We start from the raw sequence: 52823 nt of genomic DNA, 5'->3' as shown, positions 1-52823 counted from the left end.
CGGTCGTGCCCGTTCGCGCCCGCGCGGCGGATGCGCACATCGACGGGGTCCCGCGCCCCCGGGCTGGCTGCCCCGGCCGGAGCTGCAAGGCACACTGGTCGTCGTAAGCCATCCCGGAGGGCCCTGTGCGTCGTCGTCTCATCCAGTCCACCCTCGCCGTCGTGCTGGTGGTGATCGCGGTCTTCGGCGTGTCCCTCGTCATCGTCGAGACCCGGACGATCAGCAACAGTGCCCAGGAGCGTGTGGAGTCCGAGGCGCTGCGGCTGGCCAGCATCGTGGACAGCCGGATCCTCGCCGCGGAGAACGTCAACGCCGAGGTCCTGCGCAACCCGGTCAGCAAGGAGCAGTTCGCGGAGATCCGGATGCCGGGCCGGCCGCCCATCGAGATCGGCACCCGGCCCGAGGGCGACGTCATCCACTCCACCCAGCGGGGCGAGGAGGGCGAGACGGTCACCGTCCAGGAGCCCCGCTCCGCGGTGACCCGAGAGGTCGGCCGCACCCTGCTGATCATCGGACTGGTGGCGCTGCTCGCGGTGGTCGCCGCCGTGCTGCTCGCCGTGCGCCAGGCCAACCGGCTCGCCTCCCCGCTCACCGACCTCGCCGAGACCGCCGAACGCCTCGGCTCCGGCGACCCGCGCCCGCGGCACAAGCGCTACGGCGTCCCCGAGCTGGACCGGGTCGCCGATGTGCTGGACTCCTCCGCCGAGCGCATCGGCCGGATGCTGACGGCGGAACGGCGTCTTGCCGCCGATGCCTCGCACCAGCTGCGCACCCCGCTCACCGCCCTGTCCATGCGCCTGGAGGAGATCACCCTCACCGACGATCCGGACACGGTGAAGGAGGAGGCGAACGTCGCTCTCGCGCAGGTCGAGCGGCTCACGGACGTGGTGGAACGGCTGCTGACCAATTCGCGCGACCCGCGCACCGGCTCCGCCGTCTCCTTCGACCTGGACGAGGTCATCCAGCAGCAGCTCGCCGAGTGGCGGCCCGCCTACCGCAGCGCCGGCCGGGCCGTCGTCAGCTCGGGCAAACGGCACCTGCAGGCCGTCGGCACCCCGGGCGCGGTCGCGCAGGTGCTGGCCGCGCTGATCGAGAACTCGCTGATGCACGGCGGCGGCACGGTCGCCCTGCGCACCCGCGTCACCGGCAACCAGGCCGTGGTCGAGGTCACCGACGAGGGTCCCGGCGTTCCGGCCGACCTGGGCGCGCGGATCTTCGAGCGGACCATCAGCGGGCGGAACTCCACGGGCATCGGTCTGGCCGTGGCCCGGGACCTCGCGGAGGCCGACGGCGGCCGTCTGGAGCTGCTCCAGGCCCAGCCGCCGGTGTTCGGCCTGTTCCTGTCCCGCACACCGCCGGCCCGCAAGCCCGACGAGGACCGGCCTACGGTCCGCTAGCGGGGGCCCGGCCGACAGCCCGCCGGGCACGTCCCGGCCGACGGTCCGCCGGGAGCGTTTCTCCGGTCGGGCGTCCGGGGGCCACGCGCTGCGTCCCTGCGGTCGGGCGGCCTAGGGCACGCGCTGCGGTCGGGCGGCCTAGGGCACGCGCTGCGGTCGGGCGGCCTAGGGCACGCGCTGCGGTCGGGCGGCCTAGGGCACGCGCTGCGTGGGCGAGGGCTTCTGCGACTCCTGCTCCAGGATCGACTCCGCGCTTGCCACCGCCTCGCGGGCCGGCAGTGCCCGGAAGACCCAGGTGCGGTACGACCAGAACCGGAACAGGGTGGCGATGCCGATGCCGACGAACTTGAAGACGTTGCTCTGCAGCGGGCTGTCCCAGTGGAAACCGTAGGTCGCCAGGTACAGCACGCCGTTCTCGATCACCAGACCGATCGCGCTGAACAGCAGGAAGAGCGTGAGTTCCTTGGTGCGGCCGTGCTTGTCACGGTCCCGGTACGTCCAGTAACGGAAGCCGACGTAGTTGAAGACGATGGCGACGACGGTCGCGATGATGCTGGCGCGCACCACCGGCAGGTCCGAGACGTGCCGGACCAGGTTGAACACACCGAGATTGACAAGGACGCCGGCGCCGCCGACGGCGCCGAACTTGGCCACCTCGCGTACGAGCCGTTGCAGCCCCGAGGAACGAGGTTCCATGGCTGTGCAGCTCCCGTCGGTAGGTTTCGTCAACCCAGCCATGCTATCCAGGCCTCCTGCCCGCCGCTCCCGGACCAGGCCACAGCTTGGGAACGGGTCGGAAAGAGGTCGGAAAGTCCCGGGTAAGAGCACATGAGAGGTGTGCGATCCGGGCGCACCGGCATGGCCGATACGCTAGGGGTGTGACGTTCCCGGTAGTCGGCATGGTCGGCGGGGGGCAGCTCGCGCGTATGACGCACGAAGCGGGCATCCCGTTGGGCATCAGGTTCAAGCTTCTCAGTGACACCCCTCAGGATTCCGCTGCGCAGGTCGTGAGCGATGTCGTCATCGGCGACTATCGCGACCTGGACACGCTGCGTGAGTTCGCGCGCGGTTGCGATGTGATCACCTTCGATCACGAACATGTACCCACCGAGCACCTCAGGGCCCTGGAGGCGGACGGCATTCCCGTGCGCCCGGGGCCCGACGCGTTGGTGCACGCCCAGGACAAGGGTGTGATGCGCGCGAAGCTCGACGCGATCGGCGTGCCGTGCCCGCGGCACCGGATCGTGAGCGATCCGCGCGACGTCGTCGCCTTCGCGGCCGAGGGGGACGGCTTCCCCGTCGTCCTGAAGACCGTCCGCGGCGGCTACGACGGCAAGGGCGTGTGGGTCGTGGAGAGCGCCGAGGAGGCCGCGGAACCGTTCCGTGCCGGCGTCCCGGTGCTCGCCGAGGAGAAGGTCGACTTCGTACGCGAGCTGGCCGCCAACGTCGTGCGCTCCCCGCACGGCCAGGCCGTCGCCTACCCGGTGGTCGAGTCCCGGCAGGTCGCCGGCGTGTGCGACACGGTCGTCGCCCCCGCCCCCGACCTGGACGAGGAGCTCGCGCTGCAGGCCGAGGAGATGGCGCTGCGGATCGCCAAGGAGCTCGGCGTCGTCGGGCACCTCGCCGTCGAGCTGTTCCAGACCCGCGACGGCCGCATACTCGTCAACGAACTGGCGATGCGCCCGCACAACTCGGGCCACTGGACCCAGGACGGCGCGATCACCTCACAGTTCGCCAACCACGTCCGCGCGGTCCTCGACCTCCCGCTCGGCGACCCGCGCCCGCGCGCCCGCTGGACGGTCATGGTCAACGTCCTCGGTGGCGACTACCCGGACATGTACTCGGCGTACTTGCACTGCATGGCCCGCGACCCCAAGCTCAAGATCCACATGTACGGCAAGGACGTGAAGCCCGGCCGCAAGGTCGGACACGTCAACACCTACGGCGACGACCTGGACGACGTGCTGGAGCGCGCCCGTCACGCTGCCGGCTACCTGAGAGGCACGATCACCGAATGAGCCCTGTTGTTGGCATCGTCATGGGGTCGGACTCCGACTGGCCCGTCATGGAGGCCGCCGCCAAGGCCCTGGACGAGTTCGAGATCGCCTACGAGGTCGACGTCGTCTCCGCGCACCGCATGCCGCGCGAGATGATCAGCTACGGCGAGCACGCCGCCGAGCGCGGCCTGAAGGTGATCATCGCCGGGGCCGGCGGCGCCGCCCACCTGCCGGGCATGCTCGCCTCGGTCACCCCGCTGCCGGTCATCGGCGTCCCCGTGCCGCTGAAGTACCTCGACGGCATGGACTCCCTGCTCTCGATCGTGCAGATGCCGGCCGGTGTCCCGGTCGCCACCGTCTCCGTCGGCGGCGCCCGCAACGCCGGACTGCTCGCGGCCCGCATGCTCGCCGCCCACGACGAGGACCTGCTGCAGAAGGTGCGCGACTTCCAGCAGGACCTGAACGACCAGGCCACCGAGAAGGGCAAGCGGCTGCGCTCCAAGGTCGAGGGCGCCGGCGGCTTCGGCTTCGGGAAGTGAGGCCCGTGACCTCGCTGGACGAAGCCCGCGAGCTGCTGCGCGCGTTCCCCGTCGTCGACGGCCACAACGACCTGCCGTACGCGCTGCGCAAGCAGGTCCGCTACGACCTTGCCGCCCGCGACCTCGCCGAACGCCAGGACGCCCATCTGCACACCGACCTCCCGCGGCTGCGCGAGGGCGGGGTCGGGGCCCAGTACTGGTCCGTGTACGTCCGCTCGGACCTGCCGGACGCGGTCCCGGCCACGCTGGAGCAGATCGACTGCGTACGGCAGATGATCGCCCGCTACCCCCGGCAGCTGCGCGGCGCCCTGACGGCGGCCGACATGGAGACGGCCCGCGCCGAGGGCCGCATCGCCTCCCTGATGGGCGCGGAGGGCGGCCACTCGATCGCCAACTCGCTCGGCACCCTGCGCGGCCTGTACGGGCTCGGCGTGCGCTACATGACGCTCACCCACAACGACAACGTGGACTGGGCGGACTCGGCGACCGACGAGCCGAAGGCGGGCGGCCTGACCGCGTTCGGCCGCGAGGTCGTGCGGGAGATGAACCGGATCGGCATGCTCGTCGACCTCTCCCACGTGGCGGCGACGACCATGCGCGACGCCCTGGACGCCTCGTCCGCGCCGGTGATCTTCTCGCACTCCTCGGCCCGGTCCGTGTGCGACCACCCGCGCAACATCCCCGACGACGTCCTGGAGCGGCTGCCCGCCAACGGCGGCATGGCGATGGTGACGTTCGTGCCGAAGTTCGTGCTCCAGGCGGCCGTCGACTGGACGGCGGCGGCCGACGACAACATGCGCGCCCACGGCTTCCACCACCTCGACACCACCCCCGAGGCGATGGCGGTCCACCGCGCCTTCGAGGAAGGCACCCCGCGCCCGGTCGCGACCGTGGCGACGGTCGCGGACCACCTCGACCACATGCGCGAGGCGGCGGGCATCGACCACCTCGGCATCGGCGGCGACTACGACGGCACCGCCTTCACCCCGGACGGCCTGGACGACGTCTCCGGCTACCCGAACCTCATCGCCGAGCTGCTCGACCGGGGCTGGTCCCACGCCGACCTGGCCAAGCTGACCTGGAAGAACGCGGTACGGGTGCTGGGCGCGGCGGAGGACGTGGCCCGGGCTCTTCAGGCCACCCGCGGCCCGTCCCACGCCACCATCGAGTCGCTGGACGGCTGACCGGCCAGGGCGGGGTAGTCGTTGTAGCCGTCGGCCCCGCCCACGTACATGAAGTACCGGTCCCGGACCGGGTTGAGGGGTGCGCCGAGGCGCAGCCGCCCGACCAGGTCCGGGTTGGCCAGGAAGGGCCGGCCGAGCGCCACCAGGTCGGCCCCGGCCGCCAGCATGTCCCGGGCGGCCCTGGTGACGGCCCCGGTGGTGAGGCCGGTCAGGTCGGGATTGCCGATCAGCGTGCCGGGCCAGTCGGCGCGTATCCGCCGGTACCAGCCGGTCTCCGGGTCGGAGCGCACCAGGTGCAGATAGGCGAGGTCCAGCTCCTTCAGACGGTCCAGGAGCGCGGCGTAGAGCGCATCGGTGTCGTCCTCCAGGACGCCGTTGACGGTGCTCGCCGGGGAGATGCGTATGCCGACCCGGTCCGCGCCGATCGCGTCGGCCACCGCCTCGGTCACCTCCGCCGCGAACCGCACCCGCCGCTCGACGGAGCCGCCGTAGGCGTCCGTGCGCCGGTTGGTGTTGTCCGCGAGGAACTGGTGCAGCAGCATCCCGTTGGCCGAGTGCACCTCCACGCCCTCGAAGCCCGCCCCGACGGCCCGGCGGGCCGCGGCGGCGAAGTCGTCGACCGTGACGCGGATGTCGTCCGCCGTCATCTCCCGCGGCACGACGGCCGGGCGGTGCCCGCCGGGCGTGAAGATCGTCTCCGGCAGCGGAACCGGTGAGGGCGCGACCGGGGTGAGACCGGTGGTCGCCGGATGGCTGACCCGGCCACCGTGCTGGAGCTGCAGGAACATCCGGCCGCCGGCCGCGCGGACCGCGTCGGTGACCTCCCGCCAGCCGGCCGCGTGCCGGTCGGTGTGGATCGCGGTGATGTCCGGGTACGTCTGCCCGACGGCGTTCGGCGTCGAGCCCTCGGCGATGATCAGTCCGGCCGTCGCGCGCTGGGCGTAGTGGGTGACCATGAGCGGGGTCGGCGTGCCGTCGGCCGCCGCGCGGTTGCGGGTGAGCGGGGCCATCACGAGATGGTTCGCAAGTGCCAGCCGGCCGAGCCGGGCCGGTGCCAGGAAGTCCGTCGTCTGCGTCATGCCCGTACGCTAGAACTTGACATCAGTGTCAGATTCAAGTCCGGAAGGCCCCGGAGGCCCAGATGAGGATCGGCGAACTGGCCCGGCGCACCGGCGTGAGCGAGCGGTCGCTGCGCTACTACGAGACCCAGGGCCTGCTGAGCAGCGCACGCACGGCCGGCGGGCACCGGGACTACCCGGAGCCGGCCGTCGACCGGGTCATCCGGATCCAGGAGCTGTACGCCGCCGGGCTGCACAGCGAGAAGATCCGGCAGCTGCTGCCGTGCATGCGGGACCAGGACGGCGGGCCCTCCGCGATCGCCACCCCGCGGCTGGTCTCCGACCTCACGGCCGAACGCGACCGCATCGACCGCATGATCGCCGATCTGCTCCGCTCCCGGGAGACCCTGGACGAGGTGATCCAGGCGGCCGGGGAGGCCTGACGGACCGTGATCCAGGCGGCCGGGGAGGCCTGACGGACCGTGATCCAGGCGGCCGGGGAGGCCTGACGGACCGTAACCCCGATGCAGGTGTGCGGGGGCGCGGGCGAAGACGCGCGGATGCCGGGCGGAGGAGCCGTGGACCACAAGGAGCGGTAAACCACGGGGGGTTCATCGGCCACGTATGTGTCCCGTGGGGCAGAATACGGACAGACGCCGGTTCGGCCGACTGAGCCTCGGCCGAACCGGCGTCGTACGCGGCGCGCCGAGCAAGTGGCGCTTCCAGCACGCGGCGCCGGCAGCACGCAGCGCCTGGCGTACGCGGCGCTTCGCCTACGCGGCGCTTCGCCAACGCGGCGCCTCCGCGCCCATGCCGTTACGCGGTCGGGCGGCCCATCGCCCGGTACGTCCACCCGGCCCGCCGCCACAGCTCCGGGTCCAGCGCGTTGCGCCCGTCCAGGATCAGCCGGGCCGCCGCCGCCTCGCCCAGCGCCGCCGGGTCCAGCTCGCGGAACTCCCGCCACTCGGTCAGGTGCAGCACCACGTCGGCCGCCCGCACCGCCTCCAGTGCCGAACCGGCGTAGCCGAGGGTCGGGAAGACCTTGCGGGCGTTGTCCATGCCCTTCGGGTCGTACACCGTCACCTGGCCGCCCTGGAGGTGGATCTGGCCGGCCACGTTCAGCGCGGGCGAGTCCCGGACGTCGTCCGAGTCGGGCTTGAAGGTGGCGCCGAGCACCGCGACCCGCCGGCCGAGGAACGAGCCGCCGCCGAGGGCCTCCCGGGCCATCTCCACCATCTGGCCGCGCCGGCGCATGTTGATGGAGTCGATCTCCCGCAGGAAGGTCAGCGCCTGGTCCGCGCCCAGCTCACCGGCGCGCGCCATGAACGCCCGGATGTCCTTCGGCAGACACCCGCCGCCGAAGCCGATCCCGGCCCGCAGGAACTTCTTCCCGATCCGGTCGTCGTGCCCGATCGCCTCCGCCAGCTTCGCCACGTCGCCGCCGCCGGCCTCGCACACCTCCGCCATGGCGTTGATGAAGGAGATCTTGGTGGCGAGGAAGGAGTTCGCGGCGGTCTTGACCAGCTCGGCGGTCGGGAAGTCGGTCACCACGAACGGCGTACCCTCGCCGACCGGGGTGGCGTACACCTCCCGCAGCAGCTTCTCGGCCCGCTCGCTGTGCACGCCGACCACGATCCGGTCCGGGTGCAGGGTGTCCTGCACCGCGAAGCCCTCGCGCAGGAACTCCGGGTTCCAGGCGAGTTCCGCGTCCGCGCCGGCCGGCGCGTGCTCGGCCAGGTAGGCGGCCAGCCGTTCGGCCGAGCCGACCGGCACGGTCGACTTGCCGACGACCAGGGCGGGGCCGCTCAGATGCGGGGCGAGGGAGGCGATGGCGGCGTCGACGTACGACATGTCGGCCGCGTACTCCCCGTGCCGCTGCGGGGTGTTCACACACACGAAGTGGATGTCACCGAAGGCGGCGACCTCGGCCCAGTCGGTGGTGAACCGCAGCCGCCCCGAGGAGCCCTCGAAGCCCGGCACGTGCTTTCTCAGCAGTTCCTCGAGCCCCGGCTCGAACATCGGGGTCTCGCCGCGCTCCAGCATGGCGATCTTCTCGGGGACCACGTCCAGCCCCAGCACCTCGAAACCGAGCTCCGCCATGGCCGCGGCATGCGTGGCGCCGAGATAGCCGGTGCCGATCACGGTGATCTTCAGGCTCATGGATGTGCTCCAGATCGGGTACGTCGGTGATGCGGAGCCGAGCATAGTCGGGCTGTCCACCGGGCAATTTTCCCGCTGTCGCCAAGCTCACGTAGGCGTGCTCCCGGCAGGCCTCTAAAATTTCAGTTACTTAACGGTAATTAGCGTCAGTATCACTGCGTCTTTGGAGCGTGAGAGACCGTGGCCGGATCGGCTGACTTCGACCTGTACCGCCCGTCCGAGGAGCACGACATGCTCCGGGACGCCGTCCGTTCGCTGGTCGAGGCAAAGATCGCGCCGTTCGCCGCAGCGGTGGACGAGGAGGCCCGCTTCCCCCAGGAGGCCCACGACGCCCTGGTTGCCAACGACCTGCACGCCGTGCACGTACCCGAGGAGTACGGCGGCGCCGGCGCCGACGCGCTCGCCACGGTCATCGTGATCGAGGAGGTGGCCCGCGCCTGCGTCTCCTCCTCCCTCATCCCCGCGGTGAACAAGCTCGGCTCGCTCCCGGTGATCCTCTCCGGCTCCGAGGACCTGAAGAAGAAGTACCTCGCCCCGCTCGCCAAGGGCGACGGGATGTTCTCGTACTGCCTCTCCGAGCCGGAGGCGGGCTCGGACGCGGCCGGCATGACGACGAAGGCGGTCCGCGACGGCGACCACTACGTCCTCAACGGCGTGAAGCGCTGGATCACCAACGCGGGTGTCTCCGAGTACTACACGGTGATGGCCGTGACCGACCCGGCGAAGCGCTCCAAGGGCATCTCGGCGTTCGTCGTCGAGAAGTCCGACGAGGGCGTCTCCTTCGGCGCCCCGGAGAAGAAGCTCGGCATCAAGGGCTCGCCGACCCGCGAGGTCTACTTCGACAACGTCCGCATCCCCGCCGACCGCATGATCGGCGAGGAGGGCACCGGCTTCGCGACCGCCATGAAGACCCTGGACCACACCCGCATCACCATCGCGGCCCAGGCCCTCGGTGTCGCCCAGGGCGCCCTCGACTACGCCAAGGGCTACGTCCAGGAGCGCAAGCAGTTCGGCAAGCCGATCGCCGACTTCCAGGGCATCCAGTTCATGCTCGCCGACATGGCCATGAAGGTCGCCGCCGCCCGCGCCCTGACGTACCAGGCCGCGGCCGCCTCCGAGCGCGGCGACAAGGACCTCACCTTCCAGGGCGCGGCCGCCAAGTGCTTCGCCTCGGACGTCGCCATGGAGGTCACCACGGACGCCGTCCAGCTCCTCGGCGGCTACGGCTACACCCGCGACTACCCGGTGGAGCGCATGATGCGCGACGCCAAGATCACCCAGATCTACGAAGGCACGAACCAGGTCCAGCGGATCGTCATGGCCCGCAACCTGCCGTAAGCGGCCACGGTTCCTGGTTCTTCCGGAAGGCGTCCCACGGGGCGCCTTCCGACTGTTCGGGAGGGTGCCTCCCGACTGGTCGGTCACATGCCGAACGGCGCTCACCGGCGTAGGACGGAAGCACACGGGGCCCGTCCCGGGCCCCTCTCCCCCTCAGGAGGAGCCATGACCCAGCCCGGAACCATGACCGCCATGACCAAGCAGATGCAGGACTGCGTCGAGGCCTGCATGAACTGCCACACCATCTGCGAGGAGACCATGAGCTCCTGCATGCAGATGGGCGGTCAGGCCCAGATGCAGATCATGCGCGCGCTCATGGACTGCTCCGAGACGACCCGTATGTGCGCCGACATGATGATGCGGCGCTCGCCGATGTCCGCCGAGATGTGCGCGATGTGCGCCAAGGCCTGCATCATGTGCGCCGAGGCGTGTATGGCGATGCCGGACGATCCCCAGATGATGCGCTGTGCCGAGGCGTGTCGCCGCTGTGCGGAGATGTGCCGCGCGATGGCGAGCGCCTAGAGGTGAGCAACCGCCCGTGAAAGCGCCTGGGGCACCCTTTCGGGTGCCCCAGGTCCTTCTGGTCTCTTCTTGTCTCTTCTGGATCCCTCACGGCGCCGGATCCTGCCGGTCTCCCTAGTTGCCGGAGACCGTGACCGTCTGGTCGTTCTTCAACTCGTCCACCAGGGTCTTCACCTTCGCCTTGTCCCAGACGAGGTTGCCGCCGGTGGAGCCGGAGACCGGCATGTTCATGGACTTGCCGTCACCGCCGCTGACCCCCTTCATCGCCCAGAACATGGAGGCCAGGTCCCACAGGGACATGTCCTTGTCGACGATCAGGGAGTCCAGGCCCGCGCCCATGGTCGGGTAGAACTTGAACGGGTTGAGGATGGTCGACGGGGTCGCCACCTGGTGGGCCAGTGCCGCCAGGAACTTCTGCTGGTTCTTGGTGCGCTGGAGGTCGGAGGCGGCGAAGGCGTGCCGGGTGCGGACGAAGGCCAGGGCCTGTTCGCCGTTGAGCGTCTGCTTGCCGGCCTTGAAGTCCGCGCCCGAGTACTTGTCCTTGAAGGCCTGGTCGATGGTGATGTCGACGCCGCCCACCGCGTCCACGATCTTCGCGAAGCCCTGGAAGCCGATCTCGACGTAGTGGTCGAGGTGCAGACCGGTGTTGGCTTCGATCGTGCGGACCAGCAGGGTCGGGCCGTCCTCGGCGTAGGCGGCGTTCAGCTTCTCGTGCCGGCCCGTGGCCGGGTAGACCTTCCCGGACGTCGACCCCTTGTACGACGGGATCGCCACGTCCGAGTCGCGCGGCAGCGAGATCAGCGTGTCGCCGTTGTCGCCGACGTGCAGGATCATCATCGAGTCGGTGCGCTTGCCCTCGGCGGACCCGGTGTGCAGCTTCTTCTCGTCCGACTTGGACATGCCCTCACGGCTGTCCGAGCCGACGATCAGGTAGTTCGTGCCCTGGCCGGACTCGGGCCGGTCGATGACCTTCGACAGGTCGACCTCGCGGCGCAGCTTGGAGTCGGCCCAGAAGTACGTCGACACCGAGGTGACGATCAGCACACCGGCCAGCGTGATCGCGGTCCACTTGATCCGGCGCCGCCAGTTCGGGGCGGGCCGGGGGCCGCGGGCCGGGTCGCCCTGCGGGCCGCCGGGCCCGCCCGGACCACCGCCCGGGGCGCCGTAGACCTGGCCCGTGTTGTAGCCGCTGTCGTAGTCGCCGTAGCCGTCGTATCCCTGGCCGTCGGTGTACGAAGGCTGCTGCGGGACCCCGGCGCCGTACGGCGGCGCCGACGGGCCGGGGGCGCCGTACGAGCGCTGCCCGGGCGGTACCGCCGGGCCGCGCTGCACCTGACGCATCACGCGGGCGCCTTCCGGCTGCGCGCCGCCACTGCCGCGTCCGTAGCGCGGACGGCGGTTCTCGTCGGAGAATCCCTCGGGCCAGTCATTCATGCGCCCCAGTGTGCAGGGCACCGCCGTGTGTCTTACAAGGGATGTCGGAAAATCAGGGCGCCGCTGTTGCGAAGCTGACACAAATTCCGCGAAAGTCACTTCGGCATAAGGTGGGGGCCATGACAGACCAGGCCCTGGACGGGAATCCGGACATCCCGGGCAAACTGACGTCCGCTTCGCGCACCACTCTCAGCCACATCATGACCCACAGCGACACCAACCTCCTGGGTACGGTGCACGGCGGGGTGATCATGAAGCTGGTCGACGACGCCGCGGGCGCGGTGGCCGGACGGCACTCGGGCGGTCCCGCGGTCACCGCGTCCATGGATGAGATGGCCTTCCTGGAGCCGGTCCGCGTGGGCGATCTGGTCCATGTGAAGGCCCAGGTCAACTGGACCGGCCGGACCTCGATGGAGATCGGCGTCCGGGTCCTTGCCGAACGCTGGAACGAGTCCGCCCCCGCCACCCAGGTCGGCTCGGCCTATCTGGTCTTCGCGGCGGTGGACGCCGACGGCAAGCCGCGCCGGGTGCCCCCGGTGGTCCCGGAGACCGAGCGCGACCGCCGCCGCTGCCAGGAGGCCCAGATCCGCCGCACCCACCGCCTGGCCCGCCGCCGGGCCATCCGCGAGCTGCGCGAGAAGCGGGCCGCGGAGGGCTTCGAGGACTAGCGGAACATTCGAGGACTGGCGGAGCGGTGGGGGAGTGCGGCGGGCAGGAGGCGCGGGAGGGGTAGGGGCGAGGTGGGGGAGAGGTAGCAACTTCCTTCTCCCGTACGGGGGTTGTACGGGAGTGGGATGAATCACGGCGGCACCCTGTCGAAGAACTGTGCGGATAGTGTGAGCGATCCGGTGCGACGGGGGAGGGCGCGACGTGGGCAGGCAGGGCCAGGGGTGGGACGAGGGAGTCGACCCGGCGGATCAGTGGGTGCTGAACCCGGAGACGGGCGAGTACGAGCTGTGTCCGGACCCCGCCGCGGCGCAGCCGACCGTGCCCGCGCCCCGCGAGCCCGTGTCCCCGCCCGGGTCGTCCGGACCACCCGAGCAGCCCGGGCCGTCGGCCGAGCCGTCCGCGCCCTCGGTCGGGCCGTCCGGGTCGCCCGGGCCCACAGGCCGGACGGCGGAGAGGACGCCGCGGGGCGCGAGCCGGCAGGGCAACCGGAAGAACAGCCGGAAGAGCAAGAAGAAGCACACGGGCAAAAGGATTCTGCTGTGGACCAGCGGCGCCCTGGCGTTCGTCGTGGCCGCAGGCGGGACCGGTGTCTACCTCTATCTCCGGCACCTCGACGGCAACATCACCACGACCGACACGGCGGGTGCCACCAGCGACACCTTCAGCAAGGACAAGGCGTTCACCATCCTGGTGATCGGCACCGACAAGCGCCGGGGGAAGGGCGACGCCGGCTACGGCGACGCCGACAGCGTCGGGCACGCGGACACCAACATCCTGCTGCACGTCTCCGAGGACCGTACGAACGCGACCGCGCTGAGCATCCCCCGCGACCTGGTCACCACCGTCCCGGACTGCCCCACCAGACAGCCCGACGGCTCGCTCAAGACCATCCCCGGTGCCGACGGCGTCCGTTTCAACACCAGCCTGGGACAGCTCGGCCGCGACCCCGGCTGCACGGTGCGGACGGTCCAGCGGCTCACCGGGGGAATCAAGGTCGACCACTTCATGATGGCCGACTTCAACGCCGTGAAGACGCTGACCACGGCCGTGGGCGGCGTCAAGGTCTGCCTGAAGCACCCCGTCAAGGACAAGAAGTCCCACCTGGACCTGCCGGCCGGGCCGTCGCACGTCCAGGGCGAGCAGGCCCTGGCCTTCGTCCGCACCCGGTACAGCTGGGGCAACCACGGCGACCTGGACCGGATCAAGGTCCAGCAGCAGTTCCTCGCCTCGCTGTTCCGGCAGATGAAGTCCGGCTCGACGCTCAGTGATCCGGGCGAGCTGCTGGATCTGGCGGAGGCGGCGACCAAGGCCCTCACCGTGGACAAGGGGATCGGCAGCATCAGCAGGCTCAAGGACGTGGCCATGGAGCTGAAGAAGGTGCCGCCCAAGAACATCTCCTTCGTCACCCTGCCGGTCCGGGACAACCCGGCCGACGGCGCGATCCACAAGACGGTCGTCCCGGACCCGGAACCCGCCCGGCAGCTCTACTCGGTGATCAAGGACGATGTGTCCCTCACCGAGGTGCACAGGAAGCAGAAGGCGCAGCAGGCCGCCCGGCTGGAGGGGCGCCGCTCCGCCCCCGCGGACGTCCGGGTCGACCTGTACAACGCGGGCGCACCCGGCGGTTCCGCCCAGCAGACCCTCGCCTGGCTGCAGACCGAGAAGGGCGTGACCAGGTCCAGCCAGCTCGGCAACGCCGGCGGGACCCAGCCGAGGACGACCCTGGAGTACGCGCCCGGCCAGGCCGACCAGGCGCGCGAGCTCGCCGACCTCATGGGGCTGGGGGCGTCGGCTCTGAAGCCGGGCAGGAGCGAGAAGAACGCGCAGGGGCTGCCGGCGATGGTGCTGAGGCTCGGCGCGGACTTCAAGGGCGCGGGCATACCTCTCGACGGCCCGGCGAAGGCTCCGGCCGGCCTCCCGAAGTCGACGGCCGACGAGATCAAGTGCGCGTCATGACCCCAAGTACGGGTCATGACCCCAAGTACGGGTCGTGACCCAAGTGCGGGTCGTGATCCAAGTACCCGTCATGACCCGAGTGCGCGTCGTGACCCCGGTGCGCACCGCACCCGGTGTGTCCCGAGCCCGGTGCGCACCGTCCGGTCCTGCCCGGCGGTGTGTCCCGGGCCCGGTGCGCCCCGCCCGGTCCTGCCCGCCCGGTCCTGCCTACGCTCCGCCCGAGCAGACCACCTCGTTGCCGCGCACCACGCTCTGCTCCGGCCGGCCCGGGTCCTCGACCCTGACCCTGCGGACCTTGCCGGCGTCGTTGAAGTCCGTCCCCGCGGTCACCCTCAGCATCGGACCCTGGCCGGGTACCGCGCGCAGTTCGCTGCCGGGCAGGGCCGCGAGCAGGGAGCGGGCGGAACGGTCCCAGCGGGGGTCGTAGGAGATCACCGTGCGCCTGACGTCGTGGGCGGCCGCGGTGACCGGCTGGTGGGTGGTGGCGAAACCGGCCGCCGCCAGGGCCGCGTCCAGCCGCTTGGCCACCCCGGCCGTACCGGTGCCGTTCTCCACCCGGACCCTGATCTGCCGCGGGTCGACCTCCACCGGCACCGGCCCGGCGGCGCGGTGCGGGTGGTCCACGGTGAGCGGCTTGTCGTCGCGCAGGGCCTGGAAGAGGTTGCCGGCCGCCGCCTGGTCCCATTTCAGAGTGGAGCCGATGCCCTTGACCTGGTAGTTCATCTGCCCGATGGGCACGGTGGTGAACTCGGAGGAGGACGGGGAGAAGTTCCGCATCGCCCGGCCGAGGTCCAGCAGCTCGTCCGTGCCGAAGCCCTCGTCCGCCCGCACCGAGCCGAGCACCGCCCGGGTCACGTCCCTGAACCGCATGGGGTTCAGCAGCACCCCGGAGGAGCTGGCCCGCTCGATCAGCGCGGCCAGGAAGTGCTGCTGCCGTTTCATCCGGCCCAGGTCGCTCGCCCCGTCGAGGTGCCGGGCGCGCACGTACTGCAGTGCCTGGCCGCCGTTGAGGAGGTGGGTGCCGGGCGCGAGGTCGAGACCGGTGTACGAGTCCTTCAGCGGTGTCGGCGTGCAGACCTGGACCCCGCCGAGAACGTCCACGGTCTTCATGAAGCTGGTGAAGTCGACCTCCAGATAGTGGTCGATCTTCACATGGGTCATCGCCTCGACCGTGGCGACGGTCAGCTGGGGGCCGCCCTCGGCGTAGGCCGCGTTCAGCTTGACGGGGTGCGCTGCGTGCCGCTGCCCGGTGGTCGTGTCGAGGTGCGCGGGCACCTCGGCGTAGGAGTCGCGGGGCAGGCTCACCACGGTCGCCCGCTCCCGGTCGTCCGAGATGTGCACGATCATGATCGTGTCGGTGCAGTGGCAGGGCTGTCCGCCCAGCCGGTACGCGCGCCGCTCCGCCTGGCTGATCTTGTCGCGCCCGTCGGTGCCGACCAGCAGGACGTTCATGCCGTGTCCCGCGCGGGGCCGGTTCTTCATGTCCTTGAAGGCGTCCACCCGGGCGATACCGGCGTCCAGGCTGGTGACGACCGCGTGGCCGATGCCGGCGGAGGCGAGCACCACGACGGAGAGCGTGGTCATCGCCCGCACGGCCCAGCGCGGCCGCCGGGGCCGCGGAGTCCGCACGCCCCGTTCGGGCGGCCTGGGCACACGGCGGGGCGGCTGCGGTCGGCGCTGCGGCCGGGCAGGGGACCGTGGCGGGCTGGGCAAGGGGACACCTCCGGACGACGGCCGTACGTGGGATCCGTGAGCACCGTAGGCCCATACGATCCTCAGCCCGCGCCGCAGCCCCGGCGGCGCGCAACGGTGTCCCCCGTTCGCGGTAACGTGAGCGTCCTATGAACGCCAAGCCCGACGTGCGGCTCCCCGCCGTTTCTGTGATCATGCCCGTCCTCAACGAGGAGCGGCATCTGCGCGGGGCCGTCCAAGCGATCCTCGCGCAGGAGTACGCCGGCGAGATGGAGGTCGTGATCGCCCTCGGTCCGTCCACGGACCGCACGGACGAGATCGCCGCCGAGCTGGTCGCCGAAGACCCCCGCGTGCACACCGTCCCGAACCCGACCGGCCGCACCCCCGCCGCGCTGAACGCGGCGATCAAGGCCTCCCGCCACCCGATCGTGGTGCGCGTCGACGGCCACGGCATGCTCTCCCCGAACTACATCACCACCGCCGTACGGCTGCTGGAGGAGACCGGCGCGCAGAACGTCGGCGGCCTCATGCACGCCGAGGGCGAGAACGACTGGGAGCACGCGGTCGCCGCCGCGATGACCTCGAAGATCGGTGTCGGCAACGCGGCCTTCCACACGGGTGGCGACGCCGCGCCCGCCGAGACCGTCTACCTCGGGGTGTTCCGCCGCGAGGCCCTCGAACAGCAGGGCGGGTACAACGAGGAGTTCATCCGCGCCCAGGACTGGGAGCTGAACTTCCGCATCCGCGAGGCGGGCGGCCTGATCTGGTTCTCGCCCGAGCTGAAGGTGTCGTACCGGCCGCGGCCGAGCGTGAAGGCGCTCGCCAAGCAGTACAAGGACTACGGCCGCTGGCGCCATGTCGTCGCCCGCTACCACGAGGGCTCCATCAACCTGCGCTACCTCGCCCCGCCGACCGCGGTGTGCGCGATAGCCGCGGGTGTCGTGGTGGGCGCGGCCCTCACGCCGTGGGGCTTCGTGATCCCCGGCGGCTATCTGGCGGCGATCGTCGCGGGGTCCGTTCCCGCGGGCAGGGGCCTGCCTCTGAAGGCCCGGCTGCAGATCCCGCTGGCCCTGGCGACCATGCACATGTCATGGGGCTGGGGGTTCCTGACGAGCCCGAAGGCCCTGGCGAAGCGGGTCATCGCCTCGCGCCGTCCGGCGGTGCTGAACGCTCGCTGACCAGGCCTTGAGCCGGGCCCGAGCCGGGCCCGAGCCGGGCCTTGGGCGGGCCGTTGAAGGGCCTTGAGCGGGCCGTTGAAGGGCCTTGAGCCGGGCGCCGCCGCGCCCGGGCATTCAGTCCGGTCCTTGAAGAGGCCTTGAGCAGATGCCGAGGGCCCCTCCCCGTCAGAGGGAGGGGCCCTCGGCCTTGCGGGCCTACAGGCCTACCACTGGTAGGGCTTGTACACGTCCATGCACTGCGAGGAGTCGGAGCCGTTGATGGCGTCGGAGCCGCTGGGCAGGTCGCCCGCCTTCGGGGCCTTCTGCTGGGGGAAGGCCGTGCCCGTGCGCCAGTCCGCGCCGACGACGACCGTGACACCCGACACATCGGTCGACTTCTTCACCGCGCTCATCGGGATTCCCAGCGCCTTGGCGGCGGCCTGGGCGTCACCCTCCAGCTCGGCGCTCGGGTACTGCACCACCGTCTCGTCGGCGGACTTCGCCACCCCCGAGGTGTCGGCCGACGCCCTGTCGTAGCCCTCCTGGCCGAGTGCCTGGGCGATCGTCCGCGCCCGGTTGGGAACCGCTGCCTCGGTGGACGTCCCCGTGGCGTTCTGCACCAGCACTCCGAGCCGGCCCGGTTCGACGGACGGCGTCTTGGCCTTGGACTTGCTCGCGACCTGCTTCGTACCCGACTCCTTGCCGTTCTTGTCGAACGGCACGTCGTCGCGGAGCATCTGCCACATCGCGTCGGCGCCGGCCTTGACCGGCACGACGTGCTCGCCGTTCTGCGGGTCCTCGACGTTGGGCATCGTCAGCGACGTGATGCGGTCCGTCGGCACCGACTTGAGCTCCATGGCCAGGTCGTAGAGCTTCTTGACGGTGCCGATCTCCTCGGAGACCTTCAGGGACTTGGTGGCCGCCTCGGCCAGGTCCATCAGCCGGCCGGTGTCCGTGAAGACGTTCTGCGACTTCAGCGTCCGGATCATCGAGTTCAGGTACATGTGCTGCGCGCGGGCGCGCATCACGTCACTGCCCCAGGCGTGCCGCGTGCGCAGCCACTGCAGCGCCTGGACGTGCTCGACCTTGTGCGTCCCGGCGGTCAGCTTCAGCCCCGAGCCGCCGTGCTGGGCGGGTGTCGAGTGGTCCCAGACGTTCTGCTTCACGCAGACGTCGACACCGCCGATGGCGTCCGCCATGTTCACCACGCCCGAGAAGTCGATCGTCATCCAGTGGTCGATGTAGACCCCGGTGAGGTTCTCCCAGGTGGCCAGCGTGCAGCCGGCCCCGCCCCGGGCGAGCGTGGTGTTGATGATGGCGTTGGTCGCCGGGTAGACCTTGCCGGTGTCGGGGTCCTTGCACTCGGGGATGTCGACCCGGGTGTCCCGGGGGATGCTCACCATGGCGGCGCTCTTGCGGTCCGCGGAGAGGTGGATGAGCATCTGCACGTCGGCGAGCGGCGGGCTGCCGCGGTCGTACTTGGCACCGCCGAGCTTCACGTTCTCGTCGGAGTTACGGCTGTCGGAGCCGATCAGCAGGATGTTCAGCGGTGTCTGGCCGGCCGCGTTGGGCCGGGTCCGCTGCGCCTTGGAGTCGTCGCCGCTGCTGCGCTCGCCCTTGCGGATATTGCCGTTCAGATGCTCGTAATACAGATAGCCGGCTCCGGCCGTGCCGAGTATCACCACCGCCAGCACGGTCGCGGACCAGCGCAGAGCACGCCGTCGGCGCCGCTGCCGGTCGGTCTTCGAGCGGCCCTTGCGGCGTCCGCCGCCGTGCCCGTCCGACCGGTCCGACGCGTCCGGTGACTGCGGTGCGAGCGACATCGTGTCGTCTACCGCAGGATCCTTCCCCCGCACATCGCTCTGCGCCAAACTTCCTGCCCTCCCCGCCCTTGCGCCATGCCACGGGTCCGTCCCGCCCCCAGTTAGACGCACGACGGACCCGTTGGGTTACCTACGAAGCGCACTTCACCTTGTCCGCCGTGGACTTGTCCACGTCCGGCGCCTTGGACGGAGCGGTGAGGGACACCCCCGCACCCTTGAAGTCCTTGCCCAGGGTCAGCGTCATCGCCGGGAGCCCCTGGGAGTTGGTGACGCTCTTGCCCGGCTTCAGCGCGCTTCCGGGCAGACCCATCAGGGAGGCCAGCTCGCGCGCCTGGGCGGCCTGGTCGGGCGCGTACTCCAGTGTGGTCCTGCCCAGTCCCGCCGGTGCGTTGCCGGCGTTCTCGGACTTGAGCACCCCTTCCTGGGTCTGCAGCCACTGCAGGGTCTCCTGCGCGCTGCCCGCTTCGGCACCGCCGTTGAGGATGCGCACCCGCACCTCGGAGGGCTGCGACCTGGTGCCCTTCAGCCGGGCCGCCGCCGCGTCCTTGGCCGCCTTCTGCCTCTTCTTCACCTCGGTGAAGGAGACGTCGTTCCTGATGGCGTCGAAGACCGGGGGGCCCGCCGCCTGGTCGACGACGACGGTCGCGTGGACCTTCTCGGCGGGGTTGTCCTGCACCGGCAGGGTGACGAAGGAGATGTTCTTCGGGGGCACCTTCTTCAGTTCCAGTGCCACGTCCTTGAGGGTGCCGACGCTGCCGATGCCGGTGTCCACGGTCAGCGCCTTGGTGGCGGCCTCCGCCAGCTTGATCAGCTTGGTGGGGTCGGTGAGCGTGTCGCTGGAGGACATCTTGCGCATCAGGGAGCCCATGAACTGCTGCTGCACCTTGATCCGGTCCAGGTCGCCCTGGTTGCCCCAGCTGTGCCGGGTGCGCACGAAGGCCAGCGCCTGCTCGCCCTCGACCGTGGACTCGCCGGCGGGCAGCTTCAGGTGCGACTCCTTGTCGTTCACGGCGTGCGCGAGGCAGACGTTGACGCCGCCCACGGCCGTCGTCAGCGTCTTGACCGCATTGAAGTCCACCATCATGAAGTGGTCCGGCTCGATGCCGGTGACCGCCTTCACGGTGCGCATGGTGCACCCCGGGTCCCGGCCGTCCTGGCCGAGGCTGGTGTTGAAGCGGACGCCCTCGGTGCCGGGGATCACCTTCTCGCTGCCGTCGGGCTGCTTGGTCTCGCAGTCCGGCACATCGACGATCAGGTCACGCGGAATGCTCAGCGCGGTCGCGTTGGTCCGGTCCTTCGCGACGTGCAGCAGGATGTTGGTGTCCGCGTGCCCGACGCTGCCCTTGTCGCCGTAGCCCTCGTTGCCCTTGCCGGTCCGCTTGTCGGTGCCGATGATCAGGATGTTGAAGGCCTCGTCCTTGCTGAAGCCCTTCTTGCCCGCGCTGCCGACGTCCGTCGTGGTGACGTTGCCCTCGAGGTGCTTGAGATAGAGGTAGCCGGCCGTGCCGACGGCGACCAGCACGAACGCCATGCCGCCACCGGTCCACGCCAGCACCTTCTTGGCCTTCGACTTCTTCTTCACCGGCCGCCGGCCGCGCCGGCCCGGCGGCGGCTCGGGCTCCGCGCCCCGGCGCCGGCGCTGTGCGGGCACGTCGGCGCCACGCGTCTGCTTCGTCTCGAGCGCCTGCTTCGTCTCGCGCGTCTGACCCGGCGGCGCCTCGCGCCGGCCGCGCGCGCTGCCGCCGCTGTCCCCCTTCGGTCTCCGCGGGCCGGGGACCGACGACTGCGGTGCGGAAGGGGTCAGTCGCAGTTCGTATTCGCCGGTCTTCGGATTGAGTACCCACTGGTCTGCGGGGTCGATGTTGTCCGCCCGCCCACGGCCTTGCGCGTCCACGGTTGTCCGAATCCTCCGTCGGGGCCACGCGGCGCCTTCCCCCTCAAAGGCGCTCGGGTCTCGGTGAATCAGTGCACGACCCCAGGACGGACCTCGCGGCCGGGTGCACCGGATCGCTCACACTATCCGCCCAGTTCAGCGTCAAGCGACGCCGCTGACAAATTCCCTCTGCCTACAACTGGGCAATCCCCCTCATTTTCCTGGACTGAAGTTCGTCGACTTGGTAAGCGCATTACCCACAGGTGTGTTCGGCGGCCGTGTTGCCGCTGAACGTGGGGGCGGGGGAGGCGCCGCTGCCGCGGTCCGCCTGCGGAGCCTGTCGCGGCGCTTCGTGCCCGTCCCCCTCGGCCACCGCCACCGGCCGGTCCGCCCGCAGCCGCGCGAACAGCTTCTCGGCCTCCGGCTCCACCAGTTGATCGCGATTCGCGTCGTAGACGTACGACTCCCGCGGCACCGTCAGGAACTGCACATGTTCGGTGGGGATGTCACGCAGCCCGCGCGCCAACTGGTACAAACCGCGCAGACTGGCCAGTTCCGGATCGGTGGTGAGGGAGGAGGTCGCCGCGTCCAGCAGCGGATACAGCTTCACCGGGTTCAGCAGGACGTCGTTGCTCTGCACCTTGTCGACCAGCGCACCGAGGAACCGCTGCTGCCGCTCCATCCGCTCGGTGTCGCTGCCGTCGCCGAGCGACTTGCGGGCCCGTACGTACCCGAGCGCCTGCTCCCCGTCGAGGGTCACCCGGCCCCGGGGCAGCTTCAGTTTCGCCGCCTTGTCGTTGATCGGTTCCTTCAGGCACACCTGTACGCCATCGACGGAGTCGACCATGTCCTTGAACCCGCTGAAGTCGACCACCATGTGATGGTCGACCCGGATGTTCGTCAGCTTCTCGACGGTACGGATGGTGCAGGCCGAACCGCCCGTCTGGAAGGCGTGGTTGAACATCGCGAACACGGGCTCACTGCGACTGCCGCCCGGCTGCCGGCAGGCCGGGATGTCCACCATCAGGTCCCGGGGCAGCGAGACGGCGGTGGCACTGCGCCGGTCGGCGGGCAGGTGCAGCAGGATCGTGGTGTCGGACCGCTCGGTGCCCAGGTCCCGCCCGTACTTGCGGTTGCCGTCCCCGGCCCGGGTGTCGGACCCGATCAGCAGGATGTTCTGCGCGCCCCGCACCAGTTCGGTGGGCCGCTCCCGCTCGTAGCGGGCGAGTTCCGCGGCGGCCGCCTCGTCCGGGGTGATGTTGGCGCTGAGCTTGGCGTACACGGCCCAGCCGCCCCCGGCCGCCGCCACCACCAGCGCGGCCACCGCCAGCGCCGAACCCCTGACCCACCGCCGTCGACGCCGCCGCACGAGCCCGTCCCCGGTGGCCGAGGAGCCGAGACCGGGCCCGAGGGCCCGCCGAGCGGTGCCGGTCACGGTGCGGGCCCCCTCATGCCGTACGAGCGTGGCGTCCTGCTCTTACGACGATGGCGGGGAGGGGGAGCGGAGGCGCCCTGTACTGCTCCGAGCGGGTGACGACAGCGCCACCGCGGACACGGGGCCGTGGCGGTGTCCGGGTCCGTCCGGCGCGGGCTGCGGCGGTGTCCGGGGCCACCCGGCGGGTGTGGCCGAGCCCCGGTGCAGCCGCACTCGCGATACGACCGTGAGGCCTCGGCGGCGGCGCGCGCGGCAGCCCTCGTGGCCTCCGTGACGGCGCGTGCGGCAGCCCGTGAGGTCTTCGCGGCGGCGCACGCGGCAGCCCGTGCGGCCTCTGCTCAGTGGCGTGAGACGGTCACCTTCTCGCTCTCGATCCGCTTCGCGAGACTCTCCTCGTCCAGTCGGTCCAGATTCCGGCAGAGCACCACCGACCCCCCGGCGGCCAACGGCGCGTACAGCCCCGCGCTCAGCCCCTCCCACGTGTCGTACGGCAGGGCGGACAGCACCCGCGCGCCCGGCCCGGCCAGGCGCAGCGACCCCGCGTCCGCCGAGGCCCGCTCGGTGACTTCGCCGCCACTGAACTCGGCCCCCGCAACGATCAGCGCCGGCTCCTCCGGATCCACCGGCGCGAACGGCATGAACTGATCGCCCTGGCCCGGCACTTCCACGGCGTAGTCGACGAACCCCGAAGGCGTCTCGGGGAAACGCCCGCCCAACGGCCGCAGCGCGAGCGCGACCCGCTCCCCGCGGCAGGCCCGTGCCGCCTCCAGCGAGTCGGGCCCGCTCACCACGACATCGGCGGACGCCGGATCCCCGGCCACATCCGCCACCGCCCCCACCGACGCGCACGCGAGCAGCCACACGGCCGTCTGCCAGTGCGCGGGCAGCAGCAGCGCGACCCGGTCGCCGGGGCTGACGGACAGGTCGCCCTGGAGGAGGTTCGCGGTCTTGGCCACCCAATTGGCGAAGGTGGCCACGGACAGTTCGACGCGTTCGCCCGTGGCGTCGTCGTAGAAGGTCACCAGGGGGCGGCCGGGGTCCGCGGCGAGCGCGGAACGCAGCAGGTCGGCAGGGGTGCGATCGGTGGCGTTCACCCGCGCAAGAGTACGCCGGGGCGGGCTTGTGCACCGTGCGGCGGTGCCACCGGTTCGGCGGAACGTTTCCCGACGGACCGTCAGTTCACCGTTGGACATATTTGTATGACTATGTCCAGGATCATCAGCATGCGTGGATTCCTGACTTCCTCGATCGGTGCCACCTCGCTCGGCGTCACATGCGCGGCCGCCCTCGCGCTCCCGGCGGCCCTGCCCGCGGCCGCCGCTTCCCCGCGAGCGGAACGGACGGCCGCCACGGGCCGGGTGGCCGAGGCCGCGGTCCCGGGCAGCACCCAGTCGCTGCCCCTCGTCCCCCACCCCCGCGAACGCATCCTCGGCCCGGCCCCCGAGCAGGTCCTGTACAGCGTCGACGTACGGCACTTCTCGCTCGTCGGCGTGGTCTGGGACGACCCGGACGCCGAGTTGAAGGGCCGGGTCCAGGTCCGCAGCCGGTCCTCGGCCACCGGGCAGTGGTCCGACTGGCAGGACCTGGAGACGCACAACGAGGACCACGGCGCCGACCCGGGCACCGAAGAGCGGGCCTCGGGCCGGGTGCGCGGGGCCACCGCACCGCTGTGGGTGGGCGACTCGGACGGCGTGGACGTACGGGTGCGCCCCGACTCCCCGCAGAGCACGGCACCCGGCGCCGCGGGCGGCCGTACCGGCGACTCGGCCCCGGCCCTGCCGGCGGGGCTGCGCCTGGAACTCGTGGACCCGGGGGACGGGGAACCGCCCCGGGTACCGTCCGCGGTCACGCCCCACCCCGGCTCGTCAACAGGAGAGACGGCCGCCGCCTACGAGGCCGACGCCGACTTCGCGCCCTTCGGCGCCCTGGAGATCCCCGAGTTGAGCCGGCGCGACACCGAGCGGGAACTGAGCCGTCTGCAGGGGGGCGGCCCGAAGGTGAAGCCCCACATCGGACCGCGCCCGCGGATCGTGACCCGCCGCGGCTGGGGCGCGGACGAGAAACTGCGCGGCCACGGCTTCGTGTACACGAAGAAGGTCAAGGCGGTCTTCCTGCACCACACGGCCTCGGGCAACAAGTACACCTGCGCCCAGGCCCCCTCCGTCATCCGCAGTATCTACCGCTACCACGTCAAGAGCATGGGCTGGCGGGACCTCGGCTACAACTTCCTCGTCGACAAGTGCGGAACCCTCTACGAGGGCCGCGCCGGGGGCGTGGCGAAAGCGGTGCGCGGCGCCCACACCCTCGGCTTCAACAGCAACAGCATGGGTATCGCCGTGATCGGCAGTTTCGGCACGGCCAAGCCGTCCGGTGCCGCGGTGAAGGCCGTCGCCCGGCTCGCCGCGTGGAAGCTCGGGCTCTATGGGGCCAATCCGCGCGGAAAGACATATCTGACGTCAGGCGGTGGCAATCTGTACCCCAAGGGGAAGAACGTACGACTGAACGTGATCTCCGGCCATAAGGACGGGTTCGCCACCACCTGCCCGGGCAAACGGCTCTACGCCAAGCTCGGCACGGCCCGTTCCAGCGCAGCGCGGTATCAGGGGCGCTGAGGGCGGGGAGGCATGCGTTCACCGCCGTCGGGGGACGAGTGGGGGAGGCGCGGGGGCGGCAGGGGGGCGGTCGGGGGAAACCGTACGCCGATCTCGCGGGACACCGCACGGCCATCGAGGGCACCGTCGCACGGTCTGCATACACTGGCCGGCCGAAACGAGTAGTTCGACCGGTCCCGGCAGGAAGCAGAGACGACAGGTGACAGAAGCGATCCTCCTGGTCGGCGGCAAAGGCACCCGGCTGCGTCCGCTCACGGTCCACACACCCAAGCCCATGGTCAGGGCGGCCGGCGTGCCGTTCCTCACGCACCAGCTGGCGAGGGCGAAAGCGGCGGGCGTGGACCACATCGTCCTCGCGACGAGCTACCTGGCCGAGGTCTTCGAGCCCTACTTCGGCGACGGCGCCTCGCTCGGACTGCACATCGAGTACGTCACCGAGGAGGAGCCCCTCGGCACGGGCGGCGCCCTGCGCAACGTGGTCTCGCGGCTGCACTCCGGCCCCGACGACCCGGTCCTCGTCTTCAACGGCGACATCCTGACGGGCCTGGACATCAGACGGCTCGTGCGCACCCACGAGTCGACCGGCGCGGATGTGTCCCTGCACCTCACCAAGGTGACGGACCCGCGGGCGTACGGTCTGGTCCCCACCGACGGGACGGGGCGCGTCCTCGCCTTCCTGGAGAAGCCGCAGACGCCGGAGGAGATCGTCACCGACCAGATCAACGCGGGGGCGTACGTCTTCCGCCGCTCGGTCATCGACACGATCCCGGCGGGCCGGCCGGTCTCGGTGGAGCGCGAGACGTTCCCGGACCTCCTGTCCGCCGGAGCCCATCTGCAGGGGATGGTCGACTCCACCTACTGGCTGGACCTCGGCACCCCGGCGGCCTTCGTGCGCGGCTCCGCCGACCTGGTGCTCGGGCGCGCGCCCTCCCCGGCCGTCCCGGGGCGCTGCGGGGACCGCCTGATCCTGCCGACGGCCAGCGTGGCGCCGGACGCGAAGCTGACGGGCGGCACCGTGGTCGGCGAAGGCGCGTTCGTCGCGGAGGGGGCGCGGGTCTTCGGCTCGACGATCCTGCCCGGCGCGGTCATCGAGCCCGGCGCCGTCATCACCGACTCCCTCATCGGCACGCGTGCCCGGGTCGGCGAACGTTCCGTGCTCACCGGGACGGTGATCGGCGACGGTGCGGTGGTCGGCCCCGACAACGAGCTGCGGGACGGCGCCCGTGTGTGGTGCGACGCCCGCATCCCCGCAGGCGCGGTCCGCTTCTCCTCGGACCAGTAGCCCTGCCCTTCCCGCACCATCAGCCCTGCTCTCCTTGAACCGATGGTCCCGTTCTGCTCGGACCATCAGCCCTGCTCTCCTCGAACCGATGGTCCCGTTCTGCTCGGACCATCAGCCCTGCTCTCCTCGAACCGATGGTCCCGTTCTGCTCGGACCGGTGGTCCTGTTTTCTTCGGACCAGTAGCCCTGAGGGCGGCCAAGGGGGCCGTCCTTGGGGGCTGCGCCCTCCGTCCCCGGCCCGTCGTACCTGCGCAACCGCGGGCAGTCGTGCCGCTGGGGCGGCACGGGTGGGCGCGGCGGCACCCCGCAAGCGCGGGCAAGCGACACCCACCCCCGGCCCGCCCCGACACCGGGCAACCGTCAAGCACCCAGCCCTCAAGCACCCGGCCGCAGCCCGGCCGTCAAGCACCCGGCCGCACATCTCACAGCAGCCCGATGTCCACCCGAGGCATCTTCGGCGCCCTCCGCGCCGGCCCGTTCCCGCTCAACAGGATCAACCGCGCCGCCCGATGCCGCTGCCCCGCATACGGCTCCAGCAAGCGCAGCATCTCCGCGTCGTCCGCATGACGATCCCCGGCCAGCGCCCACCCCACGATCCCCGGCAGATGCAGGTCCCCGACCGTCACCGCATCCGGCGCCCCATGACTGCGCTGCACCACCTCCGCGGACGTCCACGGCCCGATCCCCGGCACGACCTCCAGCCGCGCCTGAGCCTCGGCCGCCGGCATCCCCACCGCCTGCTCCAGCCGGGCGGCGACCCGGACGGCCCGCAGAATCGTCGAGGCGCGTTTGTCGTCGACCCCGGCCCGATGCCACTCCCAGGACGGAATCAGCGCCCAGGTCCGGGGCGCGGGCATCACCCACATCGGCCGCTCGCCCGCCCCCGCGGGCCCCGGCGCCGGCTCCCCGAACCTCCGCACCAGCAACCGCCACGCCCGGTACGCCTCGTCGGTCGTGACCTTCTGCTCCAGCACCGACGGGATCAGCGACTCCAGTACCAGCCCGGTCCGGGTCAGCCTGAGCCCCGGCCTGCGGTGCCGCGCCAGTGCCACCACCCGGTGCCGGGGCACGAACGCGTCCGGCTCGTCGGCCGCACCGAGCAGCTCCGGCAGCTGCTCCAGCAGCCATTCGGCCCCGGGCCCCCAGGCCTCCGCGCGCACCTCACCGTCGTACCCGTGCACCCGTAGCGTCCCGGGCCCGGCGGGCGTCCGGGCGGCCCGCCACACCGAACCGTCCCGCGTCCCGCGGAACGTCGGGTCGGCGGGCCCGCGCCTGAGCGGCCCCAGCACCAGTCCCAGGTCGAGCGGTCCGTCCGGCACCCACCGCCGGGACCGGGCCGGGGCCGTGGCCTGCCGCGGCACTCCGGCGGGCAGGGCGACCTCCCCACCGCGCACGGTCGTACGGGTGGGGCGCGGAGCGAAGCGTCCTGCCACGGGATGAGGTCCTAGGGGTGCCGGTGCCGAGAGGTCTGCCCCCGGTGCCGGGGGTCTGTCCTATGAGACTAGGGGAGGCCCGACGGCCGTACGGGCTGCTCGTCGCAGAAGAGACATGTCGTACGGGACACGCCCCGTATGAGACGTGCGTCGTGCGGGACAAGCCTCGTACGGGACACGCCCCGTATGAGACGTGCGTCGTACGGGACAGGCCTTGTACGGGACACGCCCTGTACGGGACGCGCCCCGAACGGGACAGTCACCGCACCTCGATGAACGCCTCGGCGTCCCGCTGGGGCCGCGGTCCCGGCTCTCCCGAGGGATGCCCGACGGCCACCGCGCCCATCGGGTCCCAGTCGGCCGGCAGCGCGAGCACCTCACGCACCACGTCCCGGCAGAACATCGTCGACGACACCCAGGCCGAGCCCAGCCGCTCCCCGGCCAGCGCGACCAGCAGGTTCTGCACACCCGCGCCCGCCGCGACGACGAACATCTCCCGCTCGGCGCCGTCCCGTCGCGCGTCCCCGTAGGTGTGCGAGCCGTCCATGACGAGACAGGGCACGACCAGGAAGGGCGCGTTGCGCAGGACGTCGCCGCGCCGGATCCGGCGGGCGACGGACTCCTCCGTCCTGCCGTCCCGCCGCAGGTCCGCGATCCAGGCGTCCCGCATCGCGTCGAGCAGCCGGACCCGCGACTCCTCGGACTCCAGCAGCACGAAGCGCCAGGGCGTGGTGTGGTGCGGCGCCGGAGCGGTCAGTGCGGCGGCCACCGCGCGCCGCACCGCACCGGGATCGACGGGCTGGTCGGTGAAGGCCCGCACGGTGCGCCGCTGGGTCACCGCCTCCCGGACCGCCTCGGAGGTGCCGAGCCGGAACATGTCGTCCTGCGCGGAGCGCACCAGCGCCCGCGCCCCCTCGCCGTCCTCCTGCGCCACCACCTGGGGCAGGCCGCGCACGACGGCGACCGGCAGCCCGGCCGCCTTGCCCTTGACCAGGTCAGCGGCGGCGGCCAGCTCGTCCGCGGTGGCGACGACGGTGGCGACGAGCGGATTGCCGTACGCGTCCGTGCCCCCGCGCAGATCGTCCAGCACCCGCACGCCGGCGGCGCCGATCGCCACGTCCGTGAGCCCCGAACGCCAGGGCCGCCCGAACGTGTCGGTCACGACGACACCCACGTTGACGCCGAGGGCTTCGCGCAGCCCCTCGCGGATCGCGCGCGCGGACGCGTCCGGATCCTCGGGCAGCAACAGGACCGTTCCGGTGGGGGTGTTGGAGGCGTCGACACCGGCGGCCGCCATGACCAGGCCCTGCCGGTTCTCGACGATGCGCAGCGTGCCGCGCCGGGCCACCACGCGCACGGTCTCGGCGTCGATCGCGCCTTCCCGGTCGGCCGCCCGGACGATCCGGCCCTCGGCCTTGGAGACGATCTTGGACGTGACGACCAGCACGTCCCCGTCGGCCAGGCCGGGCTCGGTCGCGACGATCAGCTTGGCCAGGTCGTCGCCGGGCTGCACCTCGGGGATCCCGGACAGGGCCCGGACCCGGTACTCCGGGTTCTCGGGACGCTCCTCGCTCACGCTCCCCGCACCTCCTCGGCCAGCGCCAGCGCCTCCCGCGCCATCTGCGCCGTGGCCTCCAAGTCGGTCATCATCAGCGGTACGGCCCGGCAGCGGATCCCGGCCGTCTCGATCCGCTCGACCGCGCCCACGTCCACGGTGTCGACCAGCCAGCCGTCCAGCAGCCCCGAGCCGTAGTGCTCGGCGACCGCGGCGGCGGTGGACTCCACGCCGACCGCGGCCAGCACCTTGTCGGCCATCCCGCGCACGGGCGCGTCCCCGACGATGGGGGACAGGCCCACCACCGGCACGCCGGCGTCCGCGATCGCCTCCCGGATGCCCGGCACGGCGAGGATGGTGCCGACGGACACGACCGGGTTGGACGGCGGGAAGAGGATGACGTCCGCCTCGGCGATGGCCTCCAGGACCCCCGGCGCGGGCTCGGAGTGCTCGGCGCCGACCGGCACGACCGCCTCGGCCGGGACCGACGCGCGCAGCCGTACCCAGTACTCCTGGAAGTGGACGGCCCTGCGCTCGCCCTCGCCGGAGTCGCCGTCGGGCAGGGTCACGGCCACATGGGTCTCCACGCGGTCGTCGGTCATCGGGATCAGCTTCACGCCCGGCTTCCAGCGCTCGCACAGCGCCTCGGTGACCGCGCTCAGCGGATAGCCGGCCCCCAGCATCTGTGTCCGCACGATGTGCGTGGCGAAGTCCCGGTCGCCGAGCCCGAACCACTCCGGGCCGACGCCGTAGGCCGCCAGTTCCTGCTTGAGGTGGAAGGTCTCGTCGGCCCGCCCCCAGCCCTGTTCCTCGTTGATGCCGCCGCCCAGCGTGTACATCACCGTGTCGAGGTCCGGGCAGACCTTCAGCCCGAAGAGGTGGATGTCGTCGCCGGTGTTGCCGATGACCGTGACGTCCGCGTCCGATACGGCGTGCTTGAGACCGCGCAGGAACCGGGCACCACCGATGCCGCCTGCCAGAACCACAATGCGCATGGGCCCAAGTCTGGCAGGCGGCTACGACAATGCGTCAGGCGGTCGACCGCTCGTTCAGGCGGTGACCGCGCGCGGCTCGGTGCGCGCCTGGCAGTCGGGGGAGGCGTGCATCGGCATCTCGGTCAGGCCCGGGTAGTAGACGTGCAGGCTCGCCGCCGGCTCCAGCGCGTCGTTCACCACCTCGTGCACGTACCCCGGCGCGAACACCCGCTGCGCGCCGGTCTGCAACGCGCGCGTGCCGCGCTCGGTGCGCTCGGTCAGCGCGCCCTCCAGCACGGTGAGCAGGCCGGAGGAGCGGCCGTGGTCGTGCAGTCCGCTGCCCTGCCCGGGCACCCAGGACAGCAGCCACACCTCGTAGCCGGGGCCGGTGCGCAGCCGGTGGTACCAGCGGGTGGTGGCGTCGTAGCGGACGAGATGCGCCCACTGGGAGCGGTCGGCGGCGATGGCACGGGCGAGGCCCGCGAACTCGGCGACGGTGGCCGGGTGCTCGCGCGGTGGTTGGAGCAGGTGCGGGACTTCGAGGATGTCGCCGGCGATCTGGAGGTCGTTGTCGCTGTTCATCGGGTGCTGTGATTCCTCGGCGGAAGAGTGGGGCCCTGAACTGGGGTCCTGCAAAGGAGGGAGCGGCCGGGTCGGAGGACCGGGCGACAGCTGGAGCGGGTCGGCTCAACAGCTGGAACAGCAACAACAGCTACAGCGAACGTGGGCAGCACCGAGGGACCCGGCGGTGCGGGTCGAGGTGAGCGCCAAGTTCGCGAGCATGCCCACTAGGACATCGGCTCACACGCGCACTGTCAACTCGGCGCCCGGTATGTGGGACATGTTTCACCTCATCCGGTTCATCTGTCAGGTGAAAGGTTTGTGCATCTAGATCCCCGGACACATGGCGCACAACCGAGCGCTCGGGCCCCGCGGAACGCGATCGAACGCAGGGACGTCCTTCTTCGTACAGAGACCTGTGCGGGATGCGCCGCCCTTCCGGGTCTCATCTGCGTGCTGAGGTTTATGGCGATTTGAACACTTTCCGCATGGCCTTGGTTCCGCAGAGTGAATAACGGGCTCAATAGCAGATCTCGGCTTGACTCGCCCGGAGCAGCACACTTGTAATTTCACTCGTGTCGTTCAGCCGAAATCGGTAACGGCTACGCACGGGGACGCGAAAGACAGACGAGGGGCGCACATGACCGAGCTGGTGCAGCAACTGCTGGTCGACGACGCGGACGAGGAACTCGGCTGGCAGGAGCGCGCGCTGTGCGCCCAGACCGACCCCGAGTCCTTCTTCCCCGAGAAGGGCGGCTCCACCAGAGAGGCGAAGAAGGTCTGTCTCGCCTGCGAGGTGCGCTCCGAATGCCTCGAGTACGCCCTTGCCAACGACGAGCGCTTCGGTATCTGGGGCGGTCTGTCCGAACGTGAGCGCCGCAGGCTGAAGAAGGCCGCCATCTGACCGGCCTCTGACCGCTTCTTCGCCGCCGTCTTACCGAACGGCGCGATCTTCTGCACACAGGGCATGTACACGGCCCGTCGCCGGTGGGTTATCCACAGGCGGCGGGCCGTCGTTATGCCCAGCCGATAGTGTGGTCGCTCGTCCGAGACGCCCCGCTGTCCCCTCGGGGCACAGGCGTCCACCGCAGTCCATCGAACCGGGGCCCGTACCTCGATGTCCGTGCACAGCCATACGGCAGCCCAAGACGGAGCTGTCATCCCTGAGTTTCCGCGTCATGTGGTGACCGCGGTCCTCGTCTCCCACGACGGCGCCCGCTGGCTGCCCGACGCGCTCGCCGGGCTGCTCGGCCAGGAGCGCCCCGTCCAGTACGCGGTGGCGGCCGACACCGGCAGCGCGGACGACTCCGCGCAGCTGGTCTCCGAGGCCCTCGGCGACGACCGTGTGCTGCACCTCGCCCGGCGTACCGGCTTCGGCCAGGCCGTCGAGGAGGCGAGCCGCATCGCGCCCGTCCTCACCCCTGACGAGCTGCCGTACCTCAGGCGCCCCAGCGGCTGGGACCCCGTCACGCGCTCATGGCGCGACGACGCCTACGACATGCCCGAACTGCCGCACGGCGAGCCCGTCCAGTGGCTGTGGCTGCTGCACGACGACTGTGCCCCCGAACCGGACGCCCTCGCCCAGCTGCTCCGCGTCGTCGACAACGAACTCGAACTGGGCCGCGACGACGTGGCGGTCGTCGGCCCCAAGCTGCGCGGCTGGTACGACCGCCGGCAACTGCTGGAGGTCGGCGTCTCCATCGCCAACTCCGGCCGCCGCTGGACCGGCCTGGACCGCCGCGAGCAGGACCAGGGCCAGCACGACCACGTCCGCACGGTGCTGTCCGTCTCCACCGCCGGCATGCTGGTGCGCCGCGACGTCTTCGAACAGCTCGGCGGATTCGACCGCCGGCTGCCCCTGATGCGCGACGACGTCGACCTGTGCTGGCGCGCCCACGCGGCCGGCCACCGCGTCCTCGTCGCCCCCGAGGCCGTCGTACGGCATGCCGAGGCCGCCTCCCGCGAGCGCCGCACCGTCGACTGCGTGGGCCGCACCGCCGCCTCCCCGCACAAGGTCGACAAGGCCGGTGCCATCTACACCCTCCTCGTCAACACCCGCGGCGCCGGGCTGCCCTGGGTGCTGCTGCGGCTCGTCCTCGGCACCCTCCTCAGGACCGTCGCCAGCCTCGTCGGCAAGGTTCCCGGCCAGGCCGTCGACGAGATCCGCGGCCTGCTGGGCACCCTGCTGCGACCCGAGCGGATCCTCGCCGGACGCCGCCGGCGCGGACCCTCGCAGATCGACAAGGGCGAACTGCGCCAGCTCTTCCCGCCGCCCGGCGCGACCGTCCGCGCCACCGTGGAACAGGTCGCGGGCAACTTCTCCGGCGGCTCCGACACCGACACCTCCTCGGCCGGCCGGCACGGCGGCGCCGTGGAGTCCGGACCCGGCGGCGACGACGCCGACTTCCTGGAGGTCGAGCAGTTCGCCCGGCTCAAGCGGATCGCCCGCAAGCCCGGCCCGGTGCTCTTCCTGGCCCTGCTCCTGGTCTCGCTCACCGCCTGCCGCGCCCTGCTCGGCAGCGGCGCCCTCGCGGGCGGGGCCCTGCTGCCCGCCCCGGCCGGCGCCGGCGACCTCTGGTCCCGCTTCGCGGACGCCTGGCACCCGGTGGGCGCGGGCGGCACCCCGTCCGCACCGCCCTACCTCGCCGTCGTCGCGACCCTCGCCTCGATCCTGTTCGGCTCCACCGGCCTCGCGGTCACCGTCCTGCTCGTCTGCTCGGTGCCGCTGGCCGGCGTCACCGCCTACTTCGCCTCCCGGCCGCTCGTCACCTCCCGCCTGCTGCGCGCCTGGGCCGCGATCGCCTACGCCTTCCTGCCCGCCGCCACCGGCGCCCTGGCCGGCGGCCGTATCGGCACCGCCGTCCTCGCCGTGCTGCTGCCGCTCATCGCGCGCGCGGGCATCGCCGCCGCCGGCCTGGGCAACGCCTCGGGGGCACGCGGCAGTTGGCGCGCCACCTGGGCCTACGCCCTGCTGCTGACCATCACCACCGCCTGCACGCCGATCGTCTGGCCCATCGCCCTGATCCTCGGCCTCGGTGTGCTGGTCCTGCGCCGCAGCGACCTCGTCGCCCACGGCCTGCGCTTCCTCGCCCAGCTGGGCACCCCGCTGCTGGTCCTCGCCCCCTGGTCGCTGACGCTGCTGCCGTTCGGCTTCTTCCAGGAGGCCGGCCTGGACTACGGCCCCTCGGCCGCCTCCGCCGTCGACCTGCTCGGCGCCAGCCCCGGCGGCCCCGGCACCGTGCACGGCCTGATGCTCATCGGCATCGTCCTGGCCGCGCTGGCCGCACTCCTGCGCTCCGAGCGCCGGCTGGGCATCCGGACCGCCTGGGCGGCCGCCCTGGTGGCCCTCGTCTTCGCCGTCCTGTCCAACAAGTCCACCTGGGCCGGACCGGCCACCCTCGTCTACGGCATCGCCCTGCTGGCCGCCGCCGCACTCGGCGCCGACGGGGCACGCGCGCGCGTGGCCGAGCAGAGCTTCGGCTGGCGCCAGCCCGTCGCCGCCCTGATCGCCTTCGCCTCGGCCGCGGGCCCGCTGCTCGTCGCCGCCGGCTGGATGATCGGCGGCGCCGACGGCCCGCTGGAGCGCCGCGACCCGGTGCAGGTGCCCGCGTTCGTGGCGGAGGACGCCACCACCGGCGACCAGGCCCGCACCCTGATCCTGGACAGCGACTCCACCGCACGCGTGCGCTACACCCTCGTACGCGGCTCCGGCGCCCGCATGGGCGACGCGGAACTCACCGCCGCCGACGGGGAGAACACGAAGCTCGACAAGGTCGTCGCCAACCTCGTCGCCGGCTCCGGCGCCGACCAGGCGAGCCAGCTCGGCGGCTTCGCCGTGCGCTACGTCCTCGTCCACAAGGGCGCCCCCCGCGACGTCACCCGTGTCCTGGACGCCACGCCCGGGCTGTCCCGCCTCAGCCAGCAGCACGGCAGCGCCCTGTGGCGCGTCGACCAGCAGGTGTCCCGCGCCACCGTCGTATCCGCGGACGGCTCCGGCCCGGCCCGGTCGGTCGCCGCCGGGCCGGTGGAGATCCACACCACCGTCCCCTCGGGCTCGGGCAGCCGCGTCCTGCGCCTGGCCGACGCCGCCGCCGACGGCTGGACGGCCACCCTGGACGGCAAGCCGCTGACCCGCACCACGGTCGACGGCTGGGCCCAGGGCTTCCAGCTGCCCTCCTCCGGCGGCAGGCTGGACGTCACCTACGACGCCCCGATCACCCACACCGCCTGGCTGTGGGCCCAGGGCGCGCTCGCCGTCGTCCTCGTCGTCCTCGCCCTGCCCGGCCGCCGCCGCGACATCGACGACGACCTCCCCGAGGAGCAGCCGCTGCCCGCCCAGGCCACCGCGGGGGAGGGCCGCCGCGCCCGCCGCCTGCGCGCCCAGGCCGAGGAGCCGGCCGACCAGGAGCAGCCCGGTGTGCCGCCGCTCCCCGCCGAGGCCCCGGCCGCCGTCCCGCACCAGCAGCAGTACGCGGACTGGGACGCCGCCGCCTACCAGGGCACCGAGTACACCGACTACGGAGCCGACCAGTACCAGGCCGCCGGCCAGTACCCGCCCGGCGGCTACGACCAGCAGGCGTACCAGCCCGACCCCTATCAGAACGCCCAGTACGACCAGAACGCCCAGTACGACCCCTACGCCTACGGCGGTACGGCCGACCAGCTGCCGTACGACCCGACGGCCTACCAGCAGGGCTACGACCCGGCGTACGACCCGGCCCAGCACCCCCACGGCACCGGCAGCGAGCGCCCCGACGGGAGCCAGCAGTGAACCGCACCACCCTGTCCCTGATCGCCGGTACGACCGCGCTGGCCGCCGTCACCGCCTTCGCCGCGCTCGACACGCCTTCCGCGTCCGGCGCGGGCCCCGCCAAGGCGGCGGCCGCGCTGCCCGTGGAGCGCACGAGCCTGCTGTGCCCCGCGCCGAGCATCTCCGACATCGCCGACACGTCGTACACGTCGTTCACACCCGTCACCAAGGGCGCGGGGAGCGGCGGCAAGGCCGAACTCCAGGCGGCCACCGAGCAGTCGGCGGACGGGACGAGCAGCACCGGCAAGAGCGGCAAGGACGCCAAGAAGAAGCCGGACGATCCGGTGCTCACCCCCAAGGAACCGGGCACGCCGGCCACCGGCGACACCTCCGGTGCGGACACGCCCGCGCTCGTCGGCACCGCCGACGGGAAGTTCGCCCCCGGCTGGACCGTCCAGGAGACCACCGAGGTCGCCGCGGGCACCGGCCGTGGCCTCCAGGGGGTCAACTGCACCGCCGCCGACACCGAGTTCTGGTTCCCGGGCGCCAGCACGGCCGCCGACCGCACCGACTACGTCCACCTCACCAACCCGGACGACTCCGCCGCCGTCGTCGACATCGAGCTGTACGGCAAGGACGGCGCGATCAAGTCCACGGTGCCGGACGGCTTCACGATCCCGCCGCACGCGAGCAAGCCGATCCTGCTCTCCACGCTCACCGATCAGCGGCAGACCGACCTGACCGTGCACGTCAGCGTGCGCAGCGGACGCGTGGGTGCGGCCGTGCAGGCCCTGGACGACAAGGTGGGCGGCGACTGGCTGGCCGCGGCCGACGACCCGGCCGGCAGCCTGGTCCTGCCCGGCATCCCGAAGGACGCCACCGACGTCCGTCTGATCGCCTTCACACCCGGCGACGACGACGCCGACCTGAAGGTGCGCCTGGCCTCGCCCGACGGTCTGATCACCCCGGCCGGCGGCGAGACCCTGCACCTCAAGTCCGGCATGACGACCGCGCTCGACCTGCGTGACGTGACCCGCGGCGAGGCGGGCTCCCTGGTCCTCACCCCCACCGACCAGTCGGTCCCGGTCGTGGCCGCCCTGCGGGTGACCCGGGGCAAGGGCGCCAAGCAGGAGACGGCGTTCATCCCCGCCACGGCACCGGTCGGCACGCGCGCGACCGCGGCCGACAACAGCGGCAGGACCGCGACCCTCTCGCTGACCGCCCCCACCGGCACCGCCACGGTCAAGGTCACCGCCTCGGCGGGCACCGAGGGCGGCACTCCGGCGTCGAAGACCTTCACGATCAAGGCGGGCACCACCCAGGACCTCGACGCCCCCGTCCCCTCGGGCCTGAAGGGCACGTACGCCCTCACGGTGGAGCCCGTCTCCGGAGCCCCGGTCTACGCCGCCCGCACCCTCTCGGCCACCGAGGCCGGAGTCCCCGGCTTCACCATCCAGACCCTCCCCAGCGACCGGGGCCTGGTCTCGGTGCCGGAGACGGACGAGGATCTGTCGATCCTCCAGAAGTAACCGCACACACAGCCGGCGCCGACTGCCCGGCGCGGCCGGTTCGTACCCACGTACTCGGCTGCGGGCAGTCGTGCCGCCGGGGCGGCTCCCACGCGGCAGCGGCCGTCGTCCGTAGCCGCTGTCAGTCGTGCCGCCGGGCGGCACGGGTGGACGCAGCGGCACCCCGCAAGCACGGGCGGGCGGCCCCCCCTGCCCAGCGGTAGCACCGGGCATCCACTCAGCCCCGGGCCGGTCCGCCGGTGGCGCGGCCTGCTTCTGCCCGTACCGACCGGCCGTGGCGCGACCCAGTCCTCCCCGTACGGTCCGCAAGGTGGCGCGGCCCAGTCCTCCCCGTACGGTCCGCAGGTGGCGCGGCCTAGTCCTCCCCGTACCGGGGATCCACCGTCTCCGGAGTCAGCCCGAGCAGCTCGGCCACCTGCTCCACCACCACCTCGTGCACCAGCGCGGCCCGCTCATCGCGCCCCTTGGTCCGGATCTCCACCGGCCGCCGGTACACCACGACCCGGGCCCGCCGCCCCTCACGCGCGGGGATCACCCCGCCCAGCGGCACCGCCTCGTCGTTCCACTCCTCCGCGCCCCGCCCCTCCAGCCGAGGGACCTCGAGCACCAGGAAGTCGATGTCGGCCAGCTGCGGCCACCGCCGCTCAAGACGCTCCACGGAGTCCTGCACCAGGTCCGCGAACACCTCTGCGCGGCTGGCCGCCAGCGGCACCTGCGGCGGTGCGATCGGCCCCCGCATGCCCCGACCGTGACGATCACGGCGACGAGGCCCGGGGCCGGCGGCGCGGGGCGGTACACGGTTGTCCATCACTGGTGAAGCGTAGTCCCCGCTCGCTCCGCCCCGCCCGGCCCCACGCGCCAAGCCGCCCCCGAGTGCACGGCAACCGGCCACCGATGGCCGCGTGTCGGAGCTTGACCATTCCGGCCAAGGTCTGGCTCGTTTCCGTAACCCTCCAAGACCGCCGAACTCAAGGCAATTGACGTTGTTTGTACCGACTCATGACCATACGCAGCCTCGTCCCGGACCCCGCGCGAACCCGTCCACGCAGGTCAGCAGGGCGTGTTCGGTAGGGTGTGTGGGGTGTTTCACAAGGCGACACGGTGGAGTGACCGGGTGGAGAGTCGTCGCGGCCCGCTCAAGAGTGCGGTACCGTCCAACGTCGTGAGCCCTGTACGTCGCTGTTCGCGCACCGCTTGCGGCCGACCCGCCGTCGCGACGCTGACGTACGTCTACGCCGACTCGACCGCGGTCCTCGGCCCGCTCGCCACCTACGCCGAACCCCACTGCTACGACCTGTGCGCCGAGCACTCCGAGCGCCTCACCGCCCCCCGCGGCTGGGAGGTCGTCCGCCTCCTCGACGCCTCCGCTCCCGCGCGGCCCAGCGGGGACGATCTGGAGGCGCTCGCCAACGCCGTGCGCGAGGCGGCCCGGCCCCAGCAGCGCGCGGCCGAGGCGGGCGGCGGCGGAGGTCGCACCGCGGACCCGATGGAGGTGGCCCGCCGCGGCCACCTGCGGGTCCTGCGCTCCCCGGACAACTGACGCCCCTCCCACCGGCGCTCGGCTCCTGAACGCGCCCCCGTGCAACTCCCCGCCACCCCCGTCCCGGGTTACGGCTGGGGGTCCAGATGGTGTCCGCACACCCCGGCCTCACCCCTGCCGGGTAGTTTGTGGGCACCCATAGGACTTTCAGGAGGGTTGGCCGTGGCTGCTGATCTGTCGCAGATCGTGAAGGCGTACGACGTACGCGGAGTGGTCCCGGACCAGTGGGACGAGCCGCTGGCCGGCCTCTTCGGTGCCGCCTTCGCAGAGGTGACAGGCGCGGCGGCGATCGTCGTCGGCCACGACATGCGCCCCTCGTCGCCCGCCCTGTCCCGCGCTTTCGCGCGCGGCGCGGCGGAGCGCGGGGTGGACGTGACCGAGATCGGCCTGTGCTCCACGGACCAGCTGTACTACGCCTCGGGTGCGCTGAACCTCCCGGGCGCGATGTTCACGGCCTCCCACAACCCCGCCCAGTACAACGGCATCAAGATGTGCCGCGCGGGCGCCGCCCCCGTCGGCCAGGACACGGGCCTCACGCAGATCCGTGAACTGGCCGAGCAGTGGCTGGAGTCGGGCGCCCCGGAGCCCGCCGCCGCGTCGGGAACCCTCACCACCCGCGAGACGTTGGACGATTACGCGGAGCACCTGCGCTCCCTCGTCGACCTGACCTCCATCCGCCCCCTGAAGGTCGTCGTCGACGCCGGCAACGGCATGGGCGGCCACACGGTCCCCACCGTCTTCGCCGGCCTGCCCCTGACCCTCGTCCCGATGTACTTCGAACTGGACGGCACCTTCCCGAACCACGAGGCCAACCCGCTCGACCCGGCCAACATCGTGGACCTGCAGAAGCGGGTCCCGCAGGAGGGCGCCGACCTGGGCATCGCCTTCGACGGCGACGCCGACCGCTGCTTCGTCGTGGACGAGAACGGCGACCCGGTCTCCCCGTCTGCGATCACCGCGCTGGTCGCCGCGCGCGAGCTGGCCCGCAACGGCGGAAGGGGCACGGTCATCCACAACCTGATCACGTCCAGCGCCGTCCCGGAGGTGGTGAAGGAGCACGGCGGCACCCCGGTCCGCACCCGCGTCGGCCACTCCTTCATCAAGGCGGAGATGGCCCGCTCCGGCGCGATCTTCGGCGGCGAGCACTCCGCCCACTACTACTTCAAGGACTTCTGGAACGCCGACACGGGCATGCTGGCCGCCCTGCACGTCCTCGCGGCCCTCGGCGGCCAGGACGGCCCCCTGTCCGCCCTGGTCGCCCAGTACGACCGCTACGCGGGCTCCGGGGAGATCAACTCCACCGTCGCCGACCAGAGGGCCCGCCTCGCCGCGATCCGCGCCGCCTACGAGGGCCGCGAGGGCATTACCCTCGACGACCTCGACGGCCTCACGGTCACCGCGCCCGACTGGTGGTTCAACGTCCGCCCGTCCAACACGGAACCGCTGCTGCGCCTGAACGCGGAGGCGAAGGACGAGGCGACGATGACCAAGATCCGCGACGAGGCTCTGTCGATCATCCGCGCCTGAACGAGGGGCCTGTGCCGGCCAGGGAGCCTGTGCCTGAGCCGCGGAGTGCGTGCCTGAGCGAGGGGGCCTGTGCCTGAGCCGCGAAGTCTGTCGGCTCACGCCCGCCCCTCGCCCCGTCCGCTCTGTGCCGCCGGGGAGCCGTCCCCTCGGGGCCTCGCTTTTCAGCCGGCCGAGTCGGGTGGGTGAGCAGAAAAGTGGGAGTCCAGCAGACGGCGCCCCCCTGGACGGCACGCGAGGCCCAGCCCAACCCCTCCACCAGCGGTACGCTGACCAGCACATCAGCAAGAGACGTACTCGCCCGAAGGGACACCCCATGCCGCTCGAAGCCGGCCTCCTGGAGATCCTCGCCTGCCCGGCCTGCCACGCCCCCCTCAAGGAGCAGGACACCGAGCTGATCTGCACCGGCCAGGACTGCGGTCTGGCCTACCCCGTGCGCGACGGCATCCCGGTGCTGCTCGTCGACGAGGCCCGCCGCCCCGCCTAAGAGGGCCACCGCCCGCACAACGGACCGTCGCGCCCCGTGACGACGAGGCGCCGCGCCGCGTTCGACCCCCGCACAGGACCCCGGCGACCGGAGGCTGCCGCCCATGCTGGACGAATCTCTGCTCGACACCCCGCAGGGCCTCGCCGACGCCGACCGCCGAGGCCTCCTCCGCGGTGCGGCGGAGGCCGGCGCCCGCGTCCGTACCGCCGCCCGGCACGCCGTCGAGGCCGGCGTGGGCCACCTCAAGCCCGACGGCCGCCCCCGCGCGGTCCTCATCGCCGGTCCCGGAGCCGCCGCCACCCACACCGCCGACCTCCTCGCCACCCTGGCCGGCCCCGGCAGCCCCGTCATCCGGCTGGCCCCCACCGGCGTCGCCCCGGCCGCAGGCGCCCTGCGCTGGGAACTCCCGGGCTGGGCCGGCTCCGTCGACCTGCTGCTGATCGCCACTCCCGACGGCACCGAACCCAGCCTCTCCCTGCTCGCCGAGCAGGCCTACCGCCGCGGCTGCTCGGTCGCCGCCGTGACCCCGGCCGGCACCCCCCTCGCCGAAGCGGTGACCGGCGCGCACGGCCTCGCCGTCCCGATGGCGACGGCGCCGTACGACCAGGAAGAGCCCCTCGCAGCGTCCTCGCCCGGTGTCTTCTGGGCCCTGTTCACCCCGCTGCTGGCGCTCCTCGACCGCATCGGACTGCTCAGCGCCGCACCGGAGGACCTGGAGAAGGTCGCCGACCGTCTGGACAACATCGCCGAACGCTGCGGCCCGGCCATCGTGACCTACAGCAACCCCGCCAAGACCCTCGCCGCCGAACTCGCCGACGCGCTGCCCGTCGTATGGACGGAAGGCAGCTCGGCGGGTCCCGCGGGCCGCCGTTTCGCCGCGGCCCTCGCCGAGCTCGCCGGCCGCCCCGCCCTGGTCGCCGAACTCCCCGAGGCGCTCGCCGCGCACAGCGCCCTGCTGGCCGGCCCGCTCGCGGCCAGCGCCGACCCCGACGACTTCTTCCGGGACCGCGTGGAGGAGGCGCCCGCGATGCACGCGCGCGTGGTGCTCCTCCGCGACCGTCCGATCGGCGGCCTCACCGCCGCCCCCGGCGCCCGTGACCTGGCCCTCAGCCACGACACACCCATCAGCGAACTCGAACCGGAAGAGGGCGGCGACCTGGAGACCCTCGCAGAACTGATCGCCATCACGGATTTCGCCGCCGTTTACCTGGCGCTCGCTTCCAGGGCCTGACCTGGCTCCGGGTCGACCGACCCGCGCCCCCACCGGCACACGAACCGGCACCGGCGCCGGCCGAGCAGCGTACGTACGGAGACAGAGAAACCACATGGACCGCCTCGACAACACCGTCCGCCCCTACGCCTGGGGTTCCCCGACGGCCATCCCGCACCTCCTCGGCGTGGAGCCGACCGGCGAACCGCAGGCCGAGATGTGGATGGGCGCGCACCCCGGCGCACCCTCGCGCACCGAGCGCGGGACGCTCGTCGAGGTCATCGACGCGGATCCGGAGCGCGAACTGGGTGCCGGAGCGGTCGCGAAGTTCGGCCCGCGGCTGCCGTTCCTGCTCAAGATCCTCGCCGCCGGCGCCCCCCTCTCCCTCCAGGTGCACCCCGACCTGGAGCAGGCCAGGGAGGGTTACGCCGACGAGGAGCGGCGCGGCGTCCCCGTCGACGCCCCGCACCGCAACTACAAGGACGCCAACCACAAGCCCGAACTGATCTGCGCGCTCACCGAGTTCGACGGCCTGTGCGGCTTCCGCGACCCGCTCGGGACGGCCGACCTGCTCGCCGGCCTCGGCGTCGACTCCCTCAAGCCGTACGTCGACCTGCTGCGCGCCCACCCCGAGGAAGCGGCCCTGCGCGAGGTCCTCACGGCCGTCCTCACCGCCGACCCCGAGGAGATGGCCCACACCGTCGCCGAGGCCACCGCCGCCTGCACCCGCCTCGGCGGCGACTACGCCTCCTACGCCGACATCGCCCACCACTACCCGGGCGACCCCGGCGTCATCGCGGCCATGCTCCTGAACCACGTCCGCCTGCAGCCCGGCGAGGCCCTGTTCCTCGGCGCCGGCATCCCGCACGCCTACCTGAGCGGCCTCGGCGTCGAGATCATGGCCAACTCCGACAACGTCCTGCGCTGCGGCCTGACCCCCAAGCACGTCGACGTCCCCGAACTCCTGCGCATCGTCCGCTTCGAGGCCGGCGACGCGGGCGTGCTGCGCCCCGAGGCCTCCCCGGAAGGCGAGGAGGTCTACGAGACGCCGATCGACGAGTTCCGGCTCTCCCGGTTCGTCCTTTCCGAGGGCGGCTCCGCCCACGACCTCACCCTGGACGCCCCGCAGGTCCTGCTCTGCACGGCCGGTACCGTCCGGGCCGGCGATCATGAACTCGCCCCCGGCCAGTCGGTCTTCGTCCCGGCTGACGAGAAGGCCGAGGTGTCCGGCGCGGGCACGGTCTTCCGCGCCACTGTGATCGTATGACCGGAGCTGTGGACACCTGACGCGCCGCCGCCCGGCCGGGCTGCAAGAATGGCCCACCGGCCAAGCAGGGGCACAGGCCGGGCACACGCCTGGACGGCGTAGACGTACGAGGGCGAAGGGACAACGCGGACACATGAGCGCGTCAGGCGGTACCAAGGCGATCGTGGCGGCACTCGGCGCCAATCTCGCGATCGCGGCATCGAAGTTCGTGGCGTTCGCGTTCAGCGGCTCCTCGTCGATGCTCGCCGAGGGCGTCCACTCGCTCGCCGACTCGGGCAACCAGTTCCTGCTGCTGATCGGCGGCAAGAAGGCCCAGCGCGAGGCCACCCCGCAGCACCCGTTCGGCTACGGCCGCGAGCGCTACATCTACGCCTTCCTCGTCTCGATCGTCCTGTTCTCGGTCGGCGGCATGTTCGCCATCTACGAGGGCTACGAGAAGATCAGCCACCCGCACGAGCTGGAGAACTGGTACTGGCCGGTGGGCGTCCTCGTCTTCGCGGTCATCGCCGAGGGCTTCTCCTTCCGCACGGCCATCAAGGAGTCCAACGAGCTGCGCGGAAGGCTGTCCTGGTCGCAGTTCATCCGCCGTGCCAAGGCACCCGAGCTGCCCGTCGTCCTGCTGGAGGACTTCGGCGCGCTCATCGGTCTGGTCCTCGCCCTCGGCGGTGTCGGCCTCGCCGTGCTCACCGGTGACGGCATCTGGGACGGCGTCGGCACGGTCTGCATCGGTGTCCTGCTCGTCCTGATCGCGCTCGTCCTGGCCGCGGAGACCAAGTCGCTGCTGCTCGGCGAGGCCGCGGGCATCGAGGTGGTCAAGCAGATCGAGGCCGCGATGGTCGACGGCGACACGGTCACCGGCGTCATCCACATGCGCACGCTGCACCTCGGCCCCGAGGAGCTGCTGATCGCCGCCAAGATCGCGGTCCGGCACGACGACACGGCCGCCGAGGTCGCGAACGCCATCAACGCGGCCGAGGCCCGCATCCGCGCCGCCGTCCCCATCGCCCGCGTCATCTACCTCGAACCGGACATCTACAGCGAGGCCGAGGCCGCCAAGGGCCCGGACCCGGAGGCAACCCCGGGCGGCCCGAACCCGCACGCGACCGACCACTGATCCCGGCAACGACGGCCACTGAGCTCCGCTACGACGTCCGACGACTGATCCCGGCAACGACGGCCGCTGAGCTTCGCTACGACGTCCGACCACGACGTCCGACCACGGCGTTCTGCTACGACGTTCCGTTACAACGACCGTTCCGCTACGACGACGGGGCCCGCTCTCAGCCGGCAGGCCCCGTTCGCTGTCCGTACGGCCGTCCTCAGACGGGCTGCACGGGCCAGGGCGCAGCCGGCACGGCCTTCGCCTTCCGCCGGCGAACCGCCAGCGCGCCGATCCCCAGCCCGATGCCGGTCAGGACCATCACCCCGCCGAGGATCAGGGCCGTACCCAGCAGAGCCGGGACCGAACGGTTGTCCGTCACCCGCCCCAGCACCGCGTCCACGGGGACGGTCCCGCCGTGGTCCGCGGCAAAGAAGCGCGAGTCCATCGAGTCGGCCCGGTGGTCGCCCAGCAGGAACAGCCGGCCCTGCGGCACCTTCACGTCGTACGGCCTGTGCACCCCATCGGCGTCGCCCCCGCTCACATAGGGCTCCTTGACCGGCTTCCCGTTCACGGTGACCCGCTCCTCGGAGCCCACGACCGTGCAGCACGCCACGCGGTCGCCGCCCACACCGATCACCCGCTGGACCAGGGCCCCTCCGGACCGGTACCGCTCCGGCGCCGAGAACGCCACGACATCACCGCGCCGCACCTGGCTCCCGTCCACCCGCTCCCACAGGATCCGGTCACCCGGCTGGTACGTCGGCGCCATGCTGTGGCTCGACAGGGTGCCCATGCCGTAGGCGCTCCGGCCGTAGACGAAGGTGCCGATCGCCAGCACCAGCCCCAGTAGCCCCACCACGAGCGCCGCGATTCCCAGTCCCCGCCCTCTGCCTGCCATGTTCGTCCTCCCCGCGCGGTCCGTCCGCGGCGCGGAGAATAGCGGCCCACTGTGAACTCTGTGTGCGGGCACTGCGGGTGGTGTGGACGGTGCAGGCGGTGTGGGCAGGGCCGGAGGCACCAAGGGCGCGGGAAGTACCAGAGGTACCGGAAGTACCGGAGGTACGGGGGGTGCCAGTGGCGTGAGAGGTACCGGAGGTACGGGAGGAGCCAGTGGACGTGAGGGGTGCCAAAGGTGCGGGAAGCGCCAGAGGCGTGGGAGCGCGACATGGGGGAGGTGTGCGGGCCTGAGAGGCGGCCCGCGCACCTCCCGTCAGCTCACCCGACCTCGCCGACCTCGCCGAGCACGTCGAGTACGGCCCGCTCGTCCGCTGCCTCCAACAGCCGTTCCCGGAAGCCGGGGTCCATCAGCTTGCGGGACAGCAGCGCGAGGATCCGCAGATGCTCGTCGCCGGCGGCCGCTTCGGGCACGGCGATCATGAAGACCAGCCGGGCCTTCGTACCGTCGAGCGAACCCCACTCGACGCCCTGAGCCGACCGTGCGAAACCGACGACCGGCGCGGTCACCGCGTCCGTCTTCGCATGCGGGACGGCGATCTCCTCGCCGAGCCCGGTCGTCCCCTGCTCCTCGCGCCGCAGCGCGACAGCCACCAGTTCCTCGACGTCCGCGACCCGGCCACTGCGGCTCAGCAACTCGGCCATCTCGCGGATCGCGGCCTCCTTGCCGTCCGCGGCGAGGGCGGTACTGACCGTGTGCTCCGTGAGGTGCCCAAAGAGCACCTCGGGCACGTCACCGGAGACATCCGCCGCACCTGCCGTCTCCGCGGCGGACGCCGCGTGGGCCACCGACCCCGCAACCAGCGTCGCAGCGCCGACCGCAACGGGTTCCCGCCCGGCCTGCCCGGGGACGGCCGCAACGGCCCCGGCCATCAGGGGCTCGGCCCCGCCGGCCGCTTCGGGACGCCCCCTGCGCTCGGTCACATCCACCAGCGTCACGGTCGTCAGCGCCGTCACCACCGTGCCGATCACCACGGCCACGAAGAACATGGGCACGCCGCTCACCGCGCCCAGCACCGCCACGATCGGCCCGCCGTGCGGCACCGCGTCCTTCACCCCGGCCAGCCCCGCGACCGCACCGGCCACCGCGCCGCCCAGCATGTTGGCCGGAATCACCTGCGCCGGCCGTGCCGCGGCGAACGGGATCGCGCCTTCGGAGATCCCGAAGCAGCCCATGAACAGCGCGGCGAGCCCCGTCTCCCGCTCCTGCTCGGTGTACAGCCGCCTGCGGATCAGCGTGGCCAGACCCTGCCCCAGCGGCATCACCGGAATGGCCGCCGCGCACATGCCCATCACCGTCTGGTTGCCGCTCGCGATGAGTCCCGCACCGAACAGGAACGCCGTCTTGTTGACCGGCCCGCCCATGTCGAACGAGATCATCAGCCCCAGGATCGCGCCCAGCAGCACCGCGCTGGTGCCGGTCATCCCGCCGAGCCAGCTGGTCAGGTGCTCGAACACCCAGGAGATCGGCTTGCCGATGACGTAGATGAAGAACAGCCCGAGCGCCGTCGTCGCCACGATCGGGATGACGATGATCGGCATGACCGGCTGTACGAACTTCGGGACCCGGACCTTCTTGATCCACAGCACCAGATACCCGGCGAGGAACCCGGTCACGATCGCCCCGATGAAGCCCGCGCCCGCCTTGGAGTCGTACAGCGCCCCCGTGTTGGCGATCCAGCCGCCGATCATGCCCGGCACCAGCGCGGGCCGGTCGGCTATGGCGTAGGCGATGTATCCGGACAGGATCGGGATCATCAGCTGGAAGCCGATCCCGCCGATCGCGTTCACATGCGCCCAGAAGGTGCCCTCCGGGATCACATAACCCTTGGCCGTCGCATGGCCGCCGAGCGCCAGCGAGACCGCGATCAGCAGACCGCCGACGACCACGAACGGGATCATGTACGAGACACCGTTCATCAGCGCCTTGTAGACCGTTCCCCGCTCCTTGCCGCCGCCCGTCGGGGCCGCCGGCCCGCCGGTGGAAGCCCGGTCGGGCGTGTGCACCGGCGCCGACCGCACCTGCTCGATCAGCCGCTCCGGGTGGTGGATGCCCTCGGCGACCCCGACCGTCAGCACGCGCTTTCCCGCGAATCGGCTCAGGTCGACGTCCTTGTCCGCGGCGACGATGATCCCGTCCGCGGTTCTGACATCGTTGTCATCGAGGACGTTCTCGGCCCCGATGGATCCCTGCGTCTCCACCTTCATCTCAATGCCGCAGCTCGCGGCGGCCTGCGCGAGTTTCTCCGCCGCCATGTACGTGTGTGCGATGCCGGTCGGGCACGCGGTCACCGCGAGCAGCCTGATCCGCTGCCGCTGGTCACCGCCGGTGCCCGTGGGGGGAGGGCCGGCCGGACTGGTCACGTCGATCTCCTTACGCCTTCGTCACACGAGTCGTCGTCCCTGACGCCCGCGAGGTCGATCGGTTCTCCCGATCTCCCTGCATCCTGCAGCACCCCGCCTCTCACTCATAGGTGCGAAAATTCCAGCTCATCCTGGTCTGTTGGGCTATGCCCCACGCTTTCCGGCCACCGGCCCGCCCCTTCGGCACCCCGGCGCCCGACCTCGGCCGGACCCCTCGATCGGCCCGAAGTGTCCAAAGGCGGACTGGGGTCGGCAGCGTCCTGCGGTGTAGCTTGGAGCAGAGCCAGACGTCGCTGCTGATGGCGGTCGGGCGGTCCAGTACGGACCGACCGAGGGAGAGAGGGCCTCCGACGGACTGCGCTGCGCGGACGTGGGGACAGCTGTGTCCTCTTCTCGGGCACTCCTGTGCCCGCCGCCGCGCAGACCAGCCGTACCCACCTCGACCCAATCCCGAGGAGCAGCTCGCAATGACGACTGTCGACAACCGACAGGACTTCAAGGTCGCCGACCTCTCCCTGGCCGAGTTCGGCCGCAAGGAGATCACCCTCGCCGAGCACGAGATGCCGGGCCTGATGGCGATCCGCAAGGAGTACGCCGAGGCTCAGCCCCTCGCCGGCGCCCGTATCACCGGCTCCCTGCACATGACCGTGCAGACCGCCGTCCTCATCGAGACCCTGGCCGCCCTCGGCGCCCGGGTCCGCTGGGCCTCCTGCAACATCTTCTCCACCCAGGACCACGCGGCCGCCGCCATCGCCGTGGGCCCGAACGGCACGCCCGACAACCCGCAGGGCATCCCGGTATTCGCCTGGAAGGGCGAGACCCTGGAGGAGTACTGGTGGTGCACCGAGCAGGCGCTGTCCTGGCCGGACAGCCCCACCGGTGGCCCGAACATGATCCTGGACGACGGCGGTGACGCCACCCTCCTCGTCCACAAGGGCGTCGAGTACGAGAAGGACGGCAAGGTCCCCGGCCTGGAGACCGCCGAGTCCGACGAGCACCGCGTCATCCTCCAGCTGCTCCACCGCACCCTGGGCGAGAACCCCCAGAAGTGGACCCAGCTGGCCTCCGAGATCCGCGGTGTCACCGAGGAGACCACCACCGGCGTCCACCGCCTGTACGAGATGCAGCGCGACGGCGTCCTCCTCTTCCCGGCGATCAACGTCAATGACGCCGTCACCAAGTCGAAGTTCGACAACAAGTACGGCTGCCGCCACTCCCTGGTCGACGGCATCAACCGCGCCACCGACGTCCTGATCGGCGGCAAGACCGCCGTCGTCTGCGGTTACGGCGACGTGGGCAAGGGCTGCGCGGAGTCCCTGCGCGGCCAGGGCGCCCGGGTGATCATCACCGAGATCGACCCGATCTGCGCCCTGCAGGCCGCGATGGACGGCTACCAGGTCACGACGCTCGACGAGGTCGTCGACAAGGCCGACATCTTCGTCACCACGACCGGCAACAAGGACATCATCATGGCCGCGGACATGGCCAAGATGAAGCACCAGGCCATCGTCGGCAACATCGGCCACTTCGACAACGAGATCGACATGGCCGGCCTCGCCAAGATCCCGGGCATCGTCAAGGACGAGGTCAAGCCGCAGGTCCACACCTGGAAGTTCCCCGACGGCAAGGTGATCATCGTGCTGTCGGAGGGCCGCCTGCTGAACCTGGGCAACGCCACCGGTCACCCGTCGTTCGTGATGTCCAACTCCTTCGCGGACCAGACCCTGGCCCAGATCGAGCTGTTCACCAAGCCCGACGAGTACCCGACCGGCGTCTACGTGCTGCCCAAGCACCTCGACGAGAGGGTCGCCCGCCTCCACCTGGACGCGCTCGGCGTGAAGCTCACCACGCTGCGCCCCGAGCAGGCCGCGTACATCGGCGTGGAGGTCGAGGGCCCGTACAAGTCGGACCACTACCGCTACTGAGTCCGCAGACCCGCCCGCCGGGCGAGTGCGCCGGTGCACCGCCGCGCTCCCCGGCAGCGGGTCCGCAGATCCTCCGAGGCAGGCCCCCGCACCCCCGTGCCGGGGGCCTGCCCCTTTGGCTCTGGCCGGATCAGCTTTGGCTCTGGCCGGATCAGCCCGTCAAGACCCAGGACCCCCATGCCCCGCGGCCGATATTCGCTTCACGATCCGCACGATCACACTCTCCTCGCACAAGAGGACTTCCAGTGCGCCCCCGGCCCGTCGGGATGGCGCTATGTCTCCCAGCTGACCACCCCCGCGGGTGACCACCACGGCTCGGTCGACCTGGCCCTGGACGAGCTCGGCCGCCCCATCCGTCTCGAACTGCACGCGGCGGGCTGGCGGGTGCGCGGCGCCGCCCTCGACGGCGTCACCTGGGTCCGCACCGACCCGACCGGCGTTCATGCCACCGAAGGCACTGTGCGCGCCCACGCCTTCACCGGCACGTCCCCCGCGTTCCTCGTCGCCACTGCCCGTCTCCTGCGCCTCACCCCCTCCTCCTCCGCGACCCGCGTACGCCTCGTGGCCTTCACGGACCCGGTCCTCGCCCCACGCACCCTGGACCAGTCCTGGGCCTTGGTGAACAGCGAAGCACACGCCACTGACAACGCCCCCCTGATCGTGGACGAGTACCAGGTCACGGACCTGGACACGGGCGAGCGCCACACCGTCCACATCGCCGGGGACGTGGTCCTCGCCGCGCCTGGAATCGAGCTGGAGGACCTCCAGTCCCCGCCGTCGACCTTCGACTGACCCGGCAGAACCGGTCCGACAGATCTGATCCGACAGATCTGATCCGACAGATCTGATCCGACACATCCGATCCGACAGATCTGATCCGACACATCCGATCCGGCGGATGCGACCGGTAAAGCTGATCCAGCAGGCCTGAGCCGACAGGGACGCGGACAGGCGCCGGCATAGACAGACAGGGAAGGGGTCTACGCCGGCGGCGCGAATCCGGTGGTCCCGGTACCGGCTCCGGGGCTGGCACCGGTGGCAGGCCGGTGGGGCGGCGCGTCCTCCGGCCGCGGCGGCGTGGTCTGCGCGGCCGGGGCCTGAGGCTGCGGCGAGGCCCAGGCCGCGGTCGTGCTCTCGGCCTGGACCTGGAACCGGGCATCCGACGCAGGTCGGGACCGGTCGGATGGATCGGGGCTCTGGGACCACATCGGCGCCGGAGCCTGGGAGGCGGGAGCTGCGGCCCCCGGCGCAACCGGGCCCGCGCCCCCGAACGCCTGCCGGGCATCGCGAGCCTGCCGTTCATGGACCACGGCCGCCAGGAACGCGGCAGGGTGCTCGCCCTGCGGCGCCGGAGTCCCCGTACGAGCGGCGAGATCGGTCGCGAGCCGCTGCGCCATGTCCCAGGAGACCTGAGGATCGAGCTGCTGCATCCGCGTCAGGTACTGCCGGACCGCAAGCCACAATCCATCCGGTACCGCCGACAGATCCAGGTCGGCGAACCGTCCCGCGAGCCACGGCGGGGGAGGCGGTACGAACGCGGCCTGCCCGACGGGAATCCGCTCACGCACGACGAGGGTGCCGGCGAAGACGTCCCCGAGCCGCCGCCCCCGTGCCGACACCAGCGAGGCGATGCAGGCCACCACCCCGAACGTCATCAGGATCTCGACCACACCGATCGCACCCCGCACCAGGGCGTGCCGGAACCGGATGGGCCCGCCGTCGTCCCGCACCACCCGCAGCCCGAACGCCAGCTTCCCCAGCGAGCGCCCGTGGCTGAGCGTCTCCACGGCGATCGGCCCGCCGACGAGCACCAGCAGAAACGTGGCGATCGACAGGGCGGTCTGCGCCGCGTCGTCCAAGGACGAGGTCGCAGCCGCCAGCGCGATGCTCACGGCGATGTACACGAACATGGCCGCGATCAGATCGAGCAGCACGGCCAACGCCCTGCTCGGCAGCTTGGCCGGCCGCAGTTCTAGCGCCACCGCCTCGCCGGTCACCAGCTCACTCACGCCAGCCGTCCTTCCCCTGGTCTGCCCTGTGGATCGCAAGTCTGCCAAGCTGAGAGCGCATCGCGCCGCAGTAGGACAACCTGACAGCACCCAGAGCATCCACGACGAGCAGTGGACGACCAGCCGAGGAGCAGGCAGACCCGATGGACCTGGACGTCTTCGTCTCCGCACACCGAGCCGAATGGGACCGCCTCGACGCCCTGCTCCGTCGCCAGCGCAGGCTCAACGGCGCCGAGGCCGACGAACTCGTCGCGCTCTACCAGCGCACCGCCACGCACCTCTCGCTCATCCAGTCCAGCGCTCCCGATCCGCAGCTGACCGGGCGGCTCAGCCAGCTGGTGGCACGCGCGCGGAGCGCGGTCACCGGCACCCGCCGCGCCTCATGGCGCGATGCCGCCCGGTTCCTGGGCCAGGGCTTTCCCGCCGCGGTCTATCGCGCGCGTCACTGGTGGGTGCCCACGGCGCTCGTCTCCACCGCCATCGCGATCCTCCTGGGCTGGTGGATAGGCACCCACCCCGAGGTGCAGTCGACCATCGCGGCCCCCAGCCAGCTGCGCGAGCTGACCCGTCCCGGCGGCGAGTACGAGACCTACTACTCGAGCCACCCCGCAGCCTCCTTCGCCGCCCAGGTGTGGACGAACAACGCCCAGGCGGCCGCGATGTGCCTGGTCCTGGGCGTCTTCCTGGGGATCCCTGTCCTTCTGATCCTCTTCGAGAACATGCTCAACCTGGGCGTCGGCTTCGGTCTGATGTCCTCCGCCGGCCGCCTGGACACCTTTCTCGGCCTGGTCCTCCCGCACGGCCTGCTCGAACTGACCGCGGTCTTCGTGGCCGCCGGCACGGGCCTGCGCCTCGGCTGGACGGTCATCGACCCCGGCCTCCGCAGCCGCCGTGCCGCGCTCGCCGAGGAAGGCCGGGCCGCCGTGGGCATGGCGATCGGCCTCGCCCTGGTCCTGTTCGTCTCCGGCGCCATCGAAGGCTTCGTCACCCCGTCCGGCCTGCCCACTTGGGCCCGCATCGGCATCGGGGTCCTGGCCGAGCTGGCATTCCTGACGTACGTCTACGTCCTCGGCGGCCGCGCGGTACGGGCCGGCGAGACGGGTGACCTCGAAGCGGCCGAGCGCAGCGCGACCGTGCCTACGGCCGCCTGATGTGCGTTCGGTGCCTGTGAGCTGCTAGTGTCCTCTTCGCCCCGCAAGACCCGTTGACACGGGTGGAGCGGGGAGGTAGATTCAATGAGTTGCCTAGAACTGGACAGGTTCGGGGCTGATCGTTTAGAATCAACCTGCTTCCCGAGAAGTCGCGAATGCGATTCCGAGGAGCACCCTCCGATTCCTCAGAAATGAGCGGCCGGTTAGACCGGCCAAAAACTTCTGATAAAGTCGGAACCGCCGGAAAGGGAAACGCGAGAGCGAAAACCTGGAAAGCACCGAGGAAATCGGATCGAGAAAAGATCTGATAGAGTCGGAAACACCGAAGGGAAGCCCGGAGGAAAGCCCGAGAGGGTGAGT

At 71.6% G+C, this 52823-nt stretch carries 41 protein-coding genes; 24 read left to right on the top strand and 17 right to left on the bottom strand.

From position 1 onward, the window contains the following. Window positions 1–125 precede the first annotated feature (125 nt). Window positions 126–1397, top strand: coding sequence for an ATP-binding protein (locus ACZ7P3_RS26805; RefSeq protein ID WP_472085599.1), 1272 nt, complete (start codon window positions 126–128; stop codon window positions 1395–1397). Between the two features lie 192 nt (window positions 1398–1589). Here the strand turns inward: ACZ7P3_RS26805 and ACZ7P3_RS26800 are convergent, their stop codons facing one another. Further along, the gene (locus ACZ7P3_RS26800; protein ID WP_472085598.1) at window positions 1590–2093 is read right to left on the bottom strand and encodes a GtrA family protein; all 504 of its coding nucleotides are present in this window, start codon (window positions 2091–2093) and stop codon (window positions 1590–1592) included. A 182-nt stretch (window positions 2094–2275) separates the two neighbouring features. Between ACZ7P3_RS26800 and ACZ7P3_RS26795 the strand changes: the two genes are divergently transcribed. Genes ACZ7P3_RS26795 through ACZ7P3_RS26785 form a run of 3 tightly spaced genes read left to right on the top strand, consistent with a single transcriptional unit; the run spans window position 2276 to window position 5117 of the window. After that, window positions 2276–3415: a 5-(carboxyamino)imidazole ribonucleotide synthase gene (locus ACZ7P3_RS26795; RefSeq protein WP_472085597.1), complete on the top strand. Its 1140-nt coding sequence runs from the start codon at window positions 2276–2278 to the stop codon at window positions 3413–3415. Further along, window positions 3412–3933, top strand: a complete 522-nt coding sequence (purE, locus tag ACZ7P3_RS26790) for a 5-(carboxyamino)imidazole ribonucleotide mutase (RefSeq protein WP_472085596.1) — start codon at window positions 3412–3414, stop codon at window positions 3931–3933. Before ACZ7P3_RS26795 ends, purE begins: the two co-directional genes overlap by 4 nt. Window positions 3934–3938: 5 nt before the next feature. Beyond that, window positions 3939–5117, top strand: a complete 1179-nt coding sequence (locus tag ACZ7P3_RS26785) for a dipeptidase (RefSeq protein WP_472085595.1) — start codon at window positions 3939–3941, stop codon at window positions 5115–5117. On the opposite strand, the gene ACZ7P3_RS26780 is transcribed toward ACZ7P3_RS26785, so the two are convergent. Next, complete coding sequence (locus ACZ7P3_RS26780) at window positions 5066–6196, bottom strand: alkene reductase (RefSeq protein WP_472085594.1); 1131 nt, start codon at window positions 6194–6196, stop codon at window positions 5066–5068. The genes ACZ7P3_RS26785 and ACZ7P3_RS26780 overlap by 52 nt on opposite strands. Window positions 6197–6258: 62 nt before the next feature. Here ACZ7P3_RS26780 and ACZ7P3_RS26775 point away from each other — a divergent pair, with 62 nt between their 5' ends. Continuing rightward, window positions 6259–6618, top strand: coding sequence for a MerR family transcriptional regulator (locus ACZ7P3_RS26775; RefSeq protein WP_472085593.1), 360 nt, complete (start codon window positions 6259–6261; stop codon window positions 6616–6618). Between the two features lie 373 nt (window positions 6619–6991). Here ACZ7P3_RS26775 and ACZ7P3_RS26770 read toward each other — a convergent pair whose 3' ends face one another. Further along, on the bottom strand, window positions 6992–8335 hold the full coding sequence (locus tag ACZ7P3_RS26770; protein ID WP_472085592.1) for a UDP-glucose dehydrogenase family protein: 1344 nt from the start codon (window positions 8333–8335) through the stop codon (window positions 6992–6994). Window positions 8336–8515: 180 nt separating this feature from the next. Between ACZ7P3_RS26770 and ACZ7P3_RS26765 the strand changes: the two genes are divergently transcribed. Together ACZ7P3_RS26765 and ACZ7P3_RS26760 are read left to right on the top strand one after the other, a co-directional pair. Continuing rightward, window positions 8516–9673, top strand: coding sequence for an acyl-CoA dehydrogenase (locus tag ACZ7P3_RS26765; RefSeq protein ID WP_472085591.1), 1158 nt, complete (start codon window positions 8516–8518; stop codon window positions 9671–9673). A 165-nt stretch (window positions 9674–9838) separates the two neighbouring features. After that, on the top strand, window positions 9839–10195 hold the full coding sequence (locus ACZ7P3_RS26760; RefSeq protein WP_472085590.1) for a four-helix bundle copper-binding protein: 357 nt from the start codon (window positions 9839–9841) through the stop codon (window positions 10193–10195). A 114-nt stretch (window positions 10196–10309) separates the two neighbouring features. Here the strand turns inward: ACZ7P3_RS26760 and ACZ7P3_RS26755 are convergent, their stop codons facing one another. After that, the gene (locus tag ACZ7P3_RS26755; RefSeq protein WP_472085589.1) at window positions 10310–11629 is read right to left on the bottom strand and encodes an LCP family protein; all 1320 of its coding nucleotides are present in this window, start codon (window positions 11627–11629) and stop codon (window positions 10310–10312) included. A gap of 119 nt (window positions 11630–11748) precedes the next feature. Between ACZ7P3_RS26755 and ACZ7P3_RS26750 the strand changes: the two genes are divergently transcribed. Together ACZ7P3_RS26750 and ACZ7P3_RS26745 are read left to right on the top strand one after the other, a co-directional pair. Further along, the gene (locus tag ACZ7P3_RS26750; protein ID WP_472085588.1) at window positions 11749–12297 is read left to right on the top strand and encodes an acyl-CoA thioesterase; all 549 of its coding nucleotides are present in this window, start codon (window positions 11749–11751) and stop codon (window positions 12295–12297) included. A gap of 202 nt (window positions 12298–12499) precedes the next feature. Continuing rightward, entirely contained in the window at window positions 12500–14254 is a 1755-nt protein-coding gene (locus ACZ7P3_RS26745; protein WP_472085587.1) for an LCP family protein, read from the top strand. 207 nt (window positions 14255–14461) lie between these two features. Here ACZ7P3_RS26745 and ACZ7P3_RS26740 read toward each other — a convergent pair whose 3' ends face one another. Next, the gene (locus tag ACZ7P3_RS26740; RefSeq protein WP_472085586.1) at window positions 14462–15967 is read right to left on the bottom strand and encodes an LCP family protein; all 1506 of its coding nucleotides are present in this window, start codon (window positions 15965–15967) and stop codon (window positions 14462–14464) included. 128 nt (window positions 15968–16095) lie between these two features. Between ACZ7P3_RS26740 and ACZ7P3_RS26735 the strand changes: the two genes are divergently transcribed. After that, the gene (locus ACZ7P3_RS26735; RefSeq protein WP_472085585.1) at window positions 16096–17124 is read left to right on the top strand and encodes a glycosyltransferase family 2 protein; all 1029 of its coding nucleotides are present in this window, start codon (window positions 16096–16098) and stop codon (window positions 17122–17124) included. Window positions 17125–17327: 203 nt separating this feature from the next. Here the strand turns inward: ACZ7P3_RS26735 and ACZ7P3_RS26730 are convergent, their stop codons facing one another. The 4 genes from ACZ7P3_RS26730 to ACZ7P3_RS26715 form a co-directional block, all read right to left on the bottom strand. Further along, the gene (locus tag ACZ7P3_RS26730) at window positions 17328–18926 is read right to left on the bottom strand and encodes an LCP family protein (protein ID WP_472085584.1); all 1599 of its coding nucleotides are present in this window, start codon (window positions 18924–18926) and stop codon (window positions 17328–17330) included. Window positions 18927–19056: 130 nt separating this feature from the next. Next, complete coding sequence (locus ACZ7P3_RS26725) at window positions 19057–20820, bottom strand: LCP family protein (protein WP_472085583.1); 1764 nt, start codon at window positions 20818–20820, stop codon at window positions 19057–19059. A gap of 232 nt (window positions 20821–21052) precedes the next feature. Next, window positions 21053–22234, bottom strand: coding sequence for an LCP family protein (locus ACZ7P3_RS26720; protein WP_472085582.1), 1182 nt, complete (start codon window positions 22232–22234; stop codon window positions 21053–21055). A gap of 338 nt (window positions 22235–22572) precedes the next feature. Continuing rightward, window positions 22573–23328, bottom strand: coding sequence for a TIGR03089 family protein (locus ACZ7P3_RS26715; protein ID WP_472085581.1), 756 nt, complete (start codon window positions 23326–23328; stop codon window positions 22573–22575). Between the two features lie 111 nt (window positions 23329–23439). Here ACZ7P3_RS26715 and ACZ7P3_RS26710 point away from each other — a divergent pair, with 111 nt between their 5' ends. Together ACZ7P3_RS26710 and manB are read left to right on the top strand one after the other, a co-directional pair. Then, window positions 23440–24846 (top strand): peptidoglycan recognition protein family protein, encoded by a 1407-nt coding sequence (locus tag ACZ7P3_RS26710; RefSeq protein WP_472085580.1) that lies wholly within the window; start codon window positions 23440–23442, stop codon window positions 24844–24846. A gap of 199 nt (window positions 24847–25045) precedes the next feature. Next, the gene (gene manB / locus ACZ7P3_RS26705) at window positions 25046–26128 is read left to right on the top strand and encodes a mannose-1-phosphate guanylyltransferase (RefSeq protein ID WP_472085579.1); all 1083 of its coding nucleotides are present in this window, start codon (window positions 25046–25048) and stop codon (window positions 26126–26128) included. A gap of 422 nt (window positions 26129–26550) precedes the next feature. Here the strand turns inward: manB and ACZ7P3_RS26700 are convergent, their stop codons facing one another. From ACZ7P3_RS26700 to ACZ7P3_RS26685, 4 genes are all read right to left on the bottom strand, one after another. Further along, a complete protein-coding gene (locus tag ACZ7P3_RS26700) occupies window positions 26551–27561 on the bottom strand; it encodes a DNA-3-methyladenine glycosylase family protein (RefSeq protein ID WP_472085578.1) in 1011 nt (336 codons plus the stop codon). Between the two features lie 259 nt (window positions 27562–27820). Then, window positions 27821–29137 (bottom strand): coenzyme F420-0:L-glutamate ligase, encoded by a 1317-nt coding sequence (locus ACZ7P3_RS26695; protein ID WP_472085577.1) that lies wholly within the window; start codon window positions 29135–29137, stop codon window positions 27821–27823. Further along, complete coding sequence (gene cofD, locus ACZ7P3_RS26690) at window positions 29134–30111, bottom strand: 2-phospho-L-lactate transferase (RefSeq protein ID WP_472085576.1); 978 nt, start codon at window positions 30109–30111, stop codon at window positions 29134–29136. The genes ACZ7P3_RS26695 and cofD overlap by 4 nt, the downstream gene beginning before the upstream one ends. Before the next feature lie 54 nt (window positions 30112–30165). Then, entirely contained in the window at window positions 30166–30672 is a 507-nt protein-coding gene (locus ACZ7P3_RS26685) for a cysteine dioxygenase (protein WP_472085575.1), read from the bottom strand. A gap of 619 nt (window positions 30673–31291) precedes the next feature. On the opposite strand from ACZ7P3_RS26685, the gene ACZ7P3_RS26680 reads away from it, so the two are divergent. From ACZ7P3_RS26680 to ACZ7P3_RS26670, 3 genes are all read left to right on the top strand, one after another. Then, window positions 31292–31555: a WhiB family transcriptional regulator gene (locus tag ACZ7P3_RS26680; RefSeq protein WP_010986447.1), complete on the top strand. Its 264-nt coding sequence runs from the start codon at window positions 31292–31294 to the stop codon at window positions 31553–31555. A gap of 213 nt (window positions 31556–31768) precedes the next feature. Beyond that, on the top strand, window positions 31769–35422 hold the full coding sequence (locus ACZ7P3_RS26675) for a glycosyltransferase family 2 protein (protein WP_472085574.1): 3654 nt from the start codon (window positions 31769–31771) through the stop codon (window positions 35420–35422). Next, window positions 35419–36930: a DUF5719 family protein gene (locus ACZ7P3_RS26670; protein WP_472085573.1), complete on the top strand. Its 1512-nt coding sequence runs from the start codon at window positions 35419–35421 to the stop codon at window positions 36928–36930. Before ACZ7P3_RS26675 ends, ACZ7P3_RS26670 begins: the two co-directional genes overlap by 4 nt. A gap of 355 nt (window positions 36931–37285) precedes the next feature. On the opposite strand, the gene ACZ7P3_RS26665 is transcribed toward ACZ7P3_RS26670, so the two are convergent. After that, window positions 37286–37669 (bottom strand): metallopeptidase family protein, encoded by a 384-nt coding sequence (locus tag ACZ7P3_RS26665; RefSeq protein ID WP_472085572.1) that lies wholly within the window; start codon window positions 37667–37669, stop codon window positions 37286–37288. 375 nt (window positions 37670–38044) lie between these two features. On the opposite strand from ACZ7P3_RS26665, the gene ACZ7P3_RS26660 reads away from it, so the two are divergent. The 6 genes from ACZ7P3_RS26660 (at window position 38045) to ACZ7P3_RS26635 (ending at window position 44072) form a co-directional block, all read left to right on the top strand. Continuing rightward, window positions 38045–38470, top strand: a complete 426-nt coding sequence (locus ACZ7P3_RS26660) for a DUF3499 domain-containing protein (protein ID WP_472085571.1) — start codon at window positions 38045–38047, stop codon at window positions 38468–38470. A gap of 162 nt (window positions 38471–38632) precedes the next feature. Next, complete coding sequence (locus ACZ7P3_RS26655; RefSeq protein WP_472085570.1) at window positions 38633–39997, top strand: phosphomannomutase/phosphoglucomutase; 1365 nt, start codon at window positions 38633–38635, stop codon at window positions 39995–39997. Between the two features lie 313 nt (window positions 39998–40310). Continuing rightward, window positions 40311–40481, top strand: coding sequence for a Trm112 family protein (locus ACZ7P3_RS26650; protein ID WP_007382472.1), 171 nt, complete (start codon window positions 40311–40313; stop codon window positions 40479–40481). A 103-nt stretch (window positions 40482–40584) separates the two neighbouring features. After that, window positions 40585–41712, top strand: a complete 1128-nt coding sequence (locus tag ACZ7P3_RS26645) for an SIS domain-containing protein (protein ID WP_472085569.1) — start codon at window positions 40585–40587, stop codon at window positions 41710–41712. 94 nt (window positions 41713–41806) lie between these two features. Further along, entirely contained in the window at window positions 41807–42958 is a 1152-nt protein-coding gene (gene manA, locus ACZ7P3_RS26640; RefSeq protein ID WP_472085568.1) for a mannose-6-phosphate isomerase, class I, read from the top strand. Window positions 42959–43091: 133 nt separating this feature from the next. Further along, on the top strand, window positions 43092–44072 hold the full coding sequence (locus ACZ7P3_RS26635) for a cation diffusion facilitator family transporter (protein WP_472085567.1): 981 nt from the start codon (window positions 43092–43094) through the stop codon (window positions 44070–44072). Window positions 44073–44277: 205 nt separating this feature from the next. Here ACZ7P3_RS26635 and lepB read toward each other — a convergent pair whose 3' ends face one another. After that, window positions 44278–44958 carry a signal peptidase I gene (lepB, locus tag ACZ7P3_RS26630; protein WP_472085566.1) on the bottom strand — a complete coding sequence of 227 codons (681 nt, stop codon included), beginning with the start codon at window positions 44956–44958 and terminating at the stop codon, window positions 44278–44280. A gap of 317 nt (window positions 44959–45275) precedes the next feature. Continuing rightward, window positions 45276–47378 carry a fructose-specific PTS transporter subunit EIIC gene (locus tag ACZ7P3_RS26625; protein ID WP_472085565.1) on the bottom strand — a complete coding sequence of 701 codons (2103 nt, stop codon included), beginning with the start codon at window positions 47376–47378 and terminating at the stop codon, window positions 45276–45278. A gap of 467 nt (window positions 47379–47845) precedes the next feature. Here ACZ7P3_RS26625 and ahcY point away from each other — a divergent pair, with 467 nt between their 5' ends. Together ahcY and ACZ7P3_RS26615 are read left to right on the top strand one after the other, a co-directional pair. Next, entirely contained in the window at window positions 47846–49303 is a 1458-nt protein-coding gene (gene ahcY, locus ACZ7P3_RS26620; protein WP_472085564.1) for an adenosylhomocysteinase, read from the top strand. A gap of 177 nt (window positions 49304–49480) precedes the next feature. After that, window positions 49481–50095: a hypothetical protein gene (locus ACZ7P3_RS26615; RefSeq protein WP_472085563.1), complete on the top strand. Its 615-nt coding sequence runs from the start codon at window positions 49481–49483 to the stop codon at window positions 50093–50095. Window positions 50096–50283: 188 nt separating this feature from the next. Here ACZ7P3_RS26615 and ACZ7P3_RS26610 read toward each other — a convergent pair whose 3' ends face one another. Beyond that, window positions 50284–51312 carry an RDD family protein gene (locus ACZ7P3_RS26610; RefSeq protein WP_472085562.1) on the bottom strand — a complete coding sequence of 343 codons (1029 nt, stop codon included), beginning with the start codon at window positions 51310–51312 and terminating at the stop codon, window positions 50284–50286. Between the two features lie 143 nt (window positions 51313–51455). On the opposite strand from ACZ7P3_RS26610, the gene ACZ7P3_RS26605 reads away from it, so the two are divergent. After that, window positions 51456–52463, top strand: coding sequence for a stage II sporulation protein M (locus tag ACZ7P3_RS26605; RefSeq protein WP_472085561.1), 1008 nt, complete (start codon window positions 51456–51458; stop codon window positions 52461–52463). The last annotated feature ends 360 nt before the right edge of the window (window positions 52464–52823 follow it).

This window comes from Streptomyces sp. NPDC107581 (assembly GCF_055657175.1).
The sequence above is the reverse complement of the archived record's forward strand: the minus strand, read 5'-3'. Positions and strand labels throughout refer to the sequence as shown.

What these genes read in the sequence shown, in the direction of transcription:
- ACZ7P3_RS26800 (WP_472085598.1), bottom strand. Translation starts at nt 2,093, where the DNA reads ATGGAACCTCGTTCCTCGGGGCTGCAACGGCTCGTACGCGAGGTGGCC.
- purE (WP_472085596.1), top strand. Translation starts at nt 3,412, where the DNA reads ATGAGCCCTGTTGTTGGCATCGTCATGGGGTCGGACTCCGACTGGCCC.
- ACZ7P3_RS26780 (WP_472085594.1), bottom strand. Translation starts at nt 6,196, where the DNA reads ATGACGCAGACGACGGACTTCCTGGCACCGGCCCGGCTCGGCCGGCTG.
- ACZ7P3_RS26775 (WP_472085593.1), top strand. Translation starts at nt 6,259, where the DNA reads ATGAGGATCGGCGAACTGGCCCGGCGCACCGGCGTGAGCGAGCGGTCG.
- ACZ7P3_RS26770 (WP_472085592.1), bottom strand. Translation starts at nt 8,335, where the DNA reads ATGAGCCTGAAGATCACCGTGATCGGCACCGGCTATCTCGGCGCCACG.
- ACZ7P3_RS26760 (WP_472085590.1), top strand. Translation starts at nt 9,839, where the DNA reads ATGACCCAGCCCGGAACCATGACCGCCATGACCAAGCAGATGCAGGAC.
- ACZ7P3_RS26755 (WP_472085589.1), bottom strand. Translation starts at nt 11,629, where the DNA reads ATGAATGACTGGCCCGAGGGATTCTCCGACGAGAACCGCCGTCCGCGC.
- ACZ7P3_RS26750 (WP_472085588.1), top strand. Translation starts at nt 11,749, where the DNA reads ATGACAGACCAGGCCCTGGACGGGAATCCGGACATCCCGGGCAAACTG.
- ACZ7P3_RS26735 (WP_472085585.1), top strand. Translation starts at nt 16,096, where the DNA reads ATGAACGCCAAGCCCGACGTGCGGCTCCCCGCCGTTTCTGTGATCATG.
- ACZ7P3_RS26730 (WP_472085584.1), bottom strand. Translation starts at nt 18,926, where the DNA reads ATGTCGCTCGCACCGCAGTCACCGGACGCGTCGGACCGGTCGGACGGG.
- ACZ7P3_RS26710 (WP_472085580.1), top strand. Translation starts at nt 23,440, where the DNA reads ATGTCCAGGATCATCAGCATGCGTGGATTCCTGACTTCCTCGATCGGT.
- cofD (WP_472085576.1), bottom strand. Translation starts at nt 30,111, where the DNA reads ATGCGCATTGTGGTTCTGGCAGGCGGCATCGGTGGTGCCCGGTTCCTG.
- ACZ7P3_RS26685 (WP_472085575.1), bottom strand. Translation starts at nt 30,672, where the DNA reads ATGAACAGCGACAACGACCTCCAGATCGCCGGCGACATCCTCGAAGTC.
- ACZ7P3_RS26680 (WP_010986447.1), top strand. Translation starts at nt 31,292, where the DNA reads ATGACCGAGCTGGTGCAGCAACTGCTGGTCGACGACGCGGACGAGGAA.
- ACZ7P3_RS26675 (WP_472085574.1), top strand. Translation starts at nt 31,769, where the DNA reads ATGTCCGTGCACAGCCATACGGCAGCCCAAGACGGAGCTGTCATCCCT.
- ACZ7P3_RS26665 (WP_472085572.1), bottom strand. Translation starts at nt 37,669, where the DNA reads ATGCGGGGGCCGATCGCACCGCCGCAGGTGCCGCTGGCGGCCAGCCGC.
- ACZ7P3_RS26650 (WP_007382472.1), top strand. Translation starts at nt 40,311, where the DNA reads ATGCCGCTCGAAGCCGGCCTCCTGGAGATCCTCGCCTGCCCGGCCTGC.
- ACZ7P3_RS26645 (WP_472085569.1), top strand. Translation starts at nt 40,585, where the DNA reads ATGCTGGACGAATCTCTGCTCGACACCCCGCAGGGCCTCGCCGACGCC.
- manA (WP_472085568.1), top strand. Translation starts at nt 41,807, where the DNA reads ATGGACCGCCTCGACAACACCGTCCGCCCCTACGCCTGGGGTTCCCCG.
- ACZ7P3_RS26635 (WP_472085567.1), top strand. Translation starts at nt 43,092, where the DNA reads ATGAGCGCGTCAGGCGGTACCAAGGCGATCGTGGCGGCACTCGGCGCC.
- lepB (WP_472085566.1), bottom strand. Translation starts at nt 44,958, where the DNA reads ATGGCAGGCAGAGGGCGGGGACTGGGAATCGCGGCGCTCGTGGTGGGG.
- ahcY (WP_472085564.1), top strand. Translation starts at nt 47,846, where the DNA reads ATGACGACTGTCGACAACCGACAGGACTTCAAGGTCGCCGACCTCTCC.
- ACZ7P3_RS26615 (WP_472085563.1), top strand. Translation starts at nt 49,481, where the DNA reads ATGCCCCGCGGCCGATATTCGCTTCACGATCCGCACGATCACACTCTC.
- ACZ7P3_RS26605 (WP_472085561.1), top strand. Translation starts at nt 51,456, where the DNA reads ATGGACCTGGACGTCTTCGTCTCCGCACACCGAGCCGAATGGGACCGC.